Genomic DNA, 57,671 nt, shown 5'->3' with positions numbered 1-57,671 from the left:
ACAGACCTATTTCCGGGGCCTGCCTGACGATGTAGCGGATGAGGATATGCTGGACCTTGCGGTCAGCATCATCGACAAGCGCACCGCGCCCTTCAAACCGGAAGAGTTCCATGACCGCTATGTCGATGCGCTTCATCGCCTGATCGACAAGAAGAAAAAGGCGAAGGGCAAGCGCATCATTGAGGAGGTCGATGACGCGCCCATGGGGCGTAAGGGCGGCAATGTCATCGACCTGATGGCGGCGCTCAAAAAGTCGGCGGGCGCAGGCGGACGTAAGACCTCTGCTGCGCCAAAAGCTCCGGTAAATAAGGGCGCCCCCAAAAAGGCTGCGTCAAAACGCAAGAGCGCATGATGGCGACAGCCGATCCTCTCGCCCATTATAATGCCAAGCGCGATTTCAAACGGACACGCGAACCCAAGGGGAAGGTCGCGAGGGCAGGGGGCAACAGCTTCGTCGTACAGAAACATGCAGCCACCCGGCTACATTGGGATTTCCGGCTGGAGATCGATGGCGTTCTAAAAAGTTGGGCCGTCACCAAGGGGCCAAGCCTTGACCCGGCCGACAAGCGGTTGGCGGTCAAGACCGAGGATCATCCACTCGCCTATGGTAGTTTTGAGGGTAATATCCCCAAGGGCGAATATGGCGGCGGCAGCGTCATGCTGTGGGATCGTGGCACCTGGGAATCCATGCCAGGTAAGAGCGCCAATGACCTGAAGGCGGGCCATCTCCATTTTATCCTGCGTGGTGACCGGATGAAAGGGGAGTGGCTGCTCGTTCGGATGAAGGGCCGTGCCGGCGAGAAGCGCGAGAACTGGCTGCTGCGCAAGATCGACGATGAATATGCCAGGGAGGATGAGGATTTGGTCAAGCGCGCGCTGACGAGCGTGCTGACCAATCGGTCGATGGCCGAGATCGAGGCAGACACGGGCGGCACGCAGTCGCTTAAAGGCGTCAAGGGCATAGCTTTCGCCGACAAGATGCAAGCAGCGAAATCTCACAACGCCCGGGTGAAAACAAAAGGCGCGACCGCAAGAGCTGTCATCCCACGCTTTGTGAAACCACAGCTCGCGACATTGGTGGATGAGGCGCCGACCGGCAATGGCTGGCTGCACGAGATCAAATATGACGGCTATCGCGCCATGATCGCGGTCAACGGCGGCACGGTGAAGCTGTTCACACGCAATGGTCTCGACTGGACCGACAAGTTTGGCCCGCTGGTCGAAAACATCGCCGCGCTCGATCTGCCGCCCGCGCTGATAGACGGAGAGATCGTGGCTTTTGGCGAAGACGGTAATCCCAGTTTCTCAGCGCTCCAGTCCGTGTTGAAACGCGGCTATGGCGCGCAGCGAGCCGACACGCCCTTCCACTTCTTTGCTTTTGATCTGCTTGCCCTCGACGGGATGGATCTCAAGCTGCTGACCACCATCGAACGCAAGGAACGGCTGGAGGCTCTGTTGGCTCCAGTAGAGCCGCCAATCCATATCTCCGACTATCTAATCGGCGCGGGCGAGACGCTCTATCGCAAAATGTGTGACGCTGGGCAGGAAGGCATCATTGCCAAGCGTATTGACGCCCCGTACCGAAGCGGTCGCACGCGCGACTGGGTAAAGGTCAAATGCACCCGGCGTCAGGAATTCGTCATCATCGGCTGGACGAAGAGCAGGGCTAGAGCCCGCGCCTTTTCCTCCTTGCTCCTGGCGCAATATCACGGACACAAGCTGGTCTATAGGGGCAAAGTCGGCACCGGGTTCGATGCGATGATCATGGAGGACCTTGCCCAAGCCATGGCTCCTCTCGCTATTGATGCAGCGCCGATCGAGATTCCCCGCGCGGAGACGCGCACCGCGCAATGGATCAAGCCCAAGCTCGTCGCTGAGGTCGCCTTTGCCGAATTTACCAGTGATGATCGTGTCCGTCATGGCAGCTTTCTTGGCCTGCGCACGGATAAGTCCGCAAAATCCGTCAAACCGGAAAAGGCTGCTCCTGCTCCACCCCCCGCAAGCGATGTGAAGATCAGCAGCCGCGATCGCGTTCTCTTTCCTGATAGCGGCCAGACCAAGGGCGATCTGGCTGACTATTATAATCGTATGGCGCCATTGATGCTGCCTTTTGTCGCCAACCGGCCGATCAGCCTCGTTCGCTGCCCACAGGGGCGTGCAAAGAAATGCTTCTTCCAGAAACATGACAGTGGCGCATTCGGCGATCATGTCCTGCATGTACCGATCCGCGAGAAGGGAGGTGGATCGGAGGACTATATCTACATTGAGGATGCCGATGGGCTTATTGCCTGCGTGCAGATGGGCACCATCGAATTTCACGGCTGGGCGAGCCGTGCTGATGCTGTTGAAAAGCCAGACCGCATGATCTTCGACCTGGATCCCGATGAGGGCATGGCGTTTGCAAAGGTCAAACAGGCTGCTTGTGATATCCGCGACCATCTCGCCAATATCGGCCTTGTCTCGTTTGCCATGCTTTCCGGTGGCAAGGGTGTGCATGTGGTTGTACCGCTCACATCTGGCCATGACTGGGAGACACATAAGGACTTCGCTTCGCGCTTCGCCCAAGCGTTGAGCACCGCCGAGCCCGGCCGCTTCGTTGCGACCATGAGCAAGGCCAAACGCAAGGACCGAATCTTCATCGACTGGCTCCGTAATCAGCGCGGAAGTACGGCCATCCTACCTTATTCCGTCCGGGCACGAGCCGGAGCACCTGTCGCGGTGCCGATCGAATGGGACGAACTTGATGAAATGAAGAACGCGCATCCGTTCAATCTTGCTGATGCAGACAAGCTTTTGGCGCGATTCAAACATCTCAAAGGCTGGGGCTTTGTCGCGCAACAATTGCCTGAAATATAATCTCAGCTCTTTTGTTGCGCCAGCCAAATGGTGCGGTGACCGCAGTCTGGATCTTTAGGGGTATGTGCGATTACGGTGAAGCCAGCGGCGGCAAGCAAACTGCGGTATTCCTCTGGATCGAGGCTGCCGTGATAGAGAGGATCGCCCTCCAGTTCGCCGATCGCCTCGCCTTCGGCGTCCCCGCTGGTGAACATCAGGGCGGCTCCCGGCGCGGCATGCGCCTGGAAGCGCGGTATCGTGTCTCGCTGCTCCGCAGGGGAAAGGTGGAAGAAGCTGTCCCACGCGAGCAATCCTGCGAACCGCCGTCCAAGAGCGAGGCGCCGCATATCGGCAAGTTGCGCCGCGACGCCAGGCAGGTTGCGCCGGAACTGCGCCAGCATCGCCGGTGTGGCGTCTATGCCGGTGATATCGAAGCCGCGTCGGACAAGCTCGCGTGCGATCGGGAGGCCAGAACCACATCCTATATCGAGCACCGCAGCCCCGGCAGGCAGTATCGCGCAGAAGCGATCAAGCCATAATGCCTCGACCAGAGTATCGCTGCGCATCCTGGCCCAGGCCACGCCATGACGCTGATAGACATCGATTACGGAAACTTCGGTGCTGCTTGTCATGCTTGTCTCTCAGAACAGCATATCTGTAGTTTCGAAATACGCTATCAGACCTCATGCCAACTGGAGCAACGCGATCGGGGACGCAACCTGATCGACAGATTTTTTACCGATCGTCGCAATTTTCCTTCCATTTCAGGATTTGACCCTCAGGAGACATTCACGCGCAAGGATCGCTTCCTCGAAAACAGATGCTCCGCTCACGGCTCCAAGCATTGACGCATATCACGCTTTCGCATTGAAGCTGACAATGCATCAAACCGTATCAATCCGTTGGAGGAACACGCATCCACAGATCGTTGAACTCGATTGCGTCAAAAAAGGCTGATGCGCGCACAATCTGATTATCCCTCATGTCCAGGAACCAAGCATATGTGTTCACATAGGGGCGACCATCGCGAGCCATGCCTCGTGCATCGAAGAACACGATTACCGTGTCGCCATCAGCATAGATGTTGCGGATCGCTGGCTTGAGCGGCGCCTGCATCCGCGCGTTGAAAGGACGGATGACCTCGCGCAAGAAGTCCTCTTTGCAGGGATAAGTCCTCGATGCGACCGAGTTGCCTTCGATGGTCCAGCGTGCATCGTTGGCTAGCAGTTCGAAGGGACTGCCGGTTCCATTGCTCCAGGCGTCGAAGCGGGACTGGACGAGTGCGACGTTGCGTTGTTGCGCCTCGCTCCGGCTTTCTGCATCCGCGGGCTTGACGGTCATCACCGCGAGCGTGCTGGCGACGATACCGCTGATGAGGCTGCGGCTAAAACTTTTGGCGACGATGGCCATGATCATTTCCTTTCCTGCCAAAGGACGGCGGCGTCCTCTTCGACGCCGCCGTCTTGCTCATCTGATCAGATGCGATTGTCCCAAGCGGCAAGCTGGTGCTGCTTCAGCATATCCTCGATCGCCTTCGGACTGACGTTGCGGAACTTGCCCTCGTCGGCCGGAACGATCTCGATCATTGCGTCGATCTGCTCCTGCGGATCCATCTTGCCTTCAGGCGTGGCAAAGAAGTCGTCGAAGCCCTGGCGCAAGTCCGCACGCTTGGTGAAGTTCTTCGCGTCGTCGAGCCAGCGGAAGGGGTTGTCCGCCATCGTTTCGTTGTACCCGGTATAGTAAGCGCCCGGATTGATTGTCTGAACCTTGATTCCGTAGCTTGCCAGTTCCTGCTGCATCGCCTCGGCGAACGCTTCGATTGCATGCTTGGTCGAGACATAGGTGCCCCAGTTTGCGGGGGTGAACAGGCCTCCCATAGAGGAAGTGAAGACCACCTTCTTGCCCTCAGACCTCTCTTCACGGATCCAGCGCTGGACGATACCCTGGGTCAGCTCCAGCGGCAGGAACACGTTGTTCTCATAGTTGCGGCGGACGATATCGACGGGGATTTCCCATACCGGACCCGGCTCGCCACGGCCGGCATTGTTCCAAAGGATGTCAAACTCCCAACTCTGGGCCTGTTTGATATCATAGGGGTCATAGAGGTCGAGCCGTTCGACCCGGATACGATCGTTAAGGCCGAGTGCTTCCACCTCTGCGCGTAATGCGGTCACCATCGGGGAGACCTCGCAAGTGGCGATGATATTGTGCCCGTTGCGGGCCATGCCGATGGCGGCAGCCTTGCCGAAGCCCGAGCCTGCGCCAGTGATGAGGATGGTCTTGGTGGTCATGATATATTCCTTTCGTCTGTCTTATGGGTGCTGATGGGGAGTGTTAGTGGGTGAGCGCCGCCGCAGCGGCGGTCGCGATGTCGAGGTCCTGATCAACAGCGCCGCCGGAGACGCCGACCGCGCCGATCATCGCGCCATCGGCGTCGATGACGGGGAGGCCGCCGGCGAAGACGACAAGGCCGCCGTTCGTCTGTTCCAGACCGGGCGAGGTGCCACCCGGCTTGCAAAATTCGCCGATGACTTCGGTCGGCATCGTGAACAGCGCAGCCGTGCGGGCCTTGCCGAGGGCGATATCGATGGAGCCGATGAGGGCGCCATCCATGCGGCTGAACGCCTTCAAGTGGGTACCGGAGTCCAGCACGGCGATATTGACCGGAACACCGATTGCTTGCGCCCGCGCCTCGCCGGCGGCGATGATCTTGCGGGCGGCGTCAGAGCTAATCATCTTGTTTCTCCTGCCTTTTCAAGGATCGGGAGGGCTGTTCCCTTCCGATGAGGCAGGTTTAGGCAGTGGACGGCGGAAGATATTTCCCGATCCTGCGGCCTGATGCGCAGATCTTGCTATATTGATCTAATGAAGATCAGTGTCGATGGATTTCGCGATACTGGCCCGGCGTAAGTCCTGTCATCTTGCGAAAAACGCGAATGAAGTTCGCCTGACTGCCAAAACCCGTGTCGAGCGCGATCTCAACGAGTGAGGATTCAGCCAGGCCCAGCTTCTCGCGTGCCGCCTGCACGCGGCGGTCAGTGACGTAACGGCTGGGGGATAATCCGGTCGCCTCGCGAAAGAGGCGGGAAAAATGGAAAGGACTGAGACAAGCCTCGGCAGCAAGGTCTTCCAATCCGATATCGTCGGCAAGCCTCGCCTCGACGAAATCGAGGACACGTTTAAGTCGCCGGGGATCAAGAGCTTGGGATTTTACCTGCGGCTGCCATCGGTCGACGCCATAATTGCCAAGCAAATGGCCGGCCAGCGCCGTCTGCATCCCATCTACCATAAGCCGGTCCGTCGGCTGCTGCGGGCGGCCAAGCATGCCTTGAAAGGCGGCGCCAAGCTGCTGCAGCATGGGGTCGGCAAAACCGCCCGCGTAAGCGAGCTTCGCCTTGACGGGGTCGATCTCATAATCTTCGAGCGCACTCTGCTCGATCAAGGTCGGGGGCAGGAAGATATGCAGCGTCTCGATCGACCCCGACAGTTCCAACCTGCGTTCATGCGTCCCCGCTGGGACGATCCATGCTGTGCCGGGCCGGGCGATGCCCTCCTCCGCCCGCCCGTCACCCTCACGGCTGACGCCAGCTTTGCCGGACAGGATCAGCACGATTTCGGTACATGCGGTGGTCACCGCATTCTGCGCGCCAGATCCGATCAGCCGTCGCTCAAGGCGCAGCGACGACCATTCGGCGGGATCGCCAAGCTGCTCGCTGATGAGATATTTCTGGTCGCCATGTGTCGCAAGAGCCATATCGAGACCTCACGGCAACACCCAATATGCTACCCGTTTCTAAGTGGCAACCATCACACTTCGGGAGCGCAGAAACCGTCCTCGCCGAACACGACCCATAGCGGCCGAACAGCCTTGAAAATTTAAGAACGGGTTGCCGACCCTCCGCTTCTCTCATGCCCGCTACCATCGCGTGACGGATGATACCGTACCAAGCGCCACATGCTGATTTGTGGGAACTACTAGGGCTCACGAGCACTTGCTGAGTAATGCCTGCTTTTTGAGGAGAAGGCTTTGAGTGGATCCGGCCGCTGGCCAAACCAGCTAATCATCGTCCGCCATGGGCAGAGCGCCGGCAACGTCGCGCGCGACGCAGCGCATGAGGCGCAGGAGGATCGTATCCTTCTCTCCATTCGCGATGCCGACGTGCCACTCAGCGATATCGGGCGGGAGCAGGCAGCGGCGCTAGGACATTGGTTCGCAGAACAGCCGGAAGAAGACCGACCGGAGGTCATTCTATCCTCGCCGTACCTCCGCGCCTGCCAGACCGCCGATATCTTCCGCAGCGTTGGCGGCGCGCCCGGGGACGAGCCGATCTGCTTCGATGAGCGCCTGCGCGAGAAGGAGTTTGGAATATTGGATGGGCTGACCAACACGGGCATCCGCCATCTCCAGCCCGAACAGGCCGCCTTGCGGCAGTTGCTCGGCAAATTCTACCACCGCTCGCCGGGCGGCGAGAGCTGGTGCGATGTGATCCTGCGGTTGCGGTCTGTTATGGACACTATCTCGCTCCATTATGCGGGCAAGCGGGTGATGATATTCTCGCATCAGGTCGTGGTGCTGTGCTTACGCTACATTATCGAAAATCTGGACGAGCAGGAGATACTCGCCATTGATGCCGAGGGCGACGTCGCCAACTGTGCAATCACTGATTATCGTTTCGATGTGGAGGCAGGTAAGCTGGTGTTGCAACGCTACAATGTCACAGCGCCGATGGAGGAAGAAGCGACGCCCGTCACCAAGGCGCCGGATCGTATCGCGGGCGCGCGGGGGTGATCGAAATCGATGAAGCGTGGCTCGCCGCTCATCCTTTGCCGGGCTTTGACACTGTGTCCGACAAGGACAGCCGTGGCCGCGTGCTGGTGGTCGGCGGGGCGGAGTTTGTGCCCGGCGCGCTGCGGCTGACGGGCGAGGCAGCGCTGCGCACCGGTGCTGGCAAGCTGCAGATGGCGACAGTGCAATCAGTGGCGATGGCGTTGGGCGTGCTGATCCCTGAAGCGGCTATGATTGCGTTGCCGTCCGACGAAAAAGGCGAGATAGCGGCGGAGGCGGCGGACGTGCTGCACGAACGCTTTCTGCGCTGCGACGCCCTAATCCTCGGACCCGGCATGAGCATCGGGGAGCGGACAGACCAGTTGGTCGCCGGCCTCCTCAGCACGCCCGACGCCTCGCGCACCATCTTGCTGGACGCGGCGGCGCTGACATCGGCGCGATATCTGGAGGAACTTATCGCAGCGCATGATGGGCATGTCATCCTGACCCCACATCATGGCGAGATGGCCCATCTGGCCGGGCTGGACGTAGAAGCGGTCAAGGCCGACCTGGAAGGCGTGGCGCGTGATGTTGCAAAGCGCTTTAACGCAGTCATCCTGCTAAAGGGACAGGAAAGCCTGTTGGCAGAGCCGTCGGGCGAGATATTCGTGCATCGGGGCGGGACCGTGGGCCTAGCCACCGGGGGATCAGGCGATGTGCTAGCGGGCATCATCGGCGGGCTGGCTGCACAGGGCGCCTCGCCACTCACGGCTGCCGGATGGGGAAGCTGGCTGCATGGCCGGGCGGGCGAGGTTCTGTCACGCCGAGTGGCTATGGCGGGCTTTCTCGCGCGCGAACTGTCGCCGTTAATTCCGGGCCTGATCGACGATGCCACACTCAACAGAACCAAACTTCTCTGAAATTCGAGCCATTCCGTCCTATTAGCAGTAGATTTCTCGATCCCAGTTCCAGTCTGTCCGCCATCGCTTTTGGCTGCTTCGCAACCATTCAACTTAAGCGGGAAATCGGAAAAACAGGCCATCGATAAAAACTCAGATGGACTGGCGGTTCACGCACCATTCGCCTTTTCTGCTACCGGACGCCGGCTTGTTTTAACGCAAGCCGGCGCGGAACTAACGAGCGGACGGCTTAGATTTGAGCCAGTCCGCCATCGGTGAATAGCTCGCTTCCGGTCATGAAGCTGCTGTCGGATGAGGCCAGAAAAGCTGCGGCGGCCGCCACCTCGGATGGATCACCGACATGACCGATCGGCGTAGTCGCGCCCATCTCGATCATTGCTTCCTTGCCGACTACCTCGGCCGCCAGTTCGGTCAGCGTTGGCCCTGGTGAAAGCACATTGACGCGGATTCCGGTGCCCCGCAAATCCTGCGCCCAACTGCGCGCAAGGTTGCGCACGGCCGCCTTGGACGCGCTGTAAATACTGAAAGCCGGTGTTCCCATCACGCCCGTCGTCGATCCGGTCAGAATGATCGAACCGCCCGCACTCATGAGCTTCAGCCCCTTCTGCACGGTAAAAATAGTGCCCTTCACATTGACATCGAAGGTCTGGTCATAGTGGTCGGGTGTAATGTTCATCAGCGGCACCATCGCACCTGTTCCGGCATTGGCGAACAGGATGTCGATCGATCCGCGTTCGGCCTTCGCTGTCTCGAACAGGCGATCGAGATGGGTCGGGTCGGCAACCGATCCCGCCACAGCGCGAACCGCGGGGCCGAGTTCGCGCAGGGCGGCATCGAGTTTTTCCTGTCGGCGCCCGAAGATATAGACGAACGCGCCCTCCGCGATGAAGCGCCTAGCCGATGCCAGGCCGATGCCCGTGCCGCCACCGGTGATGATGGCAGTCTTGCCTTCCAGTCTTTTCATAAGTGCCTCCAAATCTAAGGTTGCACGTAGCTGGCGACACACATACCTATCGACAAGTATGCACTTTTTGGTAAGTATCAAGAATGTCCAAAGCTTCTAAACCCACGCCCGAATCGTCGGTGCCCGCAGAAGCCTGCTCCGCCGGGACCGTTGCCCCCAATTTCACCTGCGGCCTCGATGCGACGCTCAAGGTCATTGCTGGCAAGTGGAAGCCGTTAATCCTCTATTTCCTGCTCCAGGGACCCAACCGCTACGGTGTTCTCAAGCGGGCGATCCGCGACGTGAGCGACAAGGTGCTGATCCAGCAGTTGAAAGAATTGGAGGCGGACGGGATACTCCTTCGGACCGATTATAAGGAAGTGCCGCCGCGGGTCGATTATACGCTCACGTCCCTGGGCCTGAGCCTCGCCCAGGCGCTTGAACCGCTATGTGGCTGGGGCACCGCGAATATGGCGGAAATGCAGAGAATTTTCGCCGAGCGCGATGGCTGGCAGCGCAGATCGGCTTGATCCATTATTCCCTTTTCGGACCCATGAAAATGACCTCAAAAGGAGTCGGTGTGGCAGAGATCTTCATCACCGGCAGTCCCGCGCCGGTCTGAGCCTGGCAGCCACACTTCCAATGAAAGAGATAGGCATATTCCCGCAAAATCGACCCTTTCAAGTCATTCACGGCCATGATTTGCATCTCAACAAGCAGACTTCATTCATGACGTATCTTAGTGCCGCATTGGGTTAGGATGCTGATTCCAAAACGCTTGCGGCCTCTTATTGGATAGAGCGGCATGCTGAGCTAGACAGCCGCAATGCGGGGGCTAGATATCGCGATCGCTGGCTGCGGGCCATGTGGACTGACGGCGGCGCTGCTGCTTCATCGTGCCGGCCATCATGTAACGCTGTACGAACGATTTGACACGCCCCGACCCATCGGATCCGGCTTGATGCTCCAGCCTACGGGCATGGCGGTCCTTTCCAAATTGGGATTGCTGGATGCCGCACTGGCGCAGGGCGCGCGCATCAATCGGCTGTTCGGTAAGGCGGGCAAGCGAGTCGTCCTCGACGTCCATTACGCCGCCCTCCGCCGCTCAGGCATGTTCGGGATTGGCATCCATCGCGCCAGCCTGTTCGCGATACTGCACGAAGCCGTCCTGCAATCAGGCATTGCTGTCCATACCCGGCGCACGCTGATCGGGAGCGCGCTAGTAGAAGCGAAGCGCTCTCTGCATTTTGCCGATGGAGAGACGAGCGATCCCTATGATCTCGTGGTCGACGCGCTGGGCACACGCACCCCACTGGCCCCGGCGACCGGCCGGGAGTTGGCCTATGGCGCACTGTGGGCAAGCCTCGACTGGCCGCAGAACGCCGCATTCGATCCCGACATGCTCGTACAGCGTTACGAGCGTGCCAGCATCATGGCAGGCGTGCTGCCCATCGGAACGCCGCCCGGCGCGACAACGCCCAAGGCCGCCTTCTTCTGGTCACTCCACGCGGACCGGCTGGACGACTGGCGCAAGGCCGGACTGGGGCCATGGAAAGCGCAGATTGCCGCGCTCTGGCCCGACTGCATGCCGTTGCTCGACCAGATTCATGATCTGGATCAGTTGACCTTCGCCCGCTACGCCCATCGCACCCTTGCCGCTCCAGCGGAACCGGCACTGGTCCATATCGGCGATGCCTGGCACTCTGCCAGCCCCCAGCTAGGTCAGGGGGCAAATATGGCCCTGCTAGACGCCTGGGCGCTGGCGAAGGGTCTTGCGGAGGAGGATACCGTCGATGAAGCTGTGCAGCACGGCATCAGACTGCGCCATCGCCATGTGCGGACCTATCAATGGCTCACAGCGCTGTTCACGCCGGTCTATCAGTCGGACAGCCGCCTGCTGCCGTTGATCCGCGACCGTGTGGTCGGTCCTCTATCCAAGCTCTGGCCCGCCACCAGCATACAGGCGGCGATGGTGAGCGGGCTGGTTGGCAATCCGCTACCGCCGCTAGGACTGGATAGCGATCTGCGGATCGGAGCGCCCATGGCGGAGGCCGCATGAGAGACGCGATGAGCAACAGTAACGGTCCGATCATCGTCTTCGACGCAATGTGCGTGCTCTGCTCCGCTAATGCCGCCTTCGTGCTGCGCCATGACCGCGCCGGTCGCTTCCGGCTGGCATCGATGCAGGGCGAGATCGGCGCCGCGCTCTACCGCGAGTTCGGAATCGACCCGGCTAATCCGGAAACCTTGATCGTCGTGGAAAATGGTCGGGCCTTGCGGGACAGCGATGCGGTACTGGCGATATGGGCTGGGCTGGACCGTCCCTGGAATGGGCTGGCGACGTTCCGTATCGTTCCGTACTGGTTGCGCGATCCCGCCTATCGCTGGATTGCCCGCCATCGTTACCGGCTGTTCGGTCAGCGATCGACCTGCTGGATACCGACACCGGAACAGGCACGTCGTATTCTGTGAGCCGTATATTGCTCCTTGGCGGCTACGGCGGCTTCGGCGGACGCATCGCATGGCGTCTCGTCTCCGCGGGGCATGAGGTGCTGGTCGCTGGCCGGTCTATTAGCAAGGCCCGCGCTTTTTGCGGGGAAGCGCCCAGCCTTATCCCTCTGACACTGGACCGCAGCCGGATCACCACAGCTCTGGAGGAGCACAGACCAACGATAGTCGTGGATGCCTCCGGTCCGTTTCAGGCAATGGATCATGCCATTCCAAAAGCCTGCATTGCCGCCGGGGTTCACTATGTCGACATAGCCGATAGCCGAGATTTCGTATGCGGAATCCGGGCACTGGACGATGCCGCCAGGGCCGCGGGCGTCACCATCCTGTCCGGTGCATCCAGCATGCCAGCGCTATCAGGGGCGGCAGTTCGGCATCTGGCGCACGGCATGGACCGGGTGCGCGCGGTCGAAATGGCGATCAGCGCATCCAACAAGGCGACGGCAGGTCCGGCCGTGTCGGCCGCCATAATAGGACAAGTGGGCCAGCCCATGCGCATCTGGCGTGGTCAGCACTGGACGAAAGCCTTTGGATGGCAAGAGATGCGTTCCGTCCGGTTCCAATGCGCGGGATCGGCAGCGATCACCGGCCGGAAGGTTGCACTCGTCGACGTACCGGACTTGGCTCTTATGCCGGAAAGGCTGGCAGGATGTCCGGCTGTCAGTTTCCGGGCAGGCACGGAACTCTGGTTCCAGAATTGGGCACTGTGGCTCACCAGTTGGCTGGTGCGGTGGAGGCTTGTCGCCACTCTCGCGCCGCTTGCACGCCTGCTCCATCCGCTTCAATCCCTGACCCGATCACTGGGCAGTGATCGCTCCGCGATGAGCGTTCGCCTGTTCGGCGACGTCGCCGGTCGGAAGGTGGAACGCCGATGGACGCTCATTGCCGACCGGGGAGATGGCCCGGAAGTACCGACATTATCCGTGGTGCCCGTCATTGCCCGCATCCTGTCAGGACAAGAAGCTGCAGGCGCCCGCGATGCCGGAGAAGCGCTGACGCTCGACGATTATGCCGATGCCTTGGGAAAACTGGCCATCCATCACGATACGAAAGAACTGTCTGCTCAACCGTCCCTATACGAGCGGGTTATGGGTAATCGCTTTGCAATGCTCCCGCCGGAGGTGCGCGCGATCCATGACGTGTTCCGCGATGGCGGAGCAACGGGAGAAGCCGAAGTGACCGGCGCGGCGAACCCGTTCGCAGCATTGATAGCAAGGATCGTGGGTTTCCCCAAACCCGGACGTCACCGCCTGCATGTCCATTTCCGGGAATTGGATGGCTACGAAAGCTGGACGCGCGATTTTAGCGGGCGGCGTTTCCAGAGCCATCTCAGTCAACGTGGACGCTGGCTTGTCGAGCGTTTCGGTCCTTTTCGCTTTGCCTTCGACCTTCCCAGCGATGCCGAGGGATTGACCATGATTATGGAACGATGGTGGGTCGGCCCCCTGCCGTTGCCGAAATGGCTGGCTCCAAGTTCGACCGCACGAGAATGGTCGGAAGGCGGGCACTTCCATTTCGACGTTCCGATTGCGTTGCCCTTGATCGGGCGGCTGGTCCATTATCGCGGATGGCTGGAACCATTGGAAAACGGATAGCCCATCGTCGACCCATTGCAGCCATTTAGCAGCCAGATTTTGGCGCCCAGGAGCGGACCGTCAGCTAACTAATGCCTTCCTTCGAGAAGCCCGATAACGAAATCGTTACAAGAGCGATAAGTCGTTGTCAGCCTTTGAGAAACCGGAACGATTTTGGTCATTGGACAAAGTCGGAAAATTTTTGTGATCAACCTTCAAAACCTCGGACCAACACGTCGGACGTTTCCCACAGCCGTCGTACGATCGCTTCGTCCTGGGCCGCAGGCGGGACTTTCGCAGGTGCAGGATAGCCACGGGTTTCACTGAAGGCGTCCGGGCCGTAATATCCGGCAGGCTTCGCATCATGCGCAGTCGCGGCGAACAAAGTGGGTAGCGCGCCTTGCGCGGCGGGCTGGAACAGGAACCACAACAGGCTCCGGGTAATGCCTATGCCACTCCAACGGCCGGGCGCATTGTGAAGCAGATCGGTACGAGCAACGCCGGGATGCGCAATGATGCTGGTTATACCCCAGCCAGCCGCCTCACTGCGGCGCTGTAGTTCGAGCCCGAACATCAGGCAGGCCAGTTTCGATTGGCTGTAGGCCGTCATGGGCTTGTAGCTTTTCTTGGTATTCAGGTCGTCGAGATTGATCACCCTATTTCTTGCGGCGACGCTAGACAGGGATATCACGCGCGCATCCTGGCCTTTGCGCAACAACGGCAATAGCCTGCCGGTCAGGGCGAAATGGCCGAGGTGATTGGTGCCGAACTGCAGCTCGAAACCGTCCGCCGTTTGCTGCCGCACCGGAGGAACCATGACGCCAGCATTGTTAACGAGCAGATCGAGTTTGTCGTGCCTGTCTCGCAACCGCGCCGCAAAATCCCCGATCGATGCAAGGTTGGCGAGATCGAGCATTTCGAACCGCACTTTTGCGGTGGGATGCTTGGCTAGAATTTCCCTGACCGCGTCTGCACCCTTCCCCGGGTTGCGGCCTGCTATGATTGTCTCGGCGCCTGCCCGAGCAAGAGCCAATGCCGTTTCGAAGCCTAGCCCGCCAGTCCCCGTCACCACCGCAACGCGGCCCTGCTGTCCCGGCATGTCTGCCGTCGTCCACTTGCCCATGACCCGCCCTCTCTATAATTGCATCAAGTGCAGCTATATATTTGCACTGAGTGCAAATTCAAGACCGAAAGTCAGCGTCGATGTCGTCTATCAATTCAAAATCGCCGGAAGGGCTAAGGGCTCGCAAGCAGCGTGAGACCCGGCAACGTATTACCGATGCCGGCATCTGCCTGTTCCTTGAGAAAGGTTACGATGAGACCACTATTGACGATGTCGCCGCCTCTGCTGGAATTTCGCGGCGTACCTTTTTCCATTATTTCAAGTCGAAGGATGATATCCTCCTCTCCCTGCAGAGCGGGATGGGCGACAAGATCGCAGACGCGGTCCGTAGAGCCCATATCGACAAGCGCCCGCTCGAAGCGGTGCGTGAAGCCGTGCTGGAGGTGTGCGGTACCGTGCCGCCCGAAGATATGAAGGCCATCGACCGGTTGATGCGGTCGAGCGAAACAATCCAGGCGCGCAAGCAGGCCAGCTATGTGGAGCATGAAAGTACGTTGTTCGCGGCGCTGATCGAACGCTGGCCCGACCCGGAACGTCAATCAGCGCTCAGGCTTGTGGCGATGCTCGCTATAGGGGTGATCCGTCTGTCAACGGACGCTTTTAGCCAAGAGGGAACGCAACAAACTATGATCGACCTGATGCGCAACGCGTTTGATGCGATCCAAAGCGAGGTCTAGGTAATGATAGTTTCCGGAACGATCCAAGCCGGTCGCTTAGTGCATAAATAGTACTGCCTAGATCCGGACGGGCAGCTTTCCTTCAGTCAAGTCTGCACCGAACAGAAACTGGGCAACGATCCGTGCTAATTCACCAAAGATTCAAGAGCGACAAAAGCAATTGTGCTTAATCGCTCAACGCCTTGTGCCAGGCGCGAGACATGGCACTTGGTCAGAGGTCCAGTCAATGTCGTAGGTCGCCGGCACGATCGTTTCATGCTCGCTGACCACCGTTTTGCTGACTGGATTATAGTAGATCCAAGCCCTGCTGTTGTCGAATTTGGCTATACGGTCATTGTCTTTCTCCGCACTTGCGGCGTCTATTTCCTGCTGTTCGATCCGTGAACCACGGATCATGCGAACAGCGCCTTCTCGAATCTCGAAAGCACGGTAATAATTTCGGCCAAAGATGTGCGTATCGAAACCCTCGTTTGTGGTCCAGTTAGCAACCTTCGTTGATGTGGGCAGTCGAACAGTGGTAGCGTAGCAGTTGAAATCAGGCTCATTGTAATAAGGCAAAGACTTGTCGCCGGCGCGCGTCCGGCGCTCAGGAGGACTAAAGCCACCACCAACAAGAGAAAGCGATTTGGCTCCGTCGCCATCATCATCCCAGTCGACCATCCAAGTGCCGGCAACTGTCAGTATGCTGGCCTGCGCTTTCTGATCGTATCGCCATTTGACGTCATCGATAGTCTGCCACGTGCCACCAACCATTTGCTGACGTAGGCCGTTAGTCAGTTGATCTGCTGCGATGCCAGCGAGTTGAACCTGCTGCTGCAACCCTTTGATACCGCGCATTATGGTAGTGCTGGTTACTTTAGCCGGCGCTTCAAAACCGGCTCGCGCGTCGATTTCAGTAAGAGTGATCTCCTGCGGAACCGGAAAGGGATGCCAGGCCAATGCTTGGATTGAATCACCCTGCGCCGTCAGAGGCAATACCCAGCGATACGGAAACGCGGGCGACACACTGGGCGGGACCACAGGCGGCAATGTACCGTCTAGCCAGTAAATTGCGCCATTGATCTTTACCCGGACGAGGACATGATCAAACATACGTGGACTTGGGAGCCGCTCATCCATCCCATCATCGCCCCCGCTGTTATTGACCAGAACTGGTTCCGCTTCGATACCCATTTCCGCCAATAGCGCCAGAAGCAGAGCGGTTTTACCTTTGCAGTCGCCATAACGCCGCACCCAAGTTTCATCAGCTGTTGCAGGGGTAAGATTGCTGCCGTTCAGGCCGACATAAACGTAGCGCACATCCTGCTGTACCAAGTGCAGCGCAGCCGCAACTCGATCGATTGGACTGGTGTTTGCGGCGACAATGCGAGCAACTTCTGTTTTGAGAGACGACCCTCCGGATAGCCTGGCCGCTTTAGCGAAAAGAGGTGCAAAGTGGCGCGAGATAGCCGCCCAGTCCCTAAAGCTACTATATTCGACAATACGCTGCCACTGGTAGCGCGGTGGGGTATTGGCTGGCGGCGTTAGCAGCGGCGGATTGTCGAGGCGTACATCCATGGCTCCGTCGCTGGTTTGGGCAACGGTTGCTAATTCTGGTGTAATCTTGACTGTGGGCTTGCGATCTTTTTCCCAACTAAGGCCAATATGATAGCGGCCCGCAGCCGGTGTTGCTGCAATAAAGAGAATGCCTGCATCATTGTTGCCGAGTGTTGGGTCATTGGCATGAACCGTTATCGAAACCTCAAGTTCGTCACCCACGCGCAGGTCGGCAATGCGCAGAACCGCGGTCAGTAACCCGTCCAACCTGGCAGCTTCGAGTTGATCCTCGCGGCGCAGAATCTCAAAGGCTGCACCAGCGAGCACATCGATCGTTTCATTGCCCCGATAAATCTTGATCGCGTGCACTGTTGGAGAGCCAGCAGCCGGGTTCCAAGTAATAGATAGGTTACCGAGCTGAAGCGCGTTGGGGACTGTCAGGATTTCCGTGTGTGGGCGGGCATAATGGGCAAGAAGGAGTCCCACTATGTCCCGACGCAAGGAGCCGGTAATTCCGGCTGATTTACTGGATCAACTTCTGGCTGGCGGCGATGCCACGGCAGCCCTTCAGCAGGGTGGCCTTCTGGATTCGCTGAAGAAGGCGCTGGCCGAACGCGCCCTCAATGCTGAGATGGATCATCATCTTGGGCACGGCGACCAGGCCGGCAACAACCGTAATGGCTATGGCCGCAAGACGGTGGTCACGGACACCGGCAAGATCGAGATCGAGGTACCCCGCGATCGGCAGGGCAGCTTTGATCCGCAACTGATCGCCAAGTACCAGCGCCGGTTCCCCGGCTTCGACGACAAGATCGTGTCGATGTACGCGCGCGGCATGAGCACGCGGGAGATCACCGGGCATCTGCGCGAGCTATACGGCATCGACGTTTCGCCGGACCTCATATCGACCGTCACCGACGCCGTGCTCGAGGAGGTCGCCGCCTGGCAGGCCCGCCCGCTCGATCCGGCCTATCCGCTGGTTTTCTTCGACGCCATTCGGGTCAAGATCCGCGATGAGGGCATGGTCCGCAACAAGGCGATCCACATCGCGCTGGGTGTGCTGGCCGATGGCACCAAGGTCGTTCTGGGCCTGTGGATCGAGCAGAACGAAGGCGCCAAATTCTGGCTGCGCGTCATGAACGAGCTGAAGAACCGTGGCGTCGAGGACATCATGCTGGCCGTTGTCGATGGCCTCAAGGGCTTCCCTGACGCAATCACCGCCGTGTTCCCAGAAGCCGTGGTCCAAACGTGCATCGTCCATCTGCTGCGCAACTCAATGGACTTCGTCTCCTGGAAGGACCGCAAGCCGCTGGCCACGGCACTGAAGGGCATTTACCCGCCGTCGACGCCAAGGCCGCCGAGGAAGCACTCACGGCCTTCGAGGACAGCGAATGGGGGCGGCGCTACCCTGCAATCGGCCAGAGCTGGCGGCGGGCGTGGAGTGAAGTTATTCCCTTCTTCGCCTTCCCCGACGAGGTCCGCAGGATCGTCTACACCACGAATGCCATTGAGGCCCTGAATGCCCAGCTCCGGCGGGCGGTCAGAGCCAGAGGACACTTTCCCAACGACGAGGCCGCGACCAAGTTGCTCTATCTGATCTTGAACAGATCCGAGAAAGAGTGGAAAATGCCGCCGCGTGAGTGGTCCATGGCCAAGGCCCAGTTCGCCGTCCTGTTCGGCGAACGCTTCATCAAGGCCATGGCGGCGTAATGTTTAACCGCCCGCCCACACACGGAAATCCTGACAGTCCCGCGCGTTGGCATGCAGTATTTTTATGCGATATCCGGTATATTGGTCCTGCCCATCTTTACCAAGGCGAACTAAAGCGTCATTACGGCGCACGAAGACACTACCAGTTGGATTTTCAGGCACTGCCAAAAGATCTGACGGCACCGCCCATGCTGGTACTGGTCCGCGCTTCACGGGATTTTTTTCTGCTTGGGCCGCCCCATGTATCACTATAAGCGCTGTGACGAGCAATGCCGAAAACCGCACCGAATTCCCCCGAACTTATTTCCCAGCCGGTATATCTTGAGAGTGCGGCAACACAATGTGCAAGTAGCCGGTGAATTTGAGCCAACTTGGCACAAAGCCTTTGCAGCAATAAGCCACCCACTCTTCAGCTCCCGACCCTAAACGGACGCGCTCTTGCCAATTTCTCTTTCCCAACAGCAGAACGACAGCTTTTCGGACAGACGCTGGCTTATGATTTAGCAGTTGGGTCGGTCTGGAGGGGCGACTTTTTGTTCAGCGATACGACAATTCACGCTTACCCAAATGCTGCCGATCCGGCGTCTGGTACATTTTGTTGCCTACCGAGCTAGCAAAGTCTGTCACTCCGGACAGGAGGTGATATCAAACTTCTTCGCATGCGTGAGGTCTGCCATTGCCCCTGTCGTGAGCAAGTCTCAGCGCAAACCTAACGTCAAATCGGAGGCACCATCACTTCCTTCAATTGCACATTGAAATCACCATCAAAGGTTACACGAACGCAGCCGATTACGCTCGCCGTCTCGACGAAGCCTTTGAAGGTGCCAACGATTTGATCATCGGCATTTAGGTACCCCGCAGCCTCGTAACCAGTTACCTGCTCGATACTAACGCTAGTGCGAACTGGCTCCTGCAAACCCATCATCCACAGCGGCATACCGGGCGCTCGGGCATCCTTCTCGTCTATGTAGTGGAAGCGGCTCGGGCGTGCCGGATCGGTTGAGATTACCTTATCGTCGGAAGCCACGTCGATGCTGTCTAAACCCAACTCGGCATTGATCGCCTGCAATCCCTCAAAAGGCGCACGCAACCTGAAATTCGCAATGAGGGAGCCATTCTCCGACCGCGATATATATCCCCCCGTCACGACGAAACTTGTCCCATCCATCTCGGGAACAGGAATGTTGAAATTTCTATAGGTGACAAAACCGCCGGCTACACGGGCATTGGCCCCAAAACCTGGAGCCAACGGCTCACCTTTGTCTAAGACCGGATTAGATACCCCCATTGCCAGTAGGAGCAATCGAAGCGAGTGCTCCCATCCAAGTTGTGGTACGTCCACATACTGGATGTCGCTGAGTTGGCGCCCGCCCCCTAAGTCAACTGGCGGTAGCTGCTCCAGATCGGCTTTAATCGGGAGCATCCACCGGCGCCCCGGAGGGCGCAACCGCGCTTCCTCAGCGGCCAGCATAAGCTCTTGATTAGCAACGCTGCGATCCCGATCCGCCCACTCCCGCGTAAAGATGGGCAAGTAATAGCCGCCCTCTTGAATGGCTGTGCGTAGGACCCGCTGCCATTCATCGCCCGGAGTGATCCGACCGGGCTCTTGGGAAAACCAAGGGTCAAGACCGTTCGCGCGTAATTGCTCAGCCACCCATGCGGCGAGTTTCGCATTTTCCATGACGTAAGAAATGAAAACGTGGGCCATGCCCCCTCTCCTGACACTCGCAAACTAATTCGAACGATCGGTGTTGCCGAAAACGAGCGCAGTCGTCACGACCTATTTCCGGCCTACTTTCGCGAGAGGGCAACTCCGATCATACAAGCGCGCAAATCCCCGCGGTGGAGGTGCCTTGCCGCTCCACACTGACCCAAAGAGCCGGTCCAGAACTGGACTTGTAACGGTTTTGCGCCGGTCACCTGAGCGATTAGAGCTCGCAACAGGAGACCGACGAGATGATCAAGCATACAGAAGAGTTCAAGCAAGAGGCGGTACGGATCGCGCTGACCAGCGGGTTGCCGCGCGATCGGGTTGCATCGGATTTGGGGATAGGGAAGTCGACGCTGGGCAAGTGGGTATCGCAGTATCGGCCCAGTGATCTGGTTTCAGCGCCGCAGGCAGATCTGGCGCGTGAGAATGAACGCCTTCGCCTTGAGAACCGTGTGCTGCGGGAGGAGAGGGAAGTGCTAAAAAAGGCCACGCAGTTCTTCGCGAGCCAAAGGCCGTGAAGTTCGCATTTGTGCATAGCTGGCGGCACCGGTGGCCCGTTGAACTGCTCTGCCGTGTCATGGATGTCAGTGAACGCGGCTATCGTTCCTGGCGCTCGCGCCCGATCAGCAGGCGGGAGCGGACAGATATGAAAGTGCTGGCCCATATCCGGGAACAGTACAGGCTGAGCCTTGGCAGCTACGGCCGTCCTCGCATGACGATGGAGTTGAAGGAGGTAGGGCTCGATGTTGGCGAGCGCCGGGTCGGGCGGCTGATGAAGATCAACGGGATCAAGCCAGTCCGCACGCGCAAGCACAAGGTTACGACTGACAGCCACCATCGCCTGGGTGTCGCAGCGAACTGGCTGGACGGCGATTTTGCCGCAGATGCGCCCAACCGTAAATGGGCCGGCGACATCACCTATATCTGGACGTCCGAAGGCTGGCTCTACCTTGCCGTCATTCTCGATCTGCATAGCCGTCGCGTCGTAGGCTGGGCAGTCAGCGACAGGATGAAGAAAGACCTGGCGATCAGGGCGCTGGATATGGCGGTGCGCCTGCGCCAGCCTCCCGAGGGCTGCCTTTTCCATTCGGATCGCGGTAGCCAATATTGCTCCTACGACTATCAGAAAAAGCTGCAGGCCTATGGCCTGCGTCCATCAATGAGCGGCAAGGGAAATTGCTACGACAATGCGTCCGTCGAGACCTTCTTCAAATCCCTGAAGGCGGAACTCATCTGGCGGCAGAGCTGGCCGACGCGGCGTCAGGCAGAAGCCGCCATCTTTCAGTACATCAATGGCTTCTACAACACCCGTCGCCGCCATTCATATCTAGGCGGCATCAGCCCGCTCGCGTTCGAAGCCAAGGTGGCATAATGAGATAGGTGACCGGCACAAAACCGTTACAAGTCCAGAGAGTGATCTGGCCTGAGGCAAGGGCCTCGAACACGACCGGCGCAAGCGTTGCAAGGCGCAGACGGCCCTCGACAAAGCGGACCGTCAGACCGAAGCGGCGGGCAACATCTTCAACCGTCGCACCTCCTACCACCACCGCGGCAAAGGCCTGGGCCTCATCGGCTGGGTTCATGGCCAGACGGTGGAAGTTCTCTGCGAGGCTGGTTTCGATCGCGGCCTCAGCGCTGTCTTCGAGCACGAGGCAGGTGACTTCGTGATCGCGGGAAAGGATCTTTTCGTCGGCGAGCGCGAGCATCGCGCGGCGGCGACGCTCCCCAGCTTCGACCTCGAACTTGCCCTTGGCGGCGGGCCTGACGATGAGGTTCTGCAGCAGGCCGCAGGCTGCGATGCTGGCCTTGAGCTCGGTTTCGGCAGCTGGATCGCCGTGACGGCGGACATTGCGGGGAGACTGGACGAGCTTGTTCAGCGGGATCGACTTGATCATGGGACACACTCCTGATTGTGAGCCCGGTGCATCGACCATCGACGCCCAAATGGCTCAATCAGGGCAAAGCCCGCTCCACTCTTGTGCTTTCGCAGCAAATCTTCCGATAGCCACGGGCAATGACGAATGGCTATGGTTGCGGGCGATCCGGTTGGGCTCCTTTTAGGCTAGGGTCTCGCATTCCTCGTGCTGAGTTTACAGTGATGCATGGCTTCCGGTTGCATCCGCTGAATTCGTCTAAAGCCTTCTCAGTGACTTACTAATCTGAGGATCGCATGATAGCAGCATAACTGGGGTTCAATTGAAAAAGCTGGAATTCATGGGGGGATCCTTTGGCTCGCGGACCTAAAATCGGATCTTCGGACATTGCTCGGATTATTGAGCAAGCCGATATTGCAAGTGTCGCCGTGCGGCTTGGACTGCAGGTGGACAGCAGGTCCCGGCAACCGCGCCGTGCCATTTGCCCGTTCCATGATGACAAGGATCCGTCGTTAAACCTCTATCGCGGTGGCGTAGGGCGAGCTGAGCGCGACCATTATCATTGTTTCGTCTGCGGCGCTCATGGCGACGTCGTCTCCCTCATTCAGAATTATGAGAAGGTCTCGTTTTGGGAGGCGGTTCAGCGCCTCGCTTCGATTGAGGGTGTCGAGATAAGTTCTGTGCGCCAACCGGTCGTCAATCGTACGACTGGAGCGGCCCTTCTCGCGCGAAGCCTCGATGATATGCCGGCGACGGACCCAAAGTTCATCGCCTTTTGCGAGGAGCGAGGGTTCGATGTGGACTTTCTTCGCAGAAGAGGCGCGGCAAAATCAAGTCTCGACGATCTGATAAAACGCGCGAGAGTCGACCGCACGATCGAGGAGCAGCTCGTCGAGGCAGGCGTGCTTCGACGCGACGATGCCGGTGACCAGGTCGCCGATCTCTACGGACCAAAGTTGCGCGGCTTCTTTAGCGGCAGTCGCATCGTGTTTCCGATCGACGGGCCGCAGGGCGAGATTGTCGGTTTCGCTGCGCGCGCGCTTGACGATCAAAAACCAAAATATCTCTATTCATACGACTTTCCTCGCAGGAAATCGCTTTATGGCGAAGGACGCCTGCTCAAGGCACTTCAGGACATGCGTCTTACTGGCCGGCGTGAAGTCATTAGTATATATCTTGTGGAGGGAATTTTTGATGTCCTCCGTCTCGAACAGATGGGTCTTCATGCGTTAGGCGTTCTCGGCGCGCAGATAACGCCGGGCCAGATCGAACGCATCATCCGAATTCAGGAATTAGTTGCCGAATTTGATGGCGAGCTCCGCTTTTACATCTTTTTCGATTGGGATGATGCCGGCAAGCGCGGTGCGTACGATGCCGTGCTGCATCTCCTCAAGTTATTGGAACATGGTCATCCATTCGATCTGACAGTCATCTCCACACCGGCGGGAACCGTGGCTAAGGTTGATCCCGACACTTACTTGCGCGGTAAATCCTCTGAAACGGCGCGGGATCTGCTAGCGGCAGCGGGCGCTGGGCCACTTGAATTTCTTGCAGCTTATCGATTGGGGACAGAGCCCTCCAAGCTAGATTGGTCGTCGGTCAACCGCCTCCGGCTCGCATCGATTGCCCGAAGCGTCGCATATTCGCTGCGCGACCTGGACTGGGCGCGGATCATCGCCACATTACCAATCGCAGATCAACATTCTGGCCTGGCTCAGTTCGCGGCGTTGGTAAGCAGCTATGGGGGCCGGCAGGCTGCGTCGTCGCAGGCGCCGCAGCTTCTTGAGCAGTTTCGCGATCCTGCAGACGATCGCTCAGACCTTCTCACCGCACTGACACTCGGACGCTCGTCGACTTCGCGCCGAGAGTATCCCCTTGATGACGAAGCTTGGGAACGACTTGCGATCGCTGCGTCCCCTCTTTTTCACATCCATCGGGCGAGGCTGGCAGCGGCGGACGGGCCTTCGAGCCCGCTCCTGACGCGGCATTTGCCCAAAGGAGACGGTAAATACAGGCTCAAGGCCGGACCCGTTGCGCACGACGCAATTCTTCAGCAATATGCGCTAATCGAATTGCTGCGGGACCGCGACGATTGTCCAAGGTTTGCGGACAGCATCCCGGCCATACGATATGCGCGCGATTGTGTACTCGATGGGGGCATCTACAAGACCGGCAATGGGCGCCGACAACCCGCGTTGAGCTTTGCCTACCAGATCGACATGGCGATCGTAAACGGACTTACGCCGCCAAGGCGTGAGGGTATCTTTCGACCCTATTTCGAATGTTGGCGCTCGTTCATCGATTTTCTCGATGGTCGTATCAGGCGTTTTCGTCATGACGAGATGCAAATCCTGCGCCTCGACATTACTGGCTTTTACGATCACATTCGATCCGACATATTCAGCGATGCTCTCGCACAACCGCTCGAACGCGCACTCCACTGCCTGAATTTTGCAGATGGCGATATTGGTTCGTTCGCGCCCTTGCTCGCTCCTTCCGAACGTGCGGATGCGGTGGGGCGATCCGAAGTTTTCACCCGGTTCTTGCTCCAGCACAGCTTCGGACTTCGCTATTTCAACCCAGTTTCCGGCGAGGAAGCTATACAGGAGGCAAAGCGGGGCATTCCGCAGGGGCCTGACCTTTCCGCCTACCTCGCAAATATCGCTCTTTTCGACCTCGACGACATGATGGGCGCCGAGATTGCCAGGCTTAATGAGGCTGACACCGAACAAGGCGAGACAGAGGACCAAGACCGATGCTCGGCCGCCTACGCCCGCTACGTCGATGACGTTGTCATAATCTGCCGGGATTTCGAGACTGCCGCTCAACTTCGTCGCAAAGTTGAATCTCTGATTGCGCTCAAGGGTTTGTCGCTCAATCGCAAGAATGTGACGCCCCCACCGATGACGCGGGCGCAGGCGCGCGGCTGGATCACCGACAATCGTGCAGGTTTCGGTTTTTCCGGACCGCTTGCCGATTTGCCGACGACCGAGGCTATGGACCCGCTTGCCGACGCAGGCGAAATCGATCGGCGCACGGCGCTCGGTCTTCTGTTTGATCCGGATCTCGACAATCCGGGAAATGCCGAGATTGGGGTCGCCAAGATCAGCATCGCACTTACTGCGGCAGACATCCGGTTTAACGACCGCGCCAATGCATATCGACGCCTATGGTGCTTCGCGTCTGACAGACTGACTGACACCTCGGGCGAAAGTCTGGCTGCGTCCTTTGCAGAGCTACTCGCCAGGGCCGAACCCCGCGCATTGCTACTTGCAACCGAAACTGACCGGCTCGACATCGCTTTGGCGGCAATGGAGGGCCTAGACAGGGCGTTGCGTTTCGCGGTTCCTCCGGGCACATTCGGTGAAGAACTGTGTGAACGCATTGCGCGCAACCTGCAGACCTTATCTGCCTCGGTACTTGACGATCCGTTTACACCGCTCGAAGCACTGCTGCTTGGCAGCAACGATGGCCGGCTGCTTTCACGTTTCGACACGCGCTGCCAGATCGGAATTATCGCCTGTCTCGCCGCCGAGCAGCTGGGACCGCGCGAACGCACGTTCCAGTTCACGCACCTGCACAAGTTTCTTCTGCCGAATATAGGTGGCGGTCAGGCCCTACCGGAGGGCTTGCTACATTCACTTCTTAAGCACGACGCCGCGTTCGAACGCCAGTTGCCGACCCTCGTCGTCGCCAGCGGGCAATCATCGGATGCAGCCTTCTCCCGTCTTAATCAGACACTGGTCGAACTCCAGCGCGCAGCAGCCCATGGTGAGGATGAAGGTCCAGGCACATTTACGCGATCCGAGCTGCGTGACCCCAACGAAGTCGTCAACGCTACACAATCGATCCTAAGCATCTGGGCTCCGGGGAATGATATCGATGGAGGTACAGAGCCTCCGACCGAAATCGAACTTGATGCAGCAGCGACGTTGGTCAACGTCACGTACGCCGTGTTTGGCGTTATCGCATCGCGTCGACCACGGTTGACACGGTTGATTGCTGGCGCGCCGGGCGCGATGCCATTGCCCTCGCCACCGGGCCTTAAGTCCTCCGGAATTCTGTTGTGGTGTCCTAATGGTCGCTTACTGCTCGCGTCGCCCGACGCAGCAGAAGCCCCGCCGGTTGGCGTGACTTGGACGGATTTGAATGAGCAGACTGTGCCTGGCGTCGCCTTGCGAGAAGCGACACTCCCCGCAGGCTGCAGACTGTTAGTCGAGAATGACCGGAGATGGTCGCCGGCAGAAATCGCAAATCTCTACCGCGCGGGGTTCACCCTGTTCGCGCAACAACTCAATCTCGATGCCGAACGTGTGCCAGTCCCGACAGCGTTCTCATTCTTCGCTAACATCGCTGATGACGTTATCGACTTTTCGAGCGTGCAGCTAATTTCATGGCCGGCGCCTCGGTCAAGCGTCGACGGCCACGCGTTCGTCCGTGTCGGGCCCTCGCTGGAGGCGCGCGGCGTTTACTCGGATGGAGCGGACTTGTGGCGCTATGGCTGGGCCGTGCGGGACGCCTGTAACCGCGCCGAGCCATCCCATGACGATGACGCCGGGATGGATGCCCAGGCCGCAACTGCGCTGGATGAGGATTTCCATCGGCGAGAAGCTATCGTCGCGCGCGTGCTTCCCCGGCTTTCTGGGGCCGATCGGTGGGGGCCGGGCGAGGGTGCGCCAGATAATCCGATCCCTACGCGCATCCGCCGCGCCCTGGCGTTGCTCGAGAGTTTCGATCGTGCCGGCACCGCTGCCGAAGCGGCGTCCTGCTTGGTCGCAGCCGTCTCTGAAGGAATGTTCATGAGCGAGCGCATAAATGCGCTCGACGACCTTACTTCGAACGGTAATGCAGCCGAGCTTCTTGCTCGAGCGACCAGAAGGGTGAGCCGCGCGCTTCCTGAAGCTGCTAAGCACTGGGACATTACTACCCCGCACTCGCTGCCGCACCGACGAAGCGCCGCGGCTTGGCAGACACTGTCAGTGGCAATCGGGAATGCGGGCACAAACATCCCTGGCGACGCCGCGGACTCGCTAAATGCGCTGGAAGCAGGTGCCGAAACACTCGCTGCAATCGCGGATCTGCGGGCGCTAGCATTTGAAATCGCGGCCGGCTTGCCCGAGGACTCGCTTAACCTTCTCGCCGATGCCGAGTTTGATCTTGCTTGGGTATCGGACATCGTGGGCCTTGATCTAATCATGATCAATGAGGGGTCGGCAACCACCGACCCCAGTCTCGCCATTCAGGTTACCAGGGTCGTGCGCGCGTTCTGCCAAGTGGTTCTAGGCCAACGCGGGGGGCTCAATTTCGTACGCGACCAGATCACGCCGTCCGGCTGGGTCGTGCTGGTCGCTATACTCATCCAAGTCGTGCCCGTACGCCAGCTAGGCAATTTTACCCGCCCGACCCTATGGCAGATACATTCTGGACCTGCCGGTGCTGAAGCTGCGCTCCAAGGCCTCCTGCGGTATTTTGCTAGCAGCTCGGAAGCGACCGCGAACGCCCCCAATTGGCCGTGGGACGTGTTCGAGCAACTTCTTCTGCAACGTCCCTCCGATCTGCCATCGCTTCTGCGGCAAGTCACCGACTCGACGGCAATCAGCGTTAGCGATGAAATATCTTGGTCGAATCCCCGAACTGGCGACAGCCAAGCCGACCGTCCGATCATGCGCCTGGCCGACGGCAGTTCCGTCAGCCTTGCCGAGTGGCAGATTGATGTGTCTTATGTGCGAGGCGAACGTGGCGCTTCGATGGAGGCCTATCCGGTCGGCAGCCGGATGCGCTTCCCGTATTCGATCTCGCGCCGCGGCGATCAAATCCTTGGCCTGCATCTCGTTTCGCGCAAGCTTGGCGAGGCCGCATTCGGAGGATCACTCCAGACTGAGTCATCTCCTGCGGAGCGCCGGTCGGTGCCGGAAGTCATGCCTGTTCCGGTAATCGTTGAAGGCACTTTAGAGGATCCCTCTACCGGCCAGGACCCCGCGACCTCGCTAGAAAATACCATAGTTCCATCCGCGCAGTCCGATCTGATTACGCTGGATGAGGCATTGGCGCTTATCGACAGAAAGCGCGTCCGATCCTGGAGCGATCGTTCCGTTGCCAAGAATTTCGGCACGCATCGAGTTGCGCTGGTCCAATGGGATGTTGCCGACAGCTATTACAGCCCGGGACACAAGGGTGGGGTTTACGAAGGTTTGGTCTCTCCCTCCGGTGACAAGCCAGCTGACCCGGCAACCGTTAAGAATGGCGGCGTATTTCTTTCGACGTCTGAACACCGTCGCCGCGCGCTGATCCGGGAAGTTCTGAAGGCCTGCGCGGAGTTCAAGGTCGATGGCCTCGTATTCCCGGAATACAGTCTCCGACCGGAAACGATCAACTGGCTTGCGCGTCAGCTTAAGACGCAACCACGGCAAATTACCGTTTGGTGCGGCACCTTCAGAGTTCCCAATGCGACACAACTCGACCTGGATTTCAGTGATAACGCGACGGCCCCCTATAGGTCGTCCATCGACGGACCGTTACCACCGGGGATCAACCGTTGGGAGGCGCATACAGCCGTTTTGACCTGTCTGCAGGCGAAGGTCGATGACCGCGCGATCGTGAAAGTGGAGCATTATGCGCGGCAGAAGCGCTACCCATCCGCTGCGGCCGGCGAATTGATCAGGCCGCCATTCGACCAGCCATGGCACCCGTTGCTGGTCAACGAAAGGGATCCGTTCAAGCTGGGGACGTTCTCATTGGAACTCGTCTGCTCGGAGATGTTTCCGCATGCCAGCAGCGCGAACTTCGTCGGCATCATTGAGGAAAACAACGAACTCGCTGACCGATACGGCCTAGGCAAGGGCGGCGAGACAATGTTCAACCATGTCAGCAATGACATTTACGAGTTCGCTCGATGGACGGCGTTTCGCAACGCAGCCAAGGTCGCCGGTGACACTAGCCGCGCGCTTCTTAGAGGCGAAGCGCTCCAGCGGACGCTGATTGTCCTTCCCGCCATGACGACCCGATCGGCCGATTATCATATCTTCGGGCAAAACCAGTATCTGGCTGCTGGACTGGTCACTGCATTTTGCAATGCCGTCGTACCGCATGCGAGTTGCGGTCAGAGCGGCTTCATTGGCCTCGACGGGTGGAAGCGGACCGAAGGGATCAAGACGCCCTACGGATCCAAGGCTCCGGGCATCTTCCAGCTTGGCGATTCACACAGCGGCCCCTTAGGCGACACCGAAGCGGCTATGGTCATTGCCGACCTAGACTTGCTAAGAACCACGGATCAGCGCCCCCGACCGCATTATCAGCATCGGTCTTTGCGGCTTGTCGCGCATCTTCCAATCTTTTTCGCGACGGAAAAGGGGGGGCATGCCGGCGTCGGCGCATATCCAAACAAGCAGCGTCAGCCCCGGTCACGGACGATCGATGGGAAAGCATTCACCTTTGCGGAGGCACGCAGCAAGCTCGCCAAGGCGCTAGAACTCGAATCCGTCTGGCGGGCGAAACTGAATGTCGCTTCCCGCGATGAGGAACCGTCACCGGAATATCAGGCCGCCATCGCCGAAACGCTAGCGGCGCTTCGCGTGCTTGAGGAGTTTGCGGACGATCCTGCCTGGCTCCGTAAACGGACCGATTCCTTCAGATCCGAACGCTATGAAATGCCGCCAATGACACCATTGCCGGCTCTCGTCGATTGGCTGTACGTCGATGATCGATGGCTGCCGGGAACGAACAGTGCGGTGGCTCCGGTCGAAGGGGAAGACCCGCTGAAAAGCGACAAGCCATTGCTTGGCGTCCCTCGCTCGATGCAGGACGAACCACCGCGGGGCATCGGCTGACGTGGAGCGACAGATGACTAACACCGACTCTGAACGCTGCCTTGAAGACCTGGCACGCCGACTTGAGGCGTCGGGAGATTTTCGGGTCCTCCGACGACTGAAGCTCAGTGAACGCATCGAGCCGAGCGACGGTGTCCAGACTCGAACGGGCATGTTTCTAGATGTTGAGAGTACCGGCCTAGATGTTCGCGTCAGCGAGATAATCGAAATCTCCGTCACGCCGTTCGAATACGGCCTTGACGAGCGAATCGTTTCGGTTGGACAGCCGTTGCACCAGTTCAATGAGCCAGCGGACCCGATTCCCGCCGAGATAACCGCAATCACTGGCCTGACAGACGAGCTTGTAGCTGGTCACCGGCTGGATATCCCCGCAATCGAAGCATTTGTGGAGCAAGCGAACATCATAATCGCCCACAATGCCGCGTTCGACCGACCGCTCGTCGAACGGATCTCCCCCATATTTTCCGCCAAACCGTGGGCCTGCACGATGTGCGATGTTCCCTGGAAGGAAGAGGGCGTCGAAGGGCGACGATTGTCGGAGCTCTTGTCGGGCTTTAAGTATTTTTTCGACGCGCACCGCGCGGTCGATGATTGCGAGGCCGGTATTGCGCTTTTGACGATGACGCTTCCAAAGAGTGGCGAGCGGGTGCTCAGCAGCGTCTTGAGGACTGCGCGCCAGCCAACTTGGCGAATATTCGCGGATGCCGCGCCATTCGAGATGAAGGACGTTTTGAAGCATCGCGGTTACAAATGGAATGCAGACCGAGCGCTTGGCCCGAGGGCGTGGTGGAAGGAGGTTCCCTCCGATCTGGTCGACGCCGAGGTAGATTTCCTACAATCGGAGATCTTCCGGTCGCCGGTGCGTCTTCCGATGTTTGAGATAACTGCCTTTCAGCGCTATTCTATGCGTGCGATTTAGAGCCCCACGTTGGCATTCAGCGAACGCTATCGAAGAACACTTTTTTCCGAAGCAAGGGCTTTATATCTGGGGTGGCCGTTGGTGGCGAAAGCTGTTGTTTGATGCTTGGATTCCAAACCGCTGCAAAGTCCCAGCGGGGGTCGCTCAATCCCGACCGTTGATCAATGCATGTCGCGTTAATGGACGTGCTGAACACATAACATTATCCATTTGACGCGATGCTCCACCTCCACTGCACCAAGAAGCTGCTTGATCGGATCAAACCCGAGATCGCTGAGCCCAGACAGAGCGACACCGCACTGGGCAATTGGTATGCCACCGTCCTGTTCTGGAAGCCGCAGGTGGCGTTGCTGGTTTCTGAGCGCACGCTGCTTCCCGTGCTTATGCCGCTGGCCCCGGCGGCCACGCTTGCTCGAAGATTCCCCGCACAATTGGCTCTGGTTCTGAAGGAGCACCGCGCCCCAAGCGAATTCATTGCCCAGGAGGTCTGGCGGATGGACAAGGTCCAGTACGCAAAGACTGCAAACCGGAGCGTTCTGGGCATCCTCAATGAGTTCGTCAAACAGGCCGAATTCTGGCTGGCCGCTTATGCCTATGAAAAGGGTGATGACGACGACCTTTTGGCGATTTCCGCCAAGCTAGCGGAGACACCGTGTAGCCCGCTGTACAAGGGCCCAGTTTCGCCGGACAAAGCCCTGCATGAGATCGTGAAGGCTCGTGCGCAGACTTGAGTCCGCTGGCCGGAGCTTTTCTCGGACATCCTATAGCCCAACTCATGCGATCAGTCAGGATCGGGGGGCAAATCGACGATGCGGAAAACAGCCCCTGATCCGGCATCACGGACAAGGTCAACGCGCTGGCCATCCCAATGATAGTCGAGGTGCCGTCCCTGTGAGGGGTTTGACGCGCAGTCAGGGTAGAAGAGCGCGACGCATTCCCCACCGGGGTGCCGGATGCTCGGGTAGGCAATGCCGTCCGATCCCGCGCCCCTGAGGTGCCGCGCGAGCGCTTGGGATGTGGCGTAGCTGTAAGAATCCAGCGCCGGAAACGGCGCCCCCGCCAGAGCTCGGAGATCATGCAATTCTGCATCGACCGCCATGATGATTTCTCGGAACTGCGAGGTCCAGCCAGGCGCTTGCCTAGTTCGTGCCATGAACCGCGCATGGTGGTGGATCGTCTCGAACAACGCGGTCTCAAACCGGTCGCCGACATAGAGCACGCCATAACTTCCGTCGGTAAATCGGCTTGGCCGGTCAATGCTGACATGGGTGAACGGCGCCATGAGGTAGGAGGCTCCGTTTCCGCCGACGCGTCGGTTGATCGGTACCAGGTCGAGATTGCCAATCGTCGCCACAATGCGTGGATTGGTCTTCTGCTCGGCCGAGATCAGCAGCGGCCAGTCCGCGGGATCGGCGACGTCCTCGAACAGGTCGATCGGCGGAAAGGCGCTGCGGATGATCCTGACAGCGCCCTTCCACTCAACTCTAGAAACGGGGATTTCTGCTGTTTCGCTCACCAGCCACCGCGCTCGGCGTCGAGGTAGCGACGCACCCGCATGATGTCGGTAAGCTCGCCTCCCAGCATCACGTCAAGCGCACTGGCTCCGCCAAACGCTTCATTCGCTGCCTTGATCCAAGTGTACCCGCGGGTCGCCTCCGAGAAGATGATGCGAAGCGCCTTGTGGATCCCCATGAGGTTGGAAAGACGCGCGCGCCCATCACGCGAGATGCGCCCCGGGCCTTCTGCCTTCCATCGGCGATAGGAGCGCACTGGCATGTCGAGCAGCGTTGCAGCCTGCTCGTCGGTCAACTCCCATTTGCCGAACAGATTGAGGACTGCCCGGAACATGGCAGCTGCCTCGTCCTGCGTAATCGGATCGGGACGGAAGGCGGTAACGGCAGTATCAACGGGTTGCAGAGCCAACATGGCAGTTCTCCATATGGCAGCACATATTCAATATAATGCCATTTGGCAAGTAACTATACCGATGATGCCAGTCTGGCAATCACGCTCGCCGCGCCCTCGATCGGCACGAAGAGCCGGGTCTGATAGCGGATGATCTCGGTAAAGCAGCCTTGGGCCTTGTACCAGTCGAGCCGAGCAGCACTCCATCCCGTAAGCTCGATTCGCTGTGAGCCGTTGACCAGGCTGCGCTTGACCATGAACTGCTCGCGTCCCGCAAATTCCACAGCCCGGCCAGTAGCAAGAACGGTCTGCACGATTTCATCGGAGGACAGCGTCAGCTCGCGTTCCAGACCCAGCGCTCGGCACAGTTCGGGCACGCAGTGGACGGGAACCTCCCGGCCGAGGAGCGAACGGCCATCCGCTGCCGAGATGCGGCTCACCCTCACGAAATCCGAAGGGAGCTTGTCCCAGACCGGAAGCAGGAGGCCCGTCGCAAGATACAAGCGCTCGCGCTTGTGGCTGGTCCGCGCTTCCTCAACCTCGGCTGCCCAGGCCTCGTGGAAAGCGTCGACGGGAATTGCCTCCCAGCTGCTCTCAGCGAGCTGATCCTCGGTGATGTGAGTGCGCTTCAACGGGCGCAGCAGTTCGAAGCGGGAAACGCGGGTGCCGTCATCAGCAAGGATGCTGCGGGCAGGCACGAGCAAGGCAACCCGGCCTGAGCGGGCATTTCGAACCGGCCGTTGCTGCTGCCCGGTGAGGCCGTGAAGCTCCTCGAGCCGCTTCAGCGTCAGCGGCTTCAGGGCTCTGGCGATTTCCAGTTCCAGCAGATGGGTCGTCGCGCCCGATGCCGGATCGGTGCGCAGCAGCGTGTCGGACAGGACCGTGAAGTCCTCGACTGCAATCGTCTCGAGGCCGAGATCGAGCGTGCCGGCCTGCCGGGCGGCATCGATGCGCGCTTCGACCAGCCCCATGAACTCGTCGAAGATCGCGTTCTGCAGGGCGATGGGAAGCGCAAGAATGCGGTTGAGCCACCGCTGGATCGACGGCAGGTCATCGACCATCGAACCATCAGACGCTTCGATCCGGAGACCTGTCAGCTCCTGAAAGCGCCCGAGACTGACGGCTTCGAGCTTGCCGGTGAACAACAGGCCGAACCAGCGATGGAGCGCCTCCTTGGCGTAGATACTTTCGAGATTGTCGGCAGGATCGAAGAGGTTCTGGCCACCGGTCTGGCGCTGTCCGCGCGTCAGAGCGCCGAGGCTGTCCAAGCGTCGCGCAATCGTCGAGATGAAGCGGCGCTCGCCGCGCACATCGGTGGTCACGGGCCTGAACAGCGGGGCCGATGCCTGATTGGTGCGATTGGTCCGGCCAAGCCCCTGGATTGCGGCGTCAGCCCGCCAGCCCGGCTCGAGCAGGAAGTGGACGCGGCGGGCCTGGTTCTTCGCGGCGAGATCGGCATGGTAGCTGCGCCCGGTTCCCCCGGCATCGGAGAACACCAGGATATGCTTGGCACCGTCCATGAATGCCTGGGTTTCAGCGACATTGGCGCGCGGCGAGCGGGATTGGAGTTTCTGGCGACCATCGCGGCCGACGATGAGCCGGCGCGTCCGGCCGGTCACTTCCGCAACCTGTTCGACGCCGAAGCGTTCGATGATGGCATCAAGCGCAGTGGCGATCTGCGGCAAGGCGCAGAGCTGCTCGATCATCCGGTCGCGCGCGGCGAGTGCTGATCGGCACAGCACGGGCGCGCCGAACTCGTCGCTCATCGGCTCGGAGCGAGGATTGCCATTTTCGTCGGTAAACACGGCCATCAGGCGAACGGGAAAGCTCTTGGTGAGATAGTCGATCACGTATTCCCGCGGGGAGAGGTCGATCTCGAGAGCTTCGCGTTCCTCGTCAGACAGGTCGGCAAGTCGCCGGTCGAGCATGGCTTCTGCCGTCGACACCAGCTGGACGACAACAGCCTGACCATCGGCAATCGCCGTATCGATCGCGGGCAGCAGGCTAGGGAGCTTCATCGACAGAAGCAGCTGCGCGAAGAAGCGTTGCTTGGTGCCCTCGAAAATCGATAGCGCTGCCGACTTGGCGCCGGAGTTGAGCGTCCCTCCGGTTTCGCAGTCGACGATCCGCGTCGCCTCCAGCGCGTCGCGCAGGTTGGCATGAATGATCGCTTATCGCGAGGAAGCGGTAATGCGGAGGAACGCGGCGTAGTCCTGCAAAGCTGCGGAACATTTCGCCACGTCCTTCACATTATTCTATAGGGTGTCGAGCCATCCCATCAGATTGGCATCTCGCTTCCACGAAGGTGGCACGTTGCTCGCCGCCGGGGCGCCAACCTGTTCCAGCGCCTTTCGTTTGGTCTCCAGATTGGCCTGAGCATAGTGATTGGTCGTATCGAGACTGACGTGCCCGAGCCAACTGCGGATGACGGTGATATCGACTCCGGCGGCAACGAGGTGGACGGCGGTCGCGTGCCGGAAGCTGTGAGGCGTAACGTGTTTTGACTGGAGGGTCAGCGTCGATTTCGCGGCTTGTTCCACGTAGGCGTTGAGCTTGAACCGCACCCCTGACGCCCCTAGCGGTTCACCGTATCGATTGACGAAGATCCGCTCATCGGGCGCACGCGGCTGTCGCTCCAGTAGCTTCCTGAGCAATGCCACGGTTTCTGGCCAGAGCGGGCAGATGCGTTCCTTGCGCCCCTTGCCGTAAAGACGCACGAAGTTCGGTGCATCGAACCGGATTGCTTCGGGACAGAGGTCAAGCGCCTCTTGGATTCGCGCGCCACTGTTATAGAGGAACGAGAGCAGTACATGGTCGCGCAGCCCTTCGAGTGTCGATCGGTTGGGCTGGGCGAGGATGGCCTCGACCTCCTCGGGCTCGAGGTAGCACGGCGCGGAGGTGGGCTCCCGCTTCAACGGAACAGCCAGGACCTCTGAGCACTGCGCGATGTATTCCGGATTCTTGTCCGCCACGAAGCTGAAGAAGCTGCGGATGGCGGCCAGTCGGCAGTTCCGCGTGCCGATCGTGGTCTTGCGGCCATGCTCGGTATGATGAAGGAACGCGCGCACCTCGCCGGCCGAGACGTCGGTGAGCGTCAGCCGCGCGACCCCGCAGCCTTTTCGCTCCGCGACGAACCGAAGCAGCAGCCGCCAGGTGTCGCGATAAGAGCGGATCGTGTGGATTGACGCGCTGCGCTGCTCGGCCAGCCACTCCTGGAAGAACGCCCGCAACAACGCGGGCAATGGATTGCCTTTCCTCATGGCCGCGCCTCCGTGACAAGGCACGGGGCGCCGAGCGCGCGGAACCGTTCACTGGCTTCCTGCAACAGATCCTGCGTGACGGTGATGTAGACCAGCGTGGAGTGGAGATCCCGGTGCCCCATGTAGGTCGAGAGGAAGTGCAGTTTTTCCTGAGGGTTAATGCCGGACCGGTACCACTGGAGGATGCGGTTCACCACCATCGAGTGACGAAGGTCATGGACCCGCGGCCCGGTCCGGCCCGAAGCGGGCTTGAGCCCAGCACGGCGCATGACGTTGGTAATCATTGTCGTAACCGCCTCGGGCCTGTAGCGGTCATTTAAGTGGGCATGCCAGAACAGCCCTGATTTCGGGTTCTGTGGGCCGCCAGCGCGCCGCCTCGCATCGATGTACGCGCGCAGTTCGACCGCGACACTGTCGGATAGAGGCAAGATCCTGGTCTTGTAGAACTTCGTTTCCCGGATCGTGATCGTGCTTGATTGCAGGTCCACGTCACCAAGATCGAGCCATGCCAGCTCGCTTCGCCGTAGCCCGGCACAATAGGCCAGCATGATCATGGTGTAGAGGGTCAACGGCCGCAGCGGAGCGTCCGGCGACGGATAAGTCCGTGCGGTATCGAGCATACGCCGAACGTCAGCCGGGCTGAAGATATGCGGTTGCCGATGCTCCCGCGCTACTTCCCGCTCTGGCCGGGGATTGAAGCGCTTTGGCGGGATAGTCGGATCGAGGCGGAACCGCGCCTTGGTCAGGATGCGCGCCAGCTTCTGGCATTCAGCCGCGTGGTTGCGGGTCGGCTTGGCAGCCGCCCAGCTCGCAATCATTGCCTCAAGTGGTTGCTCCGCGAGGTCGGGACGGGCCTGAAGGAACCGATCGAACCGCAGCAGCCAGTGAGCCTGCGCTTCATATTGATATCCCGGCTGCGCATCAGCATGACATGGTCTTGCATGAAGTCACCCAGCACGCTGCCGAAGGGCGCAGGCCGTCGTAACGCGGCCAAGGATTCGTCGGGATTCGGGGAAGCCAAGGCCCGCCAGATCGGCTTGCTTTGCTTGACGTTGTACCGACGGCGAAGTGCAGCAACAGGGTTGTCGGCGATCAGCCCGATTTCGACGAGGTGGTCGAGGAGCGGTCGACAATGCAGACCTGATTGAGCAGCGTCGACAATCGCCAACGTTTTTGCATCTCCTTCAGCCAGGCGTCGAGCATCTGCCGGTCCACCGCCGGATGCCGGCGGGCAACATCTTGAAGGTGCAAGGAACCAGCGATATGTCGGTACGCTTCCCGGCCGGAACTGCGATTTTACCAGGAAGGCGTCGACGACGGTGCGATCGGGATCGTGCCAGGCGCTCATGACAGCACCTCCATTCCAGGCACCTCGAGTGCCACGGCTCGGAGATCATCTGTTGCCAGTTTGAGATAAGTATTGGTGGATTCGGTGGATCGATGCCCGAGCACGTCGCCGATGATCTTTTGCGGGACCGATGCCCGCAGCATTTCGACCGCACGTGCGTGGCGGAAGACATGCGGCCCCCGCTTTCCTGCTGGCACTACGCCTGCGGCGGCCAACCGACCGCGGATCATGCCGTACAGGTTCGTCATTGCGATATAGGGTGCGCAGGATCGGACGAAGATTTCCCGCACTTCAACCTGGGGCCGCCCAAGGCGCAGATAATCCAGCAGCGCTTCACCAACAGTCACCATTAGCGGCATGTACGAGTACGCGTTGGTCTTGGTGTGGCAGATCCGGAGGGATTCTGCGCGCCAGTCCACGTCATCGAGCCGAAGGCGGCATATCTCACCTTCGCGCAGCCCATACGTGGCAAGCAGCTGAAGTATCGCATAATCGCGTAGTCCGCGTGGCGATCTGTCCTCCTGCGTTGTCGCCAGAACCGCGGCGATTTGGCTCCTTTCCAGCGTCGACGGCACATCTTCGTAGGCATAGAGCATGGGGCCGATGATGTGTGGCGTCAGATCGGTCGGGATGCGACCCGTCCGATGCAGATGGCGAACCACCGAACGGAGACGCTCAGCGACATCGGCCAATGATTTGCGCCGTAAACCAGGCGCGCGCATGTCCATGTAGAGATCGATGTCCACGATGCTCAACGTTTCGAGGCTGGCGGCACCGGCCCGGTCGAACTGCCATCGCAGGAAGTTTCGCGCCTCCCACATCAGCGCCGCAATGGACGCGCTTGCCAAACCGCGCTCCTCGCGCAGCCATGCCTCGTATTCGCGGCAAATTTCATGTCGATGCTCGTCATCGGGACCGATCATTTCTGCGTCCGGGGGCCAATTGCCTTGAGCAAGCCGGAGGAGCTTGGCGATCGCGGTGCGGGGCAACATGTGCCAACGCGCACTGGGAGGCCGACCGTACTGGATCTCAAAATCCTGAACCGCATAGCCAAAATACTGATCGACCTGCTGCGGCGTCACAGTCTCGACCTGTATATCGCACTCGGCCAGATAATCGAGAAACGCGCGGGCGTAGAGACGGTGGTTCGCCACGACCACGGGATTGTAATTCTGTGTGGTGAGCGAATTCGAGAGTTCGGTGATCAACTCGTCATGCAACTTCAACATGATTGCCTCCTCAGCTGGTCCAGGGACCGCCGAGGTTCGCAACCAATATAATGCGCAGCAACTGCGCACACTATCATGGGAATTCGCCGGTTACGCCGCGCTCCTCCGCATTACCGCTTCCTCGCGATAAGCGATCTTATGCGCAGCTCGCCATAATACGGCCCAGGCTTCGGCATAGGCATCATAAACCGCGATCTGATCCTCGGTCAGGCAATGCTCAAGGATCTCATATTCGACACCGGCGAATGAAAGGGCCCGGGCGGTGTATAGTCCGAGCGACTTGAGATCTCGCGCGACCAGTTCCATCGCGGCGATGCCGCCATCGCGAATGTCGGCAACGAAAGCCTCGCGATTAGCGAAGGCGGTCTCCGGCCCCCACAGCCCAAGGCGCGTCGCATAGGCCAAATTGTTGACGTCGGACGCTCCGGTGGCCGAAGCATAGAGCACCCGTGCGCGGGGCAGGAGGTTCTGCAGGCGCACGCCAGCGATACCCTGCTCCGATCCCTTGACCTTGCCTCGCGATCCTTCGCCGCCAGCAGCATTGGCCATGGCGTGCGCCTCGTCGAACACGATCACGCCCTCGAAGTCATCACCCGCCCAGGCGAGGATCTGGTCGAGGCGGGTCGCATCGTTTCGACCCGAACGCAGGGTCGGGTAGGTGACGAAGAGAATGCCCTCGCGCATGGCGATGGGGGTGCCGAGTTTCCAGGACGCAAGCGGCTGGATGTCGATCGGGAGACCGCCAAGGGCGGCCCAGTCGCGCCGGGCATCTTCGAGCAGCGCCTCATTCTTCGAAATCCAGATATGGCGGCGCTCGCCGCGCACCCAGCGATCGAGAATGACGCTCGCGACCTGGCGACCTTTGCCGGCGCCTGTCCCGTCCCCGAGGAAATAGCCCTGCCGGTACACCTGTCCTTCCGCCGAGGCTTTGAGCGAACAGCCTTTGTCCTCGGGTTCGAACCGGCCGGGAAGATCGCGGGCGTGAGCGCTGGCGGTGTAGATCAGGGTCTCTGCCTGCGCAGCCGACAGCAGCCCTTTGGCAACCAGACCGTTGGGCAGCTGCGGCACCGCTTCGGGCATCGGTGCGGCGATCGACCCCATGGCAACAGATTCGACGAGCGGTGTCGGATGCTCGGCCGCGCCATTGATCACAATCCTGCTCGGGCGATAGGGCAGATAGTGGCCAACCTGAGGGGCAAGCCGCGCAGGGGTTTCGAGCGACTGGTAGGTGAGCGACGCGATGGCGGAGGCTGGGGGCGCGATCCTGGCTGGTGTCGGCAGCGGCCTGCGCGGCACCGTCACCAGGCGAAACGGCGCACGAGCCGGAAGGCTCGATTGCTCGGGAACGGCATCCAAGATGGCGCGATCGGGCAAGGCATCGACAATATCGAACAGCTGGCGAAAGTCGTTTGTGCGGATGGCGACAGGCTCATTGGAGCCTTCCACCTTGTCGAAGACCAACAGCCGCGTGGTAATGCCGGTGCCCTGCCTGACGAACGCGCGTTCAACCGCGGCATTGAGCCTCAGCGAGATCGGTCCCTTCAGCCCTGCCAAGAACTTCACACAGTCGAACCATTCAGGCATGATCGCGACAAGCCGTCCGCCGGGAGCAAGGCGGTTCCAGGCTGATCGCAGATGCCTCGCCCCGGTGCGGCCATCGTGGCCCCGCTCGATCCCGTGAGAATAGGGCGGGTTAATCAGCACGACGCTGGGGCTGATGGCCGGATCGAGCAATTCGTCGATCAACTCGGCATCATGTCCGGTCACGCGGGCGGTCGGAAACGCCGCAATAAGGCAGTCGCGGCGCAGCGGCGAGATTTCGTTCAAGGCAAGGCGGGTGCCGGCTTTGGCAGCCCAGACCGCGAGCATCCCCGTTCCGGCAGAGGGTTCCAGCGCGAGCTCATCGGCACCCAGCGCGCAAGCCCGGGCAGCGAGCCAGGCCAGGCGCGGCGGCGTTGCAAACTGCTGCCATTCAATCTGCTCGTCGCTGCGATTGGTCTGGGTCGGAATTCGGTCATCGAGCCTGCAGAAGAACTGTTCCGCTTCATCAATCGGGCTCGAGAGCTGGATCTGATCGAACGTCTGCAGGTATTGAACCTGTGCCAGTTCAAGAGCTGCGTGGGCGTCACGCACCGACCAACGCCCGAGAGCATCGCTGCCCCCGAAGTGCTCGCTCATAATCCGCGTAACGTCGCTGCGTGACAGCGCGCGGCCTGCGGCGAGCTCTGAAGCCAAGATCTGGGCCGCCGTGGCAACAGCGGGCGGTGATGGTTCATCGAATGCAAAAGCAAGGGAAGAATTGGACATGGGAGCCTCCTGACGAGGTCCTGCCGCGGGCAGGCCTCAATCAGCCAAAGGCCTTCTCCCCTCTCTCTTCACGTCACGGCTTGGACCGCAGCCACGCTTGCAAAGCGTCGTTCCAGTCTTTCCCGTGACCGCGCGGGCGACGCGTGACGATCGTTCGGTTTTCACAAGCATAGGCGCTGCGCGCACGTTCCTCGGCAAGATCGCCGCCTGCATCATGGTCGACGAACAGGTGCAATTCACGCACGCTTTCCGGGATCGACACGAGGCCAAAACGCTCGTTGCCAAGTGAGGCCCAGCAAGGGACCTGGGTCAAGGCCTTGGCAGCAAGCGCGCTCTCGATACCTTCGGCAAGCCCGAGCCGCCCGTCGACAGGTTCGAAGAGGCGAACTGCGCCTGATGCCAAGCTCCCGAGTGCACGCTTGGGGTTGGCGAAAGGGGGAACCGCGGGCCTCAGCGGGTTAAGAAACGTGCGGTGAATTCCGACCAGCCCATGATCCATCGCCACTGCCGCGATCAGAGCAGGCAAGTACTGTGTGTTCCCCTTCGGTCCGAGCGGGGTGCGAGGGTGAAATCTGAGGGCGCGTGAGACCGCACGAATCCCGCGGGCCTGAAGATAAGCCTTGGCGGGAGTATCGTCGATTGGTCTTGCTTCGCGCCAGATGCGCTCTGCGAACGCATGGTAGGTGGGCTTGCCGACGCTGACGCCAGCATCGGCTTCGATCCTCCCTGAAAACATGCTTCGCGGCGAAACACCGCGTGCGGCGAGCGCAGTAAGGACCTGATCCTGGCTGCAGCCCGCGAAACAATGAAAGAGGATGGCGCGGCGTCCCAGAGTTACGCCGAGGGAGGGCGTACGATCATCGTGGGCGGGACATCGCGCCATGCCCTTGGAGCCGGACCAATACCCTCCCAGTTCCTCGCAAAGCTGCTTTGCCACTGACGCAAGGGACGAGCCGGTAGGACTGGATAACGCGTGGGACATGCGGGGCTCCTCAAGCTCAAAATACCGCCCCCTTGCGAGCGAGCTCTCCTCCCAATCGCCCGCGTAAAAGCACTTTCCTACACCTCATTGTTCACCATACGTTCCGTTTTGATTCGAGGCAATGCGACGAGATGGACGATGATCAGATTTGGAATGATCGGGATGCTCCTGATGAGCGTTTCCGCGGTGCAGGTTTCAGCCCAAGCAGACTCGCCATCCTTCGCGATATTCGAACATCGACCTACCCCTGTACAACCTGAGGCTGTCGAGCCGGCCCTTCCGGCACACGATGAGACGAATTTGAGTCTGAGCAAGGCGGCGTTCGCGCCCTCCTTCCGCGAGGTGATTTATTTGGCGAGTGTGCGGGAGGCAGAGCTTCGATATGGCCTACCCACAGGCTTGTTGCAGGCGTTGATCTGGACTGAATCGCGGTTCAATCCGATGGCGATCAGCCCCGCTGGCGCGGCGGGGCTGGCGCAGTTGATGCCAGGCACGGCTCGGTACCTCGGCATCACGAACCGGCATGATCCTGTCGCAAGTATTGATGGCGGGGCGCGCTACCTACGCGAGATGCTGGACAAGTTTGGGCAGATCCATCTCGCCCTCGCTGCCTACAATGCTGGACCTGGAGCGGTTTCGCGTGCTGGCGGCATTCCCAGAAATAGTGAGACGCCCGGCTATGTCCGCAGCGTGCTCGAACGATGGCAAGCAATTGGCTCGCGCATATGAAAGGTATTCGTCTAGGGATATACGAAGAGTGGATTGCTGGAGTGGGGAAGGCCGAATTTGATGGCTCGAAAAGAAGATCGAGGCACGAAGGATGACAATATCGTTCGCTTCGATTTCCGGGACAAACTGAAGAAGCAGCACGACAAGCGTCGGCGCAAGGGGTGGATGTTGGGTCTAGGCGCGTTCTTGATCGTATTCGCTGGAGGGATGTTGGCATTGAATTGGCCCGTGTCCGGTCTGACCCCGACCGCCCCGTCAGAACTCGCGCCTAAGCTTTCGCTGATGGCCGGAAGCACCTCAGCGCGCTTCGAGCTCTGCGGAATTACACGCCGCACCTGCGTCGTAGACGGAGATACCTTCTGGCTCGAGGGCGAGAAGATCAGGATCGCAGATATCGATACGCCCGAGATCAGCGAACCCAAGTGTGATTCTGAGTACCAGCTTGGTATGAAGGCGACTTACCGGCTTCGCGACCTGTTGAACGAAGGCACTTTCGAGGTCCGGCCGATCGGAAACCGCGACGAAGACCGATTTGGGCGTAAGCTTCGGGTCGTTGTTCGGGGCGGCCAATCACTTGGGGACCAGCTTGTGCGTGAGGGGCTGGCTCGCACATGGACTGGGCGTCGTGAACCGTGGTGCTGAAAGTGACCGTGCCATTGACTGGTCAACATTTGTTGTGGGACTTATCGGCAGGAGCCGACCACGCGCGGACGTTCCGATCAGGCACCCAAAATGTCTTTTTCTAATTTAACCTGCCAAGAGCCGGATATCGATTCGATCCCGGGGCGGAGAACTTTTGGCGAGCGCGAACCAGATCTACTGTACTCGCCTCTTGGCAACCATCAGACGACAAGCAAGCTCACGCTCCCCCCACCGGGTCGAGAAGGCGTCTGAAACCTCAAACCAGCTACCGTCGCTGCCTGCACCGTGATGGACGCCCATACAGGAACATTGGCACTCATGGCCCTTGGCGTTCTGGCAGGAGGGTGAGCAGATTTCCTGCTCACGATACGGCTGGATCACATAAAGGCGGCCATATTTCTGCAGCGCGCGATTCACGAAATCATCGAACCAGGCTTTCGGGATTTCCCAGAACTTGCGCGGTGCGATCCAGCTTGGTGTAATGCGGCGCCCGTTTTGGAGCCATTGGCGGTTATTGCTATCGAACGGCAACCGGACCCGCAAGAGCTCGCCTTTCCCCGTGCGCCGCAGAATGACGGGGATCTCGTCTTGCTTCCAAATGGCTTGGATCGACTGTTCCATGAAATGCCAACATTAGCAGGTTCGTCTCCGACCCTGAAAGCTAGAAATTGACGATTATCGGAGATATTGGAACATAGCAAAAACACCGACCCTCCGCTACACCTTTCCCCTAATGATCGTCACCGTTGTGGGAGACCTACCCAATGCCAGCGGGCACATATCGCGCATTTAAGTTGCCGGCTAGCTATTCGATCGAGGGCCGAGTTCATAAGAACGCGGTTAAGCAGCTTAAGCGGGCGGCGATCCATAAAGAATTCGCTGTTGGATCCAAGGCCATCAAGCGCTCCTCCTATACAGTCCTCCATCCAGACGAGGGCGCGCCGATCCTTATAGCGGACCGCCGTCTTACGGTTACGGACGAGCCGATCGATGTCTTCCGCTGCCGTAACTGGGATGCGTTCGTCGGCGGATCCAGCGAACTCGAAGGCGAATGGCTGATGCCTGCGCCCGCACGCTTTGAGCTACTATCTCCCATCCAAGCCATCGAGGCGCGCGACGCGGTGCTGAACGGTTGGCGCGGCGCATTCGAGTTTCGTGAGGAAAGGCGCGACGGCGATCGCGTGATCGAGACCGGGCTCCGTCCTCCTCAGATTGGGGCGCTATTCGGCGTGCTCTCCCACTGGAAGACGAGCAGTCTGCCCGCGACTGTGGTCATGCCGACCGGCACCGGAAAGACGGAAACGATGCTTGCGTTATTGGCGCGGGAGAGACTGTCGCGGCTGCTAGTGATCGTGCCCACAGGGGCGCTGCGCGATCAGATCGGTGACAAGTTCGTCTCGATGGGACTTCTCAAGCAGCTGGGAGCCTTGAGGGAGGACGCGCCCCTACCGATCGTCGCACTGCTGGAGCACAAACCCAAGACCGCCGAAGAGGTAGACGCCATCTTTATGGGCTGCAACGTGGTGGTCACGACGATGGCGGTCGCTGGTCAGAGCACCGAGGCGGTCCAGCGCCGCATGGCCGAGCTTTGCTCGCATCTATTCATCGACGAAGCGCATCACATCTCGGCCCGAACATGGGAGGCGTTTCGTGGACACTTCGCTGATCGTCCAGTAGTCCAATTCACGGCCACGCCATTTCGCAATGACGGCAAGCACGTGGATGGAAAGGTCGTCTTTAACTATCCGCTTCGGAAGGCTCAGGCCGAAGGTTATTTCAAGGAAATCCGCTTCGCGCCGGTTGACGAACTGGACCAGGTCGAGGCTGACCAGGCTATTGCCATGGCCGCCATCGCGCAGCTTGCTTCGGATGCCGCTGCTGGTTTCAATCACCTCGTAATGGCGCGTTGTTCGGACATCAAACGCGCTGAACAGGTGCACGCCTATTACGCGGCACTCGCGCCCGAGCATGCGCCGCTGCTGCTCCATAATGGAATTCCTGCCGGCGAGGCCCGAGATGGTTTAGCCCGCCTCCGCCGCGGGGAAGCACGCATCGTAGTATGTGTGGACATGCTGGGTGAGGGTTTCGACCTCCCAGAGCTGAAGATTGCCGCGATCCACGATCCGCACAAGAGCCTCGCGATCACGTTGCAGTTCACGGGGCGGTTTACCCGCTTTCGCTCCGATCTCGGTGAAGCCACGATGATCGCCAATATCGCCGACCCTGGCGTCGGAGAGGCTCTACAGGACCTGTATGCGGAGGATGCGGATTGGAACGTCCTCCTCCGAGACCTTAGCGAGGGCGCCAACACTAGGCAGGCTCGTCGCTCGGACTTCATCGACGCGTTCCAAGATGCTCCCGACGTCGTTTCGCTGCGCAATATCTTCCCAAAGATGAGTGCGGTCGTGTTTCGGACAGGCACGCGACGGTGGCGGCCCGATCGGGCGATCGCCGCGATGGGTTCGACGGAAATCTATGCCGGTCCGACTGTGAACGAACGCAACAAGGTGCTGCTATTCATCACACGCGAGCATGATGCCGTGTCTTGGGGTGATGTCCGGGATATCCGAAACACCGAGTGGCACCTTTATCTCGTTCATTGGGACGAAGGACAGGGGCTCCTCTACATTAACAGCTCAAACAACAGCAGCATGCACGAAGATTTGGCCAAGGCCGTGGCTGGCGATGATGCAGCCATATTAAAGGGCGAACTTGTGTTTCGTTCGCTTCATAACGTGAACCGGCTGGTCCTTACGAATCTTGGTCTTAGCGATGTTATCAACGACCGGCTGAGGTTCAGCCTGCATGTGGGGCCGGATATCACTGATGCATTGCCAGAGGCAATGCGGACTAACAAGCGAAAGTCCAACCTCTTCGCACATGGTTACGAGGACGGCGCGCGAGTAACGATTGGCTGCTCGCAAAAGGGCCGGGTGTGGTCGATGATGACCGCCGAGGACCTCTCATCCTGGGTTGAATGGTGCCACGCGGTCGGTGCCAAGCTCCGCGATGATACGATCTCGACCCGCGATGTCTTCACCAACGTGATCCTGCCGGTTGAAATCAGTGAGCGTCCCGCCCTCATTCCGCTTCTGATCGATTGGCCGGAGGAATTCCTGAAGCGTGCCGAAGACGCTATCAAGGTCACAATCGATGGAGAATCCGTGCTGTTCTTTGATGTGGAACTGCAAGTTTTGGATTTTACGACCGATACGCCGATCCGCTTTCGGGTCGTCACTTCCAACAAGATCGCCGACTATATCGTTCGATTCGCGCCGGATGGCGTCTCCTACGAACCACAGGGCGCTTTTGCGGCCGACATCACGATTGGGCGCACCACAAGGTCGCTTGGGGACTGGTTCCGCAGAGAGCCGCCTGCGATACGCTTCGACAATGGCGGCTACCTTGAAGGAACTGAGTTATTCGTGCCTCCGATCGGGGCCGCGCGAAAGCCGTTCGACCGCGATCGGATCGTCGAATGGGATTGGGCTGGTGTCGATCTCTCGAAGGAATCGCAACGCGTGGAGAAGCGACCGGACTCAATACAGCGGCGCGTCCTTGATCGCCTTCTCGCCACTACCACAGAGGATGAATTCCCTATCATTTTTGATGACGATGATGCTGGCGAAGCCGCCGATATTGTCTGTATTGGGGTTCGCGACGGCAGGCTGGTAATCCATCTTTACCACTGCAAGTTTGCAGGATCCCCCAGCGCGGGGGCTCGGGTCGACGATCTTTATGCGGTGTGCGGCCAGGCGCAACGTAGCACGCACTGGCGTAGCGCAGTGCCGGAACTCTTCAAGCATCTTCGTCGCCGCGAGGACAGCCGCCGGGCAAAGCTCGCGGCTGCCGGGATTGACCACGTTTCGCGTTTCGAGCGCGGTGATCTTCGCGGCTTGCGCGATCTAGCCAAACAGGCGAAGCTTCTACTTCCGGAACTGAAGGTCTTTATCGTCCAGCCAGGGTTGTCCAAAAAGGCTTTGGTAAACCGACAGCTTGATTTACTCGGGGCGACCGAACTCTATCTGATGGACACAGCAGCGATTCCATTGGGTGTAATAGCGAGTGAGTAACTTCCGCTTACCCCATACTCCTGGGCCGGATGGGTGACAGACGCAACGTTCTCCGAGCGGCTCCTCAGGTTCGGGCCGCGCTTGGTAACGCTGCTTTGCTGGGAACTGTTGGCTTTGTAGGACTAAGTAAGCGACGGCTTGCTGCCTCATCATACCTGAAACCGGACAGGCATGAACCTCCCATTCTCGCTCATATCCTCGAGTGCCGCCACCGGTGCTACCCAGTCGGCAGTGTCCGGATCTGACAAACGCTGACGTTGGGAAGCATCGTATGAAACGGCAGGGAAGTACCCGTTCCAGCTAGACCCTACAGGTGTTTAAAATCCTCGTCAGGCTCTTCCCGCAAACGCGCCCTTGATGACCTTGCCGCCCTCTCGGATCGTATCGAGATAGTCGCTCCACCATTGCGCCATGCGGACGCGCTCATCCCAGTGTTTGCCGCGGTGATAGACGCCGCGAACGGCATTGCTGTCACCGTGGGCCAAACCGCGTTCAATCGCGTCTGGATTCCAGAGGCCGCTTTCGTTCAGCATGGTGGAGGCCGTAGCCCGAAGACCATGGGCGGTGACTTCGTCCTTCGTGAAGCCCATCCGCCGGAAAGCGGCATTCAGGGTGTTTTCGCTCATCGGACGGACGGAGGCGCGAGCTGACGGAAACACATACCCCTCGGTGCCGACCATCTCGGCAAGTTCCTTGAGATACCCGACTACCTGCTTGGACAACGGCACGGCATGAGGGCGGCGCGCCTTCATCTTTCCCTCTGGGATGCGCCAGACGCCTTCTTCGAGGTCGATCTCTTTCCAATCGGCATGCCGCAGCTCGCCAGGGCGTACAAAGACATGGGGGGCGATAAGCAAGGCGTACCGGGTAATGAAATTGCCAGTGTAGTCCTGGATCGCACGGAGCAGCCCACCAAGATCCTTGGGCTCAAGGATCGCTGCATAGTGCTTTGCCTTGGGCGTTATCAGCGCCCCGCGGAGCATCGCCGTCGGGTCGCCTTTGCAGCGCGTCGTGGCAACCCCATAGCGAAACACGCGGCTGGCAAAGGATCGGGTCTTTTTGGCGGTCTCGTGCTTGCCCTTCGCTTCGAGGCGCTTGAGGGGAGCCAGCACCTCGAACGGCTCAATCTCGTCGATCGGACGGCTGCCGATGGCATCCGTCAGCTGGTCGAGGAAAAAGTTGGCCTTGATGATGGTCGCATCCGCCCGACCGTTCTGCACCATCATCTCATCAATGTACTCGCGGGCCACCGCCTCGAATGTCTGGGCAGAAAGGAATTCCGAACGGATCTTCTGCTTGCGCTTCTCCATCGCCGGGTCACCGCCCGCCGCGACTTTAACCCGCGCCTCATAAGCCGCTTGGCGTGCGTCCTTGATATTAATTTCGGGATAGGAGCCGATCGAGAGCTTCTTTTCAACGGTGCCGATTCGATAGCGGAATCGCCAGAGTTTTCCGCCCGATGGGGACACCTCGATGTACAATCCGCGGTCGTCGGCGACCTTGTACGGTTTGTCCTTTGGCTTGAGTGCGCGAAGCCGGGTTTCGGTCAGAGGCATGGGCGGGCCTTTTCCCAATGTGGTTTTCGCAAAGGCCCGTAAAAGGCCCGCAAAAATGTGCGGAACCCCCGAGAAAAGGCGGGACGATCCGGCACGATCCAAGGGCCAATTCCCTTGGATTTCTGCGGGTTTAATACACTTGCTGGGTTCTTCTGAGAAGAACAAATGGTGCCCAGAAGAGGACTCGAACCTCCACGACCTTGCGATCGCCAGCACCTGAAGCTGGTGCGTCTACCAATTCCGCCATCTGGGCACGGGGTAGGCGGGGGCGATTAGCCGCTAGGGTGTCGCCTTGTCAATCGCAGCGCGGCCAAATATTTGCCGCCGCCGTCCCGCGCCCGGTTGTCTCGCGCCGCCGCCTGTTGCAAGGGGGAGGCAGGAGAGACGAAGACGCTCATTGGCAAGGACACGGACTCCATCATGACGAACGGTTTGGTGACAATTTTCGGCGGCGGCGGGTTTCTCGGCCGTTATGTGGTGCAAGAGCTGCTGGCGCGCGGCGTGCGGGTCCGCGTGGCGGAGCGCAACCCGTCGAGCGCGATGCGCGTGAAAACGCTGGGCGGGCTGGGGCAGGTGCAACTGGTCTCGGCCGATATCACCAAGCCTGCAAGCGTCGCCCGCGCCGTTGAGGGCGCTGATGCAGTGATCAACCTGGTCGGCATCCTGAATGGGGCCTTCGCCAAGGTGCATGTCGAGGGTACGGCGAACGTGGCGAAGGCGGCGGCGCAGGCCGGAGCGACAGCGCTGGTCCATATTTCCGCCATCGGGGCGGACCCCGAAAGCCCTTCCGCCTATGGCAAAAGCAAAGGGGAAGGCGAGGGTGTCGTGCGGTCCGCATTCCCTGCGGCGACCATCATCCGTCCGTCGATCATTTTCGGCCGGGAGGACCAGTTCACCAACCGGTTTGCGCAGATCGTCCGCATGGCGCCGGTGGTGCCTGTTATCGGCGCGGCCACCAAATTCCAGCCTGTCTATGTCGTTGATGTTGCTCACGCAATTGCCTCCGCCGCGCTTGAGCCGGCGCATCAAGGCAAGCTGTATGAACTGGGCGGGCCGGAGGTGTTGAGCATGCTCGACATCAACGCGCTGATCGCCAAGATCATCGGCCGGCCGGAGCGCAGTTTCCTGCCAATCCCCGCGCCGATTGCGACGGTGATTGCGACGGTGCCTGGCGGTCCGCTGACCCGCGATCAATGGAAGATGCTGCAGAAGGACAATGTCGTCGCGCCCGGCGCGATCGGCCTTGCGCACTTCGGCATCGCGCCGACGCCGATCGCCGCGGTGGCGGACGCCTGGTTGGTGCTGTATCGCCGGCATGGCCGGTTCGCGGGCCGGGTGAAAGCCTGAAAATCCTGAACCTGCATTCCCCTAAACGGCCGACCGTATGAATAGGCCGCGCCCAAAGGAGTTCATCCCTGCATGGACATGCATTATCTGACCATCGTCCTGCTCGGCATTGTCGAGGGTCTGACGGAATTCCTGCCGGTGTCCTCCACGGGGCACCTCATTCTGGCGAGCGAACTGCTGGGCTATGACTCCGCGCAGTGGGCGATGTTCAATGTCATCATTCAGCTTGGCGCGATCCTGGCGGTGGTCGTGCTTTACTGGCGGACCTTCTGGGCGGTGGCTGTGGGCCTGCTCCAAGGCAATCCGGTATCCTGGCGGTTCCTGCGCAATCTGGTGATCGCGTTCATCCCCGCCGCCCTGATCGGACTGGCGCTGCACGACAAGATCGAGATACTGCTGGGCGAACCGAAGGTCGTCGCTGTGGCCCTGATCATCGGCGGCATCGCGATCCTGATCATAGAGCGGCTGATCAAGAGCGCGACGATTGTCGGCATTGCCGAAATCCCGCTGGTCCGGGTGGTCGGCATCGGCCTTATCCAGTGCATATCGATGATACCGGGCGTCAGCCGATCCGGCGCGACGATCATGGGCGCCCTGACATTGGGCGTGGAGCGGCGCACGGCGGCGGAGTTCAGCTTCTTCCTCGCGATCCCGACCATGTTGGGCGCGACGACGCTGGAACTGATCAAGAACCATGACAAGATCACCACTGGCGGCGTGAGCTGGTTCGACATCGGCATCGGTTTCGTGGTGTCGTTCATCGTCGCCATTCTGGTCATCAAATGGTTTGTCGGCATCGTTTCCAAGCATGGATTTGGCCCCTTTGCCTGGTACCGAATCGTGGCGGGCGCCGCCGCCCTCATCTGGCTCACGATGAAGTAGGTCCGATACGGCCATTTATTCAGCAATAATATGTCGCTAAGATGAACATAATCGCGGGATGATCCGTTATTTAGGTAAGATATACTGTCATTAAAGTCATTATTCCCGTGACTCCCGCGGTTTTCCGCGCTATTCCAGCGCGCGAAACGAAGGGAGCGCACATGGCTGACAGTCCTATGTTGAAATTTGTCGGAACCGGACAGGCGTATCCCGAAAAACGCGCCGCCGATGACCGGGCGGGCGACTTCAATGAGATCAGCCGCACCTTCGTAACGGAGAAGGCGGAGGAGCAGGCGTCGCGTTGCTCGCAATGCGGCGTGCCCTATTGCTCGACCCATTGCCCGCTGCACAATCATATTCCCGACTGGCTGCGCCTGACAGCGGAAGGCCGCCTGCGCGAAGCCTATGAGCTGAGCAATCAGACCTCCACCATGCCGGAAATTTGCGGCCGCATCTGTCCGCAGGATCGCCTGTGCGAAGGCAATTGCGTCATCGAGTTTTCCGGCCATGGCGCTGTGACCATCGGCAGCGTGGAGAAATACATCACGGACACCGCCTGGAAAGAAGGCTGGGTCGAACCGCTTGTGCCGGGCGCTGACCGGGGCCAGTCCGTCGGCATCATCGGCGCAGGCCCGGCCGGGCTGACCACGGCGGAATATCTGCGCGCCGCAGGATATGAAGTGCATGTCTATGACCGGCATGACCGGGCGGGCGGCCTGCTGACCTATGGCATCCCCGGCTTCAAGTTGGAGAAGGACATCGTCATGCGGCGCATTCAGCGCCTGAAGGATGGCGGCATCATCTTCCACGAAGGGTTTGAAGTCGGCCGCGACGCGACGATGGAGCAGTTGCGCGAGAAGCATGACGCCATCCTGATCGCCACCGGCGTCTACAAGGCGCGCGACATCCGCGCGCCCGGCGTCGGCGCGCCCGGCGTCGTCAAGGCGCTCGATTTCCTGACCGCCTCCAACAAGGCGAGCTTTGGCGACCATGTGCCGGAGCATGAGGATGGATCGCTGTACGCCAAGGGCAAGAATGTCGTTGTCATCGGCGGCGGCGACACGGCCATGGACTGCGTGCGCACCTCCATCCGCCAGGGTGCCAAGTCAGTGAAGTGCCTCTATCGCCGCGACCGGGACAATATGCCGGGTTCGCAGCGCGAGGTCGCCAATGCGGAGGAGGAGGGCGTCGAGTTCGTCTGGCTCACCGCGCCGATCGCCTTTGAAGGCACGGACAAGGTGACCGGCGTCAAGGTGACCAAGATGCGCCTGGGCCAGCCCGACGCATCCGGCCGCCGTGCGCCCGAACCCGATCCGGGCAGCGAGTTCAGCCTGGAGGCCGACCTGGTCATCAAGGCGCTGGGCTTCGACCCTGAGGAACTGCCCCGCCTGTTCGGCGCGGAGGACCTGTCGGTTACGCGCTGGGGCACGCTGCGCGTCGACCATCGCACGATGATGACGTCGCTGGATGGCGTCTTTGCGGCGGGCGATATCGTGCGCGGCGCAAGCCTTGTCGTCTGGGCGATCCGCGACGGCCGCGACGTGACCGACCATATGCACGCCTATCTGAAGGCGAAGGCTGCAGCGAAGGCGGGCGAGAGGGTCGCGGCCTAAAGCAATCACAATTCCCCGTTCGGTTCGAGCTTGTCGAGAACGGGAAACAGGGTTCCCGGACAAGCTCGAACCGAACGAATCACAAGGAGGCGAAGATGTCCCACACTTCCTTCATGGCTGACGAACAAGAGCGCGCGCGCATCGCCGAGCACGGCATGTATCGCCCCGATTTCGAAGGCGACGCCTGTGGCGTTGGCCTGGTCGCCGCGACGGACGGCAAGCCTTCCCGCCGGGTCGTCGCCAGCGCGATCGACGCATTGAAGGCCGTGTGGCATCGCGGCGCGGTAGACGCCGACGGCAAGACCGGCGACGGCGCGGGCATCCATGTCGACCTGCCGGTGCGCTTCTTCGACGATGCGATCGCCGACGCGGGGCACAAGCCGCTGCCCAACAGGCTGGCCGTGGGCATGGTGTTCCTGCCGCGCACCGACCTCAGCGCGCAGGAGACCTGCCGTACGCTGGTCGAGGCGGAGATCATCGATTCCGGGTACAAGATCTACGGCTGGCGCCAGGTGCCGGTCGATGTGTCGGTGATCGGAGAGAAGGCGCAGCGCACGCGCCCGGAAATCGAGCAGATCATGATCGCCGGGCCGATGCCCGAAGAACTGGACATGGCGGAGTTCGAGAAGGAACTCTACCTGATCCGCCGCCGCATCGAGAAGAAGGTGATCGCGGCGCAGATCAACGATTTCTACATCTGCTCGCTGTCCTGCCGTTCGATCATCTACAAGGGGCTGTTCCTCGCCCAGTCGCTGTCGGTCTTTTACCCGGACCTGCAGGACGACCGGTTCGAGAGCCGCGTCGCGATCTTCCACCAGCGCTATTCGACCAACACTTTCCCGCAATGGTGGCTGGCCCAGCCGTTCCGCACGCTCGCCCATAATGGCGAGATCAACACGATTCGCGGCAACAAGAACTGGATGAAAAGCCACGAGATCAAGATGGCCTCGCTGGCATTTGGCGAGCAGTCGGAGGATATCAAGCCGGTGATCCCGGCGGGCGCGTCCGATACGGCGGCGCTGGACGCCGTGTTCGAGGCGATCTGCCGCGCGGGCCGAGATGCGCCGACCGCGAAGATCATGCTGGTCCCGGAGGCATGGCAGCAGAGCCTGGGCGAGACGCCGGAATCGCATCTGCACATGTATAACTATCTCGCGTCGGTCATGGAGCCGTGGGATGGCCCCGCCGCGCTGGCGATGACCGATGGCCGCTGGGTGGTCGCGGGCGTCGACCGCAACGCGCTGCGTCCGTTGCGCTATACGCTGACGGCCGACAATCTGCTGATCGTAGGTTCGGAAACCGGCATGGTCGTGGTTCCCGAGGCAACGGTGATGCGCAAGGGCCGCCTGGGACCGGGCGAGATGATCGCCGTCGATCTGCTTGAGGGCGAGGTTTATGACGACCGGTCGATCAAGGACCGGATCGCGTCGGAGCGGCCCTATGCCGATCTGGTGCGGGACTTCCTTTATGTCGATGATCTTCCGCCTGCTTCGCCCGATGCCTTGCCGTCATGGAACAAGGCGGAACTGACCCGCCGGCAGATCGCCGCGAACCTGACGCTGGAGGATCTGGAACTGATCCTCTCGCCCATGGTCGAGGACGCCAAGGAAGCCGTGGGTTCGATGGGCGACGACACGCCGCTGGCTGTCATTTCGGACAAGCCGCGGACGATCAGCCATTTCTTCCGCCAGAATTTCAGCCAGGTCACAAACCCGCCGATCGATTCCCTGCGCGAGCGGCATGTGATGAGCCTGAAAACGCGCTTCTCCAACCTTGCCAATATCTTGCAGGAGGAGACGCAGAACAGTCATGTGCTGGTGCTGGACTCTCCTGTCCTGACATCGGCTGACTGGACGCGGCTGAAGGCGCATTTTGGCCAGTCCGTGGCGGATATCGACTGCACCTTCCCGGCGGAGGGCGGCCATGAGCAGCTTCGCGGCGCCATCGAGCGCATCCGCGAGGAGGCCGAGCAGGCCGTGCGCGAAGGACGCACCGAACTGTTCCTGACCGATGAGAATATCGGGCCGGACCGGGTGGGCATCGCCATGGTGCTGGCCGCCGCCGCCGTGCACACGCACCTGGTGCGCAAGGGGCTGCGCTCCTACGCCTCCATCAATGTGCGGTCGGCCGAGTGCGTCGATACCCATTATTTCGCGGTGCTGATCGGCGTGGGCGCGACCACGGTGAACGCTTATCTGGCCGAAGCGTGCATTGCGGACCGGCAAGCGCGCGGCCTGTTTGGCGATATGGATGTCGACGCCTGCATCAACCGCTACCGCATCGCCGTCAACGAGGGCCTGCTGAAGATCATGTCCAAGATGGGCATTGCGGTCATCAGCTCCTATCGCGGCGGCTATAATTTCGAAGCGGTGGGCTTGTCCCGCGCGCTGGTGAACGACCTGTTCCCCGGCATGCCGTCGAAGATTTCGGGCGAGGGCTATACCTCGCTGCACTTCAACGCGACGTTGCGGCATGAGGCGGCCTATGACGAGGCGGTGGTGAAGCTGCCCATCGGCGGTTTCTATCGCCAACGGAATGGCGGGGAGAGCCACGCCTATTCCGCGCAGCTCATGCACCTGTTGCAGACGGCGGTCGCGACCGACAGCTATTCCACCTATCTGCAATTCTCGCGCGGGGTGCGGGACCTGCCGCCGGTCTATCTGCGCGACCTGATGGAGTTCAACTTCGCGCGGGAGGCGGTGCCGATCGACGAGGTGGAAGCGATCACCGAAATCCGCAAGCGCTTCGTGACGCCGGGCATGTCGCTGGGCGCGCTGTCGCCGGAAGCGCATGAGACGCTGGCCATCGCCATGAACCGTATCGGCGCGAAGGCCGTGTCGGGCGAAGGCGGCGAGGACGCCATCCGCTTCAAGCCCTATGAGAATGGCGACAACGCCAATTCGGTGATCAAGCAGATCGCGTCGGGCCGCTTCGGCGTCCATGCGGAATATCTGGGCAGTGCCGAGGAGATCGAGATCAAGGTCGCGCAGGGCGCGAAGCCCGGCGAGGGTGGCCAGCTTCCCGGCTTCAAGGTCACCGAGTTCATCGCCCGCCTGCGCCATTCGACGCCGGGCGTGATGCTGATCTCTCCGCCGCCGCATCATGACATCTATTCGATCGAGGATCTCGCCCAGCTCATCTATGACTGCAAGCAGATCAACCCGCGCGCGCGCGTCTGTGTAAAGCTGGTCAGCCAGGCCGGCATCGGCACGGTCGCGGCGGGCGTGGCGAAGGCGCATGCCGACGTCATCCTGATCGCCGGCCATGTCGGCGGCACCGGCGCGTCCCCGCAGACCAGCATCAAATATGCCGGAACGCCATGGGAAATGGGCCTGTCCGAAGCCAATCAGGTGCTGACGCTGAACGGTCTGCGTCATCGCGTGAAGCTGCGCACGGACGGCGGTCTCAAGACCGGGCGGGACATCGTGATCGCCGCGATCCTGGGCGCGGAGGAGTTCGGTATCGGCACGCTCAGCCTCGTCGCCATGGGCTGCATCATGGTGCGGCAGTGCCACTCGAACACCTGCCCCGTCGGCGTGTGCGTGCAGGATGAGAAGCTGCGCGCCAAGTTCACCGGCACGCCGGAGAAGGTCATCAACCTGATGACCTTCATCGCTGAGGAAGTGCGGGAGATTGTCGCGCGTCTGGGCTTCCGCAGCCTGGACGAGATTGTCGGGCGCACCGAGCTGCTGCGGCAGGTCAGCCGTGGCGCGGAGCATCTGGACGATCTGGACCTCAACCCCATCCTCGCCAAAGTGGACGCGCCCGACCATGAGCGCCGCTTCACCCTGGACGCATGGCGGAATGAGGTGCCCGACAGCCTGGATGCGCAGATATTGAACGACGCGAAGGCGGTGTTCGAGCGCGGCGAGAAGATGCAACTGACCTACACCGTGCGGAACACCCACCGCGCGGTCGGCACGCGGCTTTCCGCCAAGATCACCGAGAAGTTCGGCATGTCGTCGCTGGCCGACGGCCATGTCACGGTGCGCCTGCGCGGGTCGGCCGGGCAGTCGCTGGGCGCTTTCCTGTGCAAGGGCATCAAGCTGGAAGTGTTCGGCGATTCCAACGACTATGTGGGCAAGGGCCTGTCGGGCGGCATCATCGCTGTGCGGCCTATGGTCTCCACCCCGCTGGACAGCCGCCACAACACGATCATCGGCAATACCGTCCTCTACGGTGCGACAAGCGGCAAGCTGTTCGCGGCGGGACAGGCGGGCGAGCGCTTCGCCGTCCGCAACTCGGGCGCGGAGGTTGTGGTCGAAGGCTGCGGCGCCAATGGCTGCGAATATATGACCGGCGGCACGGCGGTCATCCTGGGCGATACCGGGGCGAATTTCGGCGCTGGCATGACCGGCGGCATGGCGTTCATCCTGGACGAGCATGGCGTATTCCCGTCGCGCGCCAACCCGGAAAGCATCGTCTGGCAGCGGCTGGACAGCGTCTATTGGGAAACCCGGCTGAAGGCGCTGATCGCCGAACATGCCGTGGCGACCGACAGCCGCTGGTCGCATACCCTGCTCGACGATTGGGACCGCTGGCGGGATCATGTCTGGCAGGTGTGCCCGAAGGAGATGATCAGCCGTCTGGAATATCCGCTGAGCGATCGCGAGGAAGCGGTCGCGGCGGAATAGGGCCGCCTATCGCTGTTTATTGTTGTTGGGCAGGCCGGGCTGGTTCGATCATCCCGGCCGCACTGGGCGCTGCCTTTTTGACAGTCGCGACGACGGTAGGCGGCGCTGCGGCTCCATGCTCCGCGCTGTCCCCCTGCGCTTCATAGTCGCGCAGAGCAGGGTCATTCTCGCCGATGGCGTAGGCGTCCCCCATCATATTCCGCTCGGCCAAGGTGGGGCCGCAGCCCTTGCACACAATCTCGT

General features: G+C 60.2%; 42 protein-coding genes, 1 tRNA gene and 2 pseudogenes (2 of these 45 cut by a window edge). 21 read left to right on the top strand and 24 right to left on the bottom strand.

Features of this window, described 5'->3' with window-relative positions; all coding sequences use genetic code 11:
* Nucleotides 1-352, top strand: the 3' end of a protein-coding gene (gene ku / locus KFK14_RS19140; RefSeq protein ID WP_212608789.1) for a non-homologous end joining protein Ku. Its footprint begins 524 nt before the window's first position; the window shows 352 of its 876 coding nt (coding positions 525-876); its start codon lies off the left edge, out of view; it ends in the stop codon at nucleotides 350-352.
* A complete protein-coding gene (gene ligD, locus KFK14_RS19135; RefSeq protein ID WP_212611237.1) occupies nucleotides 352-2,856 on the top strand; it encodes a DNA ligase D in 2,505 nt (834 codons plus the stop codon). The genes ku and ligD overlap by 1 nt, the downstream gene beginning before the upstream one ends.
* Nucleotides 2,857-2,858: 2 nt before the next feature.
* Here ligD and KFK14_RS19130 read toward each other — a convergent pair whose 3' ends face one another.
* The 5 genes from KFK14_RS19130 to KFK14_RS19110 all read right to left on the bottom strand — a co-directional run bounded on the left by KFK14_RS19130 (nucleotide 2,859) and on the right by KFK14_RS19110 (nucleotide 6,589).
* Nucleotides 2,859-3,467 (bottom strand): class I SAM-dependent methyltransferase, encoded by a 609-nt coding sequence (locus KFK14_RS19130; protein ID WP_212608788.1) that lies wholly within the window; start codon nucleotides 3,465-3,467, stop codon nucleotides 2,859-2,861.
* 262 nt (nucleotides 3,468-3,729) lie between these two features.
* Nucleotides 3,730-4,245 carry a nuclear transport factor 2 family protein gene (locus tag KFK14_RS19125; RefSeq protein WP_212608787.1) on the bottom strand — a complete coding sequence of 172 codons (516 nt, stop codon included), beginning with the start codon at nucleotides 4,243-4,245 and terminating at the stop codon, nucleotides 3,730-3,732.
* Between the two features lie 65 nt (nucleotides 4,246-4,310).
* On the bottom strand, nucleotides 4,311-5,126 hold the full coding sequence (locus KFK14_RS19120) for an SDR family oxidoreductase (RefSeq protein WP_212608786.1): 816 nt from the start codon (nucleotides 5,124-5,126) through the stop codon (nucleotides 4,311-4,313).
* 43 nt (nucleotides 5,127-5,169) lie between these two features.
* Nucleotides 5,170-5,571 carry a GlcG/HbpS family heme-binding protein gene (locus KFK14_RS19115; protein WP_212608785.1) on the bottom strand — a complete coding sequence of 134 codons (402 nt, stop codon included), beginning with the start codon at nucleotides 5,569-5,571 and terminating at the stop codon, nucleotides 5,170-5,172.
* Between the two features lie 136 nt (nucleotides 5,572-5,707).
* Nucleotides 5,708-6,589, bottom strand: coding sequence for a helix-turn-helix domain-containing protein (locus KFK14_RS19110; protein WP_212608784.1), 882 nt, complete (start codon nucleotides 6,587-6,589; stop codon nucleotides 5,708-5,710).
* Nucleotides 6,590-6,862: 273 nt separating this feature from the next.
* Here KFK14_RS19110 and KFK14_RS19105 point away from each other — a divergent pair, with 273 nt between their 5' ends.
* Together KFK14_RS19105 and KFK14_RS19100 are read left to right on the top strand one after the other, a co-directional pair.
* Nucleotides 6,863-7,624 carry a histidine phosphatase family protein gene (locus KFK14_RS19105; protein WP_246524707.1) on the top strand — a complete coding sequence of 254 codons (762 nt, stop codon included), beginning with the start codon at nucleotides 6,863-6,865 and terminating at the stop codon, nucleotides 7,622-7,624.
* Nucleotides 7,621-8,520, top strand: a complete 900-nt coding sequence (locus KFK14_RS19100; RefSeq protein ID WP_212608783.1) for an NAD(P)H-hydrate dehydratase — start codon at nucleotides 7,621-7,623, stop codon at nucleotides 8,518-8,520. The genes KFK14_RS19105 and KFK14_RS19100 overlap by 4 nt, the downstream gene beginning before the upstream one ends.
* Before the next feature lie 229 nt (nucleotides 8,521-8,749).
* Here KFK14_RS19100 and KFK14_RS19095 read toward each other — a convergent pair whose 3' ends face one another.
* On the bottom strand, nucleotides 8,750-9,484 hold the full coding sequence (locus tag KFK14_RS19095) for an SDR family NAD(P)-dependent oxidoreductase (protein ID WP_212608782.1): 735 nt from the start codon (nucleotides 9,482-9,484) through the stop codon (nucleotides 8,750-8,752).
* A gap of 83 nt (nucleotides 9,485-9,567) precedes the next feature.
* On the opposite strand from KFK14_RS19095, the gene KFK14_RS19090 reads away from it, so the two are divergent.
* Nucleotides 9,568-9,993 (top strand): winged helix-turn-helix transcriptional regulator, encoded by a 426-nt coding sequence (locus tag KFK14_RS19090; protein WP_212608781.1) that lies wholly within the window; start codon nucleotides 9,568-9,570, stop codon nucleotides 9,991-9,993.
* Between the two features lie 4 nt (nucleotides 9,994-9,997).
* Here the strand turns inward: KFK14_RS19090 and KFK14_RS19085 are convergent, their stop codons facing one another.
* Nucleotides 9,998-10,162: a hypothetical protein gene (locus KFK14_RS19085; protein ID WP_212608780.1), complete on the bottom strand. Its 165-nt coding sequence runs from the start codon at nucleotides 10,160-10,162 to the stop codon at nucleotides 9,998-10,000.
* Between the two features lie 127 nt (nucleotides 10,163-10,289).
* Here KFK14_RS19085 and KFK14_RS19080 point away from each other — a divergent pair, with 127 nt between their 5' ends.
* From KFK14_RS19080 to KFK14_RS19070, 3 genes are read left to right on the top strand one after another with little or no spacing between them, the layout of a single operon-like run.
* A complete protein-coding gene (locus tag KFK14_RS19080; protein WP_212608779.1) occupies nucleotides 10,290-11,522 on the top strand; it encodes an FAD-dependent oxidoreductase in 1,233 nt (410 codons plus the stop codon).
* Nucleotides 11,519-11,935 (top strand): thiol-disulfide oxidoreductase DCC family protein, encoded by a 417-nt coding sequence (locus KFK14_RS19075; protein WP_246524706.1) that lies wholly within the window; start codon nucleotides 11,519-11,521, stop codon nucleotides 11,933-11,935. Before KFK14_RS19080 ends, KFK14_RS19075 begins: the two co-directional genes overlap by 4 nt.
* Nucleotides 11,932-13,566: a saccharopine dehydrogenase family protein gene (locus tag KFK14_RS19070; protein WP_212608778.1), complete on the top strand. Its 1,635-nt coding sequence runs from the start codon at nucleotides 11,932-11,934 to the stop codon at nucleotides 13,564-13,566. Before KFK14_RS19075 ends, KFK14_RS19070 begins: the two co-directional genes overlap by 4 nt.
* Before the next feature lie 187 nt (nucleotides 13,567-13,753).
* On the opposite strand, the gene KFK14_RS19065 is transcribed toward KFK14_RS19070, so the two are convergent.
* Nucleotides 13,754-14,668, bottom strand: coding sequence for an SDR family oxidoreductase (locus KFK14_RS19065; RefSeq protein WP_212608777.1), 915 nt, complete (start codon nucleotides 14,666-14,668; stop codon nucleotides 13,754-13,756).
* 80 nt (nucleotides 14,669-14,748) lie between these two features.
* Between KFK14_RS19065 and KFK14_RS19060 the strand changes: the two genes are divergently transcribed.
* Nucleotides 14,749-15,345 (top strand): TetR/AcrR family transcriptional regulator, encoded by a 597-nt coding sequence (locus tag KFK14_RS19060; protein WP_212608776.1) that lies wholly within the window; start codon nucleotides 14,749-14,751, stop codon nucleotides 15,343-15,345.
* A 174-nt stretch (nucleotides 15,346-15,519) separates the two neighbouring features.
* Here KFK14_RS19060 and KFK14_RS19055 read toward each other — a convergent pair whose 3' ends face one another.
* Nucleotides 15,520-17,367 carry a DUF3857 domain-containing protein gene (locus KFK14_RS19055; protein ID WP_246524705.1) on the bottom strand — a complete coding sequence of 616 codons (1,848 nt, stop codon included), beginning with the start codon at nucleotides 17,365-17,367 and terminating at the stop codon, nucleotides 15,520-15,522.
* Nucleotide 17,368: 1 nt separating this feature from the next.
* Between KFK14_RS19055 and KFK14_RS19050 the strand changes: the two are divergent.
* A pseudogene (locus KFK14_RS19050) lies at nucleotides 17,369-18,591 on the top strand (IS256 family transposase).
* A 715-nt stretch (nucleotides 18,592-19,306) separates the two neighbouring features.
* On the opposite strand, the gene KFK14_RS19045 reads toward KFK14_RS19050, so the two are convergent.
* Entirely contained in the window at nucleotides 19,307-20,299 is a 993-nt protein-coding gene (locus KFK14_RS19045) for a toll/interleukin-1 receptor domain-containing protein (protein ID WP_212608775.1), read from the bottom strand.
* A 248-nt stretch (nucleotides 20,300-20,547) separates the two neighbouring features.
* On the opposite strand from KFK14_RS19045, the gene KFK14_RS19040 reads away from it, so the two are divergent.
* Nucleotides 20,548-21,674 (top strand): IS3 family transposase gene (locus tag KFK14_RS19040; protein ID WP_115288562.1). Its coding sequence is split into 2 segments (ribosomal slippage): nucleotides 20,548-20,779 and nucleotides 20,779-21,674, totalling 1,128 coding nucleotides; the frame shifts between segments, so codons are not numbered across the junction.
* A 19-nt stretch (nucleotides 21,675-21,693) separates the two neighbouring features.
* Here the strand turns inward: KFK14_RS19040 and KFK14_RS19035 are convergent.
* A pseudogene (locus tag KFK14_RS19035) lies at nucleotides 21,694-22,197 on the bottom strand (ParB/RepB/Spo0J family partition protein); the annotation flags it as partial.
* A 332-nt stretch (nucleotides 22,198-22,529) separates the two neighbouring features.
* On the opposite strand from KFK14_RS19035, the gene KFK14_RS19030 reads away from it, so the two are divergent.
* The 3 genes from KFK14_RS19030 (at nucleotide 22,530) to KFK14_RS19020 (ending at nucleotide 31,652) form a co-directional block, all read left to right on the top strand.
* Complete coding sequence (locus tag KFK14_RS19030) at nucleotides 22,530-30,002, top strand: CHC2 zinc finger domain-containing protein (protein WP_212608774.1); 7,473 nt, start codon at nucleotides 22,530-22,532, stop codon at nucleotides 30,000-30,002.
* 13 nt (nucleotides 30,003-30,015) lie between these two features.
* On the top strand, nucleotides 30,016-30,921 hold the full coding sequence (locus tag KFK14_RS19025) for a 3'-5' exonuclease (RefSeq protein ID WP_070157904.1): 906 nt from the start codon (nucleotides 30,016-30,018) through the stop codon (nucleotides 30,919-30,921).
* Nucleotides 30,922-31,139: 218 nt separating this feature from the next.
* Entirely contained in the window at nucleotides 31,140-31,652 is a 513-nt protein-coding gene (locus tag KFK14_RS19020; RefSeq protein WP_212608773.1) for a DUF6933 domain-containing protein, read from the top strand.
* A 50-nt stretch (nucleotides 31,653-31,702) separates the two neighbouring features.
* Here KFK14_RS19020 and KFK14_RS19015 read toward each other — a convergent pair whose 3' ends face one another.
* From KFK14_RS19015 to KFK14_RS18980, 9 genes are all read right to left on the bottom strand, one after another.
* Nucleotides 31,703-32,437, bottom strand: coding sequence for an RES family NAD+ phosphorylase (locus KFK14_RS19015; protein ID WP_212608772.1), 735 nt, complete (start codon nucleotides 32,435-32,437; stop codon nucleotides 31,703-31,705).
* Complete coding sequence (locus KFK14_RS19010) at nucleotides 32,434-32,847, bottom strand: MbcA/ParS/Xre antitoxin family protein (RefSeq protein WP_196276528.1); 414 nt, start codon at nucleotides 32,845-32,847, stop codon at nucleotides 32,434-32,436. The genes KFK14_RS19015 and KFK14_RS19010 overlap by 4 nt, the downstream gene beginning before the upstream one ends.
* Before the next feature lie 53 nt (nucleotides 32,848-32,900).
* Nucleotides 32,901-34,844 carry a strawberry notch C-terminal domain-containing protein gene (locus KFK14_RS19005; RefSeq protein WP_343227767.1) on the bottom strand — a complete coding sequence of 648 codons (1,944 nt, stop codon included), beginning with the start codon at nucleotides 34,842-34,844 and terminating at the stop codon, nucleotides 32,901-32,903.
* Between the two features lie 237 nt (nucleotides 34,845-35,081).
* Nucleotides 35,082-36,086: a site-specific integrase gene (locus tag KFK14_RS19000; RefSeq protein ID WP_009823939.1), complete on the bottom strand. Its 1,005-nt coding sequence runs from the start codon at nucleotides 36,084-36,086 to the stop codon at nucleotides 35,082-35,084.
* Nucleotides 36,083-36,904 carry a tyrosine-type recombinase/integrase gene (locus KFK14_RS24105; RefSeq protein WP_246524704.1) on the bottom strand — a complete coding sequence of 274 codons (822 nt, stop codon included), beginning with the start codon at nucleotides 36,902-36,904 and terminating at the stop codon, nucleotides 36,083-36,085. Before KFK14_RS24105 ends, KFK14_RS19000 begins: the two co-directional genes overlap by 4 nt.
* A complete protein-coding gene (locus KFK14_RS24100; RefSeq protein WP_246524703.1) occupies nucleotides 36,901-37,434 on the bottom strand; it encodes a hypothetical protein in 534 nt (177 codons plus the stop codon). Before KFK14_RS24100 ends, KFK14_RS24105 begins: the two co-directional genes overlap by 4 nt.
* Nucleotides 37,431-38,663 carry a site-specific integrase gene (locus tag KFK14_RS18990; protein WP_007015824.1) on the bottom strand — a complete coding sequence of 411 codons (1,233 nt, stop codon included), beginning with the start codon at nucleotides 38,661-38,663 and terminating at the stop codon, nucleotides 37,431-37,433. The genes KFK14_RS24100 and KFK14_RS18990 overlap by 4 nt, the downstream gene beginning before the upstream one ends.
* Before the next feature lie 90 nt (nucleotides 38,664-38,753).
* The gene (locus tag KFK14_RS18985; protein ID WP_212608771.1) at nucleotides 38,754-40,970 is read right to left on the bottom strand and encodes a strawberry notch-like NTP hydrolase domain-containing protein; all 2,217 of its coding nucleotides are present in this window, start codon (nucleotides 40,968-40,970) and stop codon (nucleotides 38,754-38,756) included.
* A 73-nt stretch (nucleotides 40,971-41,043) separates the two neighbouring features.
* Entirely contained in the window at nucleotides 41,044-41,952 is a 909-nt protein-coding gene (locus tag KFK14_RS18980) for a DUF7146 domain-containing protein (protein WP_212608770.1), read from the bottom strand.
* A 138-nt stretch (nucleotides 41,953-42,090) separates the two neighbouring features.
* Here KFK14_RS18980 and KFK14_RS18975 point away from each other — a divergent pair, with 138 nt between their 5' ends.
* Together KFK14_RS18975 and KFK14_RS24095 are read left to right on the top strand one after the other, a co-directional pair.
* Complete coding sequence (locus KFK14_RS18975; protein ID WP_212608769.1) at nucleotides 42,091-42,681, top strand: lytic transglycosylase domain-containing protein; 591 nt, start codon at nucleotides 42,091-42,093, stop codon at nucleotides 42,679-42,681.
* Nucleotides 42,682-42,741: 60 nt separating this feature from the next.
* Entirely contained in the window at nucleotides 42,742-43,323 is a 582-nt protein-coding gene (locus tag KFK14_RS24095; protein WP_225008918.1) for a thermonuclease family protein, read from the top strand.
* 174 nt (nucleotides 43,324-43,497) lie between these two features.
* On the opposite strand, the gene KFK14_RS18965 is transcribed toward KFK14_RS24095, so the two are convergent.
* Nucleotides 43,498-43,944 carry a hypothetical protein gene (locus tag KFK14_RS18965; protein ID WP_212608768.1) on the bottom strand — a complete coding sequence of 149 codons (447 nt, stop codon included), beginning with the start codon at nucleotides 43,942-43,944 and terminating at the stop codon, nucleotides 43,498-43,500.
* Nucleotides 43,945-44,087: 143 nt separating this feature from the next.
* Here KFK14_RS18965 and KFK14_RS18960 point away from each other — a divergent pair, with 143 nt between their 5' ends.
* Nucleotides 44,088-47,396 carry a DEAD/DEAH box helicase gene (locus KFK14_RS18960; protein WP_212608767.1) on the top strand — a complete coding sequence of 1,103 codons (3,309 nt, stop codon included), beginning with the start codon at nucleotides 44,088-44,090 and terminating at the stop codon, nucleotides 47,394-47,396.
* A 329-nt stretch (nucleotides 47,397-47,725) separates the two neighbouring features.
* Here the strand turns inward: KFK14_RS18960 and KFK14_RS18955 are convergent, their stop codons facing one another.
* Together KFK14_RS18955 and KFK14_RS18950 are read right to left on the bottom strand one after the other, a co-directional pair.
* Nucleotides 47,726-48,952, bottom strand: a complete 1,227-nt coding sequence (locus KFK14_RS18955; RefSeq protein WP_212608766.1) for a tyrosine-type recombinase/integrase — start codon at nucleotides 48,950-48,952, stop codon at nucleotides 47,726-47,728.
* Between the two features lie 166 nt (nucleotides 48,953-49,118).
* Nucleotides 49,119-49,205, bottom strand: a tRNA-Leu gene (locus KFK14_RS18950).
* Nucleotides 49,206-49,372: 167 nt separating this feature from the next.
* Here KFK14_RS18950 and KFK14_RS18945 point away from each other — a divergent pair.
* The 4 genes from KFK14_RS18945 to gltB all read left to right on the top strand — a co-directional run bounded on the left by KFK14_RS18945 (nucleotide 49,373) and on the right by gltB (nucleotide 57,428).
* Nucleotides 49,373-50,299, top strand: a complete 927-nt coding sequence (locus KFK14_RS18945; protein ID WP_212608765.1) for a complex I NDUFA9 subunit family protein — start codon at nucleotides 49,373-49,375, stop codon at nucleotides 50,297-50,299.
* A gap of 72 nt (nucleotides 50,300-50,371) precedes the next feature.
* Nucleotides 50,372-51,181: an undecaprenyl-diphosphate phosphatase gene (locus KFK14_RS18940; protein WP_212608764.1), complete on the top strand. Its 810-nt coding sequence runs from the start codon at nucleotides 50,372-50,374 to the stop codon at nucleotides 51,179-51,181.
* A gap of 161 nt (nucleotides 51,182-51,342) precedes the next feature.
* Nucleotides 51,343-52,794: an NAD(P)-dependent oxidoreductase gene (locus KFK14_RS18935; protein ID WP_212608763.1), complete on the top strand. Its 1,452-nt coding sequence runs from the start codon at nucleotides 51,343-51,345 to the stop codon at nucleotides 52,792-52,794.
* A 95-nt stretch (nucleotides 52,795-52,889) separates the two neighbouring features.
* Nucleotides 52,890-57,428 (top strand): glutamate synthase large subunit, encoded by a 4,539-nt coding sequence (gltB, locus tag KFK14_RS18930; RefSeq protein ID WP_212608762.1) that lies wholly within the window; start codon nucleotides 52,890-52,892, stop codon nucleotides 57,426-57,428.
* Between the two features lie 16 nt (nucleotides 57,429-57,444).
* Here the strand turns inward: gltB and KFK14_RS18925 are convergent, their stop codons facing one another.
* Nucleotides 57,445-57,671: the 3' portion of a hypothetical protein gene (locus KFK14_RS18925; RefSeq protein WP_212608761.1), read on the bottom strand. Its footprint extends 193 nt past the window's final position; only the last 227 of its 420 coding nucleotides appear in the window; its start codon lies off the right edge, out of view; its stop codon occupies nucleotides 57,445-57,447.

Origin of the sequence: Sphingobium phenoxybenzoativorans (assembly GCF_018286635.1) — a bacterium.
GTDB classification, from domain to species: domain Bacteria; phylum Pseudomonadota; class Alphaproteobacteria; order Sphingomonadales; family Sphingomonadaceae; genus Sphingobium; species Sphingobium phenoxybenzoativorans.
The sequence above is the reverse complement of the archived record's forward strand: the minus strand, read 5'-3'. Positions and strand labels throughout refer to the sequence as shown.

Bases quoted from the DNA above. Each gene is read 5' to 3' on its own strand.
- KFK14_RS19000 (WP_009823939.1), bottom strand. From the start codon at position 36,086: ATGAGGAAAGGCAATCCATTGCCCGCGTTGTTGCGGGCGTTCTTCCAG.
- KFK14_RS18990 (WP_007015824.1), bottom strand. From the start codon at position 38,663: ATGTTGAAGTTGCATGACGAGTTGATCACCGAACTCTCGAATTCGCTC.
- KFK14_RS18980 (WP_212608770.1), bottom strand. From the start codon at position 41,952: ATGTCCCACGCGTTATCCAGTCCTACCGGCTCGTCCCTTGCGTCAGTG.
- KFK14_RS19130 (WP_212608788.1), bottom strand. From the start codon at position 3,467: ATGACAAGCAGCACCGAAGTTTCCGTAATCGATGTCTATCAGCGTCAT.
- KFK14_RS18960 (WP_212608767.1), top strand. From the start codon at position 44,088: ATGCCAGCGGGCACATATCGCGCATTTAAGTTGCCGGCTAGCTATTCG.
- KFK14_RS19075 (WP_246524706.1), top strand. From the start codon at position 11,519: ATGAGAGACGCGATGAGCAACAGTAACGGTCCGATCATCGTCTTCGAC.
- KFK14_RS18940 (WP_212608764.1), top strand. From the start codon at position 50,372: ATGGACATGCATTATCTGACCATCGTCCTGCTCGGCATTGTCGAGGGT.
- KFK14_RS18945 (WP_212608765.1), top strand. From the start codon at position 49,373: ATGACGAACGGTTTGGTGACAATTTTCGGCGGCGGCGGGTTTCTCGGC.
- ligD (WP_212611237.1), top strand. From the start codon at position 352: ATGGCGACAGCCGATCCTCTCGCCCATTATAATGCCAAGCGCGATTTC.
- KFK14_RS18975 (WP_212608769.1), top strand. From the start codon at position 42,091: ATGATCAGATTTGGAATGATCGGGATGCTCCTGATGAGCGTTTCCGCG.
- KFK14_RS19115 (WP_212608785.1), bottom strand. From the start codon at position 5,571: ATGATTAGCTCTGACGCCGCCCGCAAGATCATCGCCGCCGGCGAGGCG.
- KFK14_RS19090 (WP_212608781.1), top strand. From the start codon at position 9,568: ATGTCCAAAGCTTCTAAACCCACGCCCGAATCGTCGGTGCCCGCAGAA.
- KFK14_RS19125 (WP_212608787.1), bottom strand. From the start codon at position 4,245: ATGGCCATCGTCGCCAAAAGTTTTAGCCGCAGCCTCATCAGCGGTATC.
- KFK14_RS19065 (WP_212608777.1), bottom strand. From the start codon at position 14,668: ATGGGCAAGTGGACGACGGCAGACATGCCGGGACAGCAGGGCCGCGTT.
- KFK14_RS18965 (WP_212608768.1), bottom strand. From the start codon at position 43,944: ATGGAACAGTCGATCCAAGCCATTTGGAAGCAAGACGAGATCCCCGTC.
- KFK14_RS19020 (WP_212608773.1), top strand. From the start codon at position 31,140: ATGCTCCACCTCCACTGCACCAAGAAGCTGCTTGATCGGATCAAACCC.
- KFK14_RS24105 (WP_246524704.1), bottom strand. From the start codon at position 36,904: ATGATTGCGAGCTGGGCGGCTGCCAAGCCGACCCGCAACCACGCGGCT.
- KFK14_RS19010 (WP_196276528.1), bottom strand. From the start codon at position 32,847: ATGTTGGCTCTGCAACCCGTTGATACTGCCGTTACCGCCTTCCGTCCC.
- KFK14_RS19120 (WP_212608786.1), bottom strand. From the start codon at position 5,126: ATGACCACCAAGACCATCCTCATCACTGGCGCAGGCTCGGGCTTCGGC.
- KFK14_RS19045 (WP_212608775.1), bottom strand. From the start codon at position 20,299: ATGGCCCACGTTTTCATTTCTTACGTCATGGAAAATGCGAAACTCGCC.
- KFK14_RS19025 (WP_070157904.1), top strand. From the start codon at position 30,016: ATGACTAACACCGACTCTGAACGCTGCCTTGAAGACCTGGCACGCCGA.
- KFK14_RS24095 (WP_225008918.1), top strand. From the start codon at position 42,742: ATGGCTCGAAAAGAAGATCGAGGCACGAAGGATGACAATATCGTTCGC.
- KFK14_RS19005 (WP_343227767.1), bottom strand. From the start codon at position 34,844: ATGAAGCTCCCTAGCCTGCTGCCCGCGATCGATACGGCGATTGCCGAT.
- KFK14_RS19080 (WP_212608779.1), top strand. From the start codon at position 10,290: ATGCGGGGGCTAGATATCGCGATCGCTGGCTGCGGGCCATGTGGACTG.
- KFK14_RS19110 (WP_212608784.1), bottom strand. From the start codon at position 6,589: ATGGCTCTTGCGACACATGGCGACCAGAAATATCTCATCAGCGAGCAG.
- KFK14_RS18935 (WP_212608763.1), top strand. From the start codon at position 51,343: ATGGCTGACAGTCCTATGTTGAAATTTGTCGGAACCGGACAGGCGTAT.
- KFK14_RS19095 (WP_212608782.1), bottom strand. From the start codon at position 9,484: ATGAAAAGACTGGAAGGCAAGACTGCCATCATCACCGGTGGCGGCACG.
- KFK14_RS18985 (WP_212608771.1), bottom strand. From the start codon at position 40,970: ATGTCCAATTCTTCCCTTGCTTTTGCATTCGATGAACCATCACCGCCC.
- KFK14_RS18955 (WP_212608766.1), bottom strand. From the start codon at position 48,952: ATGCCTCTGACCGAAACCCGGCTTCGCGCACTCAAGCCAAAGGACAAA.
- KFK14_RS19085 (WP_212608780.1), bottom strand. From the start codon at position 10,162: ATGGCCGTGAATGACTTGAAAGGGTCGATTTTGCGGGAATATGCCTAT.
- KFK14_RS19060 (WP_212608776.1), top strand. From the start codon at position 14,749: ATGTCGTCTATCAATTCAAAATCGCCGGAAGGGCTAAGGGCTCGCAAG.
- KFK14_RS24100 (WP_246524703.1), bottom strand. From the start codon at position 37,434: ATGAGCGCCTGGCACGATCCCGATCGCACCGTCGTCGACGCCTTCCTG.
- gltB (WP_212608762.1), top strand. From the start codon at position 52,890: ATGTCCCACACTTCCTTCATGGCTGACGAACAAGAGCGCGCGCGCATC.